Source organism: Phaeobacter sp. HS011 (assembly GCF_018101215.1).
GTDB lineage: Bacteria > Pseudomonadota > Alphaproteobacteria > Rhodobacterales > Rhodobacteraceae > Phaeobacter > Phaeobacter inhibens.
Window position 1 is genome coordinate 1 of the sequence record NZ_JAGEUF010000013.1, and the last position, 57,671, is coordinate 57,671.

Here is a 57,671-nt window from a genome sequence, read left to right on the forward strand (position 1 = left end):
TCTGGTGTTCGAGGATGCCGATCTGGATCAGGCCATGGAGAAAATCCTTGCCAAGACCTTTCCCAACTCCGGGCAGAACTGCAATGCACCAACCCGCATCCTGATTGAAGCCAGCGCCTACCCCGCCGCCAAAGAGGCCGCGCAGCGTGCCGCCGCACTCTGGACTCTGGGGGATCCCGCCCAGTCCGGCGATCACCTCGGGCCGGTGGCCAATGGCCGACAGTTCGACCACATCCAGACCCTGTTGCACGGGGCGATTGCTGCCGGGGCCACGGTGCTTTGCGGTGGCGCGGGGCGTCCCGACGGCATGGAAACCGGCTATTTCGTCAAGCCGACGATCCTGGCGGATGTGGCGCGCAAAGCCGAGGTTGTGCGGCAGGAGATCTTTGGCCCGGTGATCGTGCTGCAACCCTTCGAAGATCTCGACGACGCCATCGCGATGGCCAATGACAGTGAGTTCGGGCTGGCCGGCTACGTCTATTCCAACGACCCCGCCATCCAGTCCGCAGTGATCCGGCAGCTGGACTGCGGCATGGTCTTCGTCAACGGCGCCGACCTCGCCCCCGGCAGCCCCTTCGGCGGCACCAAGAAATCCGGCATCGGCCGCGAAGGCGGCAGATATGGGGTTGAGGAATTTCTGGAGCTCAAACTGGTCGCCCACCCCGCATGACGGGAGTGGGGCCACCGGCCTGCAACATTATACTGTAATGTGGATTATGTTAAGAATACAGCGACAGCACATCACACATGCTTTGACCGCCGACCAACCTCAACGAGGAATGACCGTCAGGTGGGGCGGCTTGCGCGGTTGAGCCACTCACGCACCAGCGCATATCTCCAACGGCTGGCGGGTACCGCGTCGCCGTTGCTCATCTCACAGACATAAGCACTGCCGCAGGACGAGATCCGACGGCAGTGTTTGAGACGCACCCAGTGGGAACGATTGCATTGGACCCCCTCCACCGGTTTGAGTTTTCAACGCAATCAGAAAATTTCAGCATCACCAGATTCCGCCCGGCGGTTGTCACGATTTCCACGTAGTGATCCTGCGCGTGAACGCGGATTACCTCTTCTCCCAGCGAGCCTGGCAGCCATCAATCAACTGGTTCAGCGTCGGAACAGGACGCGCGCTCGTCCGCTGCGCCAGACGGTCTCGCACCTAAGGAGCGTATCGGCTTACATCTTGGTCATGGTGCCTTGCTACCGTCGCGCCTTGTGGTGACACTTCTGCTTTGCAAACCCGGTGACATTTCCGAATGGTGTTAATACCACCCCTCCATCACGTTCTAAATTGAATAGGCCTTTGATATTGAACAACAAAAAATTTAAGCCGTTTCTTGGATTATACCTTATTTTTGTTATCGTAAAATACTGGATACCAGAGGAGGAGATGCTTGTAGGTCTAGAATTAGGTATACACAGCATGCTCCTCGGTGGACCTATCTACTTGTTATACCTCGTCATATCAGAACGTGAAAAGTAGCGATGCTGCAACCAGACCAAGGTCTGGAGCCACATCGCGACACACGACACGCGACAATAGGTGCCCTAGGTACTCCTATCAACACTCGTTCTCGCGGCATGAGCCATCTACCGGCTTTGAATCTCGACCCTAAGCCGACGCCCCGTGACAGCCCGGCAAGCAGGCGCTAGCATTGGATCAGCCACACAACCGGAGATACCGATGGCCGCCCCACTTCTGCTCAGAAATCGCAATTACCGCCTGTTGTTCACCGCCGGGGCGCTGACCAATCTGGGGGATGGTTTCATCCTGTTGGCGCTGCCCTGGCTGGCAACGCTGATGACCCGCGATCCGGTGGCCATTGCCGCCGTCGCCGCTGCCGGGCGGCTGCCGTGGTTGTTCTTTGCACTGCCGGCCGGGGTGATCGCGGATATGACAGACCGGCGCAAGCTGATCGCCCGCGCCGATCTGTTGCGCGCGGTGATCGTTCTGGCGATCCTGATGCTGGCGCTCAGCGAACCGGTGCCGGGGGCAATCTGGGCGCTGGCCGGGCTGGCCTTTGTGCTGGGGGCGGCGGAGGTGATCCGCGACAATGCCGCCCAGACCATCCTCCCCGATATCGTCGCCGCCACCGATCTTGAGGCGGCGAATGGCCAGATGTGGACGGCCGAGCAGCTGACCGGCCAGTTCATCGGCCCGCCTCTGGCAGGTCTGCTGATTGCGGCCGGCATTGCCATTCCCTTTGGGCTGGATGTGGTGGCTCTGGTGTTGGCGGCGGGCTTTGTCTGGCTGATCAGCCTGTCGCCCCGCGCCCCGGTACAGCAAGGGTTTCGCAAGGCGCTGATGCAGGGCATCCGCTTCATGCGCAGCGATACCCTGCTGTTGCGTCTGGCGATCGTGCTCGGCATCGCCAACTTCCTCGCCACTGCAACCATCACCGTTCAGGTGCTCTTCGCGCAGGAGGTCCTCGGCCTCAGCGCGACCGAATACGGGTTTGTCCTGTCGGTTGCCGCGCTGGGGGCCGTAACCGGCAGCCTGATTGCGCCGCGCCTCAGTCGTCTGATCGGGGTGCAGCCCTGTCTTTATCTGTCGATTGCAGGCTGGGCGGTCGGCTATGCGCTGATCGGGATCAGCAGCAGCGGTGTTGTCATGGCGCTGGCGATGTTTGGCGTGATGACGGCGGCCATGGTCTGGAATGTGATCACTGTGTCCTGGCGGCAGCGCCGCATCCCCTCCGAGCTCCTGGGCCGGGTCAACAGTATCTACCGCTGCTTTGGCTGGGGATCGATGCCTCTGGGCGCGTTGGCCGGCGGCACAGTGGTGGCCTTGATGGAAACCGATCTGGGCCGCGATCTTGCCCTGCGGATGCCATTCCTGATCGCCGCAGGCTGCTGCCTGCTGTTGCTGATCTACGCCACCCTCCGGCTGCGACTGGACTGACGCGGCCAACCAGCCGCCGCGCGGCTGTCTGTTCCTGTGCATAAGGTCTGCACGACAAGATGGCCGCAGCGGTTCCCCGCCACGGCCATCAGTGTCTCAGGCGACACCCAGATCCTCGGCCGGGCCGAAGAACTCGAAATGGATCCGATCCATATCGACATTCGCCGCCCGCAGACCTGCGATGGCCATCGCCATGAACCCTTTGGGACCGCAGATGTAGTAATCGGACAGCGCCGTATTGGTGTTCGCGGCAAGCCAGTCCGGGGTAATCCGCCCCTCGACATCATAGCGTGCCGCCGCACGGTCCGCGTCACTCGGGGTTTCCAGGAAGATCACACTCCGCTTGGCCAACGATTTGCTGAGACCCTCCATAGCCAGATTGTCACCATCAATCGCCGCATGAAGGTAGGTGGCGCTGCGATCATTGGCCGCCAGTGTTTCCAGCATGGCAACCATCGGCGTCAGCCCGACCCCGGCAGACAGCAGCACCACTTCGCCCTCTGGCCGGTCCTTCAGCACAAAATCCCCCGCCGGGGCGGCAACCCGTAGCACAGTGCCCTCGGTCGCCACCTCATGCAGCCAGCCACTGATCACACCGCCTGGCTCTCGCTTAACGGAGATCCGGTAGTATTCGCCATTGGGCGCACAGGAGATCGAGTAGTTGCGCCGCGCCTTGCCGGTGTCCGGGTGGTCAAAATCAAAGGCCAGATACTGTCCCGGCTGATGCCGCAGAACCGGCCCGCCATCCACGGGGCGCAACACGAAGGATTTGACCGAGGCGCTTTCGCCTATGATGCCATCGATGACAAAATCACGCCAGCCCTTCCAACCGCCTTCGGCATTGGCGATATCGTCATACATCTTGCGCTCTGCCTCGATCAGCAGGTTTGCCAGAAACCAATAGGCCTCGCCCCATGCATCCAGCACCTCGCGGCTTACGGCCTGCCCCAGCACCGCCTCGATTGCGCCCAGCAGTGCGGTGGCCACATGGGTGTAGTGTTCAGGCTTGATCTGCAGGCTGACATGTTTGTTGACGATCCGCTCCACCACGCTCCGCAGCGCGCCCAGATTATCGATATTGCGGGCATAGCCGAGGATCGCATTGGCCAGCGCCGCATGCTGGCTAGAGTCGCCCTGCTGGTGCGACTGGTTGAACAGCGCCTTGATATCCTCGTCCGCCAACAGGCGGGTATACATCTCCGCCACGATGGCGCCGCCGTGGGCCTCCAGCGCGGGAACGGTTGCGGTCACAATCGCCTTGCTCTGCTCCGACAGGGGCTGTGCCATAGGTCTAATCCTTCTCTGCATCTGCCAAACCCGGAACATCCGGGCGGCATTAAAACATTCATTTCAAGTGAATGTATATTTGCGCTATACAAACATTCAACCAGAATGAATATTAAACCTCTGCAGACCCCGCCATCCGGAGCCAGAAATGAAGCTAAATCTGAAGACAGACTATGCCCTCAGGCTCCTTATTTTATTGGCCACACGGCCCGATCAGCAGTTTGAAATTGAGACATTGAGCCGCATACACCAGCTGCCTGCCAGTTCGGTCATGAAGATCATCAGCGAGCTGGTTCGTCACGGCTATGTTCATAGCATTCGCGGCCGCTCCGGTGGGGTACAGATCGGTCGGGAACCGTCAGAGATTCGCGTCGGGGACATTGTCCATGCGATGAATGAACCGATGGAAATCGTCGACTGCAGCAGCTGCCTTCTGGTCGGAAACTGCCGTCTGAAAGGCGTCCTGTGCGAGGCAGCGCAGGCGTTTACAGAGGTACTGATGGCATATCGTCTCAGTGACCTGATTGAGGCCCCTGCCCCGGTACTGACACCGCTATTGGACCGCGATAACGGCGCCGATCCGACGTCTCAGACGTGACATGTGTACAGAGAGACGGCACGCGGATGCGCATCATCAGATCGCAACCCCCTGCGCCGCCGCCCTGGCGATGTCCGCCAGACCGGGCTGACCTTCGGGACCAATCAGAACAAACTTACCGCCCTCGCCGTTCCAGCTGATGAAATCAAACCCGCGCAGGGTCCGGGCGGCAAACCCATCCTCCTGAGGCATCGCACCATCCTGAAGGCACAGGGCAATCACCGTGCCATCAGCCCCCCGGTACATCAGCTGACCCACTGGCGCACCATTGGCCACCAGCAGGCGCCCGCCTTCAAATGTCAGCCCGAACGCCGACAGATCCGGTATGGCAAAGGTGACCTCAACCGTCTTGGTCAGCCAGCTCCGCAGATGATCCGCCTCAGTAGCAGGCACCTCCACCAGATGGCGCGTCTCTCTGGCGTAGATCGCATGGTAATCGGCAATATCCGACAGCCAACCCGCCGCAGCCTCCTGCGTGGTTGTCATCACAGCAGGTGCGGCGACGTCCTTCAACCAGTAGCCCCCGATCCCGCCAAGGACAAAAACGGCCAATCCAGCCGCAAGACCGGACCGCAGCGGCAAGGCGTATCGCCAGCCCGGCGCCAAGGGCCCCTCCGTGTCATCCGCTCCTGCACCCGGCACAGGCTCCTGAGGCATAGGCAAGGGCGCGGCGCGGATGGACTGCGCCAGTGACAAGGGCACCGGATCGCGCAAAACCGCGTCAAATCCGCTTTGCGCCAGCGCATCCGCCTCCAGCAACGCATCAAATTCAGCCTGCGCAGCCGCGTCCTGCGCCAACAGCGCCTCAATCTCTGCCGCGGCATCCGCCGACAGCTCCCCGTCCAGATAGGCGTTGAGTTTTTCCGATAGATCCATCATAGCTCGGCGACCTCTTGATGAGACAGGCTGGAAATCAACAGTTTGCGGGCGCGGTGGATCCGGCTCATCACCGTTCCGATGGGCACATCCAGCAGCTCCGACACCTCGCGGTAACTGTAGCCTTCGGCACAGACCAGCAGCAGAGGCTGCGCCAGCGCCGGGTCCAGATCGGCGATACGGCTCTGCACCTGTCGCGCTGTCAGGGTTGTCTCCGCAACATCTGCACCGGACACCCCCGAAGCCGCCAGTTCCGTGGCCTCTTCCACCGGAACCACACCCGCCCCCTGTCGCACCCGACGCTTGCGGATCTCACTGACCCAAAGATTGCGCAGCACCCGAAACATCCAGCGGTCCAACGGTTGCGCAGGATCGTACTGCTGCCATTTCTGCAAGGCCAGCGCACAGGCCTCCTGCAGCAGATCATCCGCATCCGCACCCGAGCGTGTCAGGCTCAGCGCAAAGCGCCGCAGCCGGGGCAGCAGGCCGATCATCTCGGATTTGAATTGGTCAGGGGACATCTGGGCCTGGCTATCGGACAAAGACGACGAGGTCATATGTCGGCGTGACCTCCCGTCGATCATAGAAGACTGCAGCGGGTACGGCGACAGTTTTCGCCGCACCCGTTGCCATCATGGCCTCAGTGCGCCAGATGCCAGACACCGCCAACACCATCGCCGCTGGTATCGCCCGGCGCCTTGTCCCCCTGCCAGAAATACAGCGGCGCACCATCCTTGGCCCATTGCATCGCACCATCTTTCCGTTTGATCTTTTTCAGACCATCCTTGGCGCCAGCGCCCTGATCCACCAGATAAGGCGGCCATTTCACCGCGCAGGCGTCATAACAGACGGATGTATTTTTCTTGTCCTTGTCAAAGGTATAGAGCGACATGCCGTTCTCCGCGAGCAGCGGCTCAGCGGAATGGCCCGCAGCATAGGCATCATCACAGGCCGTCAGGATAAGTCCGGCGGCAACAACAGCAAATAATTTCATCTCAAGCTACTCCTCAGGGTTGACCGGGCTGCCCATGCCGGGCCGCTCACCTAAGGGTTACGCATCAGGATCCCAGTTTATTCTCGGGAACCGTTATTTTTATCCCGGAGCCAAAAAAAAACCGCCCGGCATCAGCTGCCGGGCGGGACTGCATGGTATCTGCGCCGATCAGTGCAGGTCGAACCGGTCGGCGTTCATCACCTTGGTCCAGGCGGCGATGAAATCCTTGACGAATTTCTCACGGTTGTCGTCCTGGGCATAGACCTCGGCATAGGCGCGCAGGATGGAGTTGGAGCCGAACACCAGATCCACATTGGTGGCCGTCCATTTCACATCGCCGCTCTGACGGTCGGCAATCTCATAGACCTCATCACCCGCCGCACGCCAGACATTGCCCATGTCCAGCAGGTTGACGAAGAAATCGGTGCTCAGTGTGCCTTCGCGATCGGTAAAGACACCGTGCTTGCGGCCGCCATGGTTGACACCCAGCATCCGCAGGCCGCCGATCAGGACGGTCATCTCCTTCGCCGTCAGCCCCATCAGATGGGCCCGGTCCAGCATCATCTCCACCGCAGAGGCGGCAAAATCACCCTGCAACCAGTTGCGGAAGGCGTCATGCACCGGCTCCAGCACCGCAAAAGAGGCAACATCGGTCTGCTCGGCGCTGGCATCGCCGCGACCGGGGGCAAAGGGCACCTCGGCGGCGAAACCGGCAGCCTCGGCGGCGGCCTCAATTGCGACAGCCCCCCCCAGCACGATCACATCGGCCAGGCTTGCACCGGTCTGTTCGGCGATCACCTCATAGCTGCTCAACACCGTCGCCAGACGCTCCGGTTCATTGCCAACCCAATCCTTTTGCGGCGCCAGACGGATGCGGGCGCCATTGGCCCCGCCGCGCAGGTCAGATCCACGGAAAGTGCGCGCGCTGTCCCAGGCGGTGGCGATCATATCTGCCTGCGACAGCCCGCAATTGCGCAGCAGCTGCTTAGTCGCAGCGACATCATAGCTGGTGCTGCCTGCAGGGATATTGTCCTGCCAGATCAGATCCTCCTGCGGCGATTCCGGGCCGATGTAGCGATTGCGCGGCCCCATATCGCGGTGCAGCAGCTTGAACCAGGCGCGGGCGAAAACATCCGCAAAATAGGCCGGATCCTTGTAGAACCGTTCGGAGATCTTGCGATATTCCGGGTCCTTGATCATCGCCATATCTGCATCGGTCATGATCGGGTTGTGACGGATCGAGGGATCCTCCACATCCACCGGCTTGTCCTCTTCCTTGATATTGACCGGCTCCCACTGCCAGGCGCCTGCCGGGCTTTTCTTCAACTCCCAGTCATAGGTGAACAGCAGGTAGAAATAGCCGTTGTCCCATTTGGTCGGGTTGGTGGTCCAGGCGCCTTCAATGCCGCTGGACATGGTGTCACGCCCATGGCCGGTGCCGTTGCTGTTGCTCCAGCCCAGACCCTGTTCGGCCAGCCCGCCGCCTTCGGGATCAGCCCCGATCGCATCGGCGCGGCCATTGCCGTGGGCCTTGCCGATGGTGTGGCCCCCTGCGGTCAGCGCCACGGTTTCTTCGTCGTTCATCGCCATGCGCTCAAAGGTAATCCGCACATCCTGCGCCGTGCGCAGCGGATCCGGTTCCCCGCCGACACCTTCGGGATTCACATAGATCAGACCCATCTGTACGGCCGCCAGCGGGTTGGAGAGCGAGTCACGATCCGCGCCGTCCTCATAACGCCCAGCAGCCAGCCATTCCTTTTCCGCGCCCCAGTAGACGTCTTTCTCCGGCGACCAGATATCCTCGCGGCCAAAGGAGAAGCCATAGGTTGGCAGACCCACGGATTCATAGGCGATATTGCCCGCCAGTGCGATCAGATCGGCCCAGGACAGGCTGTTGCCGTATTTCTGTTTGATCGGCCACAGCAGGCGGCGCGCCTTGTCCAGATTGACGTTATCCGGCCAGGAATTCAGCGGTGCAAAACGCTGGTTGCCGGTGGTCGCCCCGCCCCGGCCATCCGCCGCGCGATAGGTGCCGGCCGAATGCCAGGCCATCCGCACCATCAGACCCGCATAGCTGCCCCAATCGGCGGGCCACCAGCTTTGGCTGTCGGTCATCAGCGCGGTCAGATCTGCCTTAAGCGCCTCAACATCCAGCGATTTTACTGCCTCGCGATAGTCAAACCCCTCCGCCATCGGATCGGTCATCCGGTCGTGCTGGTGCAGAATGTCAAGGTTCAGCGCATTGGGCCACCAATCCGCCACACCCGCGCTGGTGTTTGTGTTGCTTCCGTGCAGAACCGGGCATTTTCCGCCTGTGTGTCCGTCACCTTGCTGCATGTTGTCTCTCCTGGATCTTGGATCATGATGAGCCGGTTGTATCCCCCTGGCAGAACGCTGGGACCGGATCTCTCGGGCAAAGGCTAACAGGGGGGTGTGATTATCAGAAATGATAAATCAGGATTTCTTATATAGGAAATAGCTATTACCAAATCCCCGTTCCCTGCTGTCGTCCACCCTAGCACATGCCATCTGAGTCGGGGTGAGAACCTGATCGGCACCGCTTGCCTGCTCTCGCAAAACCGGATTAAAAACCACAACATGATAGACGCACCCTATAACACCAGCCTCACCCTCCGGCAGCTGCGCTTCCTCGTGGCCGTTGCGGATGAGCTGAATTTTTCCCGCGCGGCAGAGAGATGCTATGTCAGCCAGCCCACCCTCAGCGTCGGATTAAAAGAGCTGGAAGACCGGCTGGGCGTCACCCTGGCAGAGCGCACCAAACGCTCGGTCATCCTGACCCCGGTGGGGGCTGAAATCGCGGAACGCGCGCGCAAGCTGTTGCAGGACAGCCGAGAGATTGAGGAACTGGCCGCCGCACAGGCCAGCCCCGAGGGCGGCACTCTGCGGATGGGCGCAATCCCCACGATCGGCCCCTTTCTGATCCCGCGCGCCATGCCTGCGTTGAAATCCAGCTTCCCCGATCTGCAACTCTACCTGCGCGAGGAAATGACCGGCCAGCTGCTGGAGGGCGTCCACAGCGGGCGGTTGGATCTGGTGATCTATGCCGAACCCTATGCGCCTGCCGGGCTGGACACGCTACATCTGTTTGACGATGGCTATCATCTGGCCGCCCCGCCTGCGGTCAGCCCGCTCTCTCCGCGTCCCAGCCAGCCCGATGTGGGCCTGCGCGGCGCGGATCTGGACGGGCGGCAGCTGATGCTGCTGGAGCAGGGCCACTGCCTGCACCGCCACGCGCTCAGCGCCTTTCCCGAGCGGGATATCCAGCAGGACGAGAGCTTTGCCGCCACCTCGCTCTCCACCCTGATTTCCATGGTGAGCGAGGGGCTGGGAATCACGCTCTTGCCCGATCTGGCGATTGATGCCGGGGTGGCGGCGGGTCAGGATGTGGTGATGACGCCCTTGGCCGATGCCTGCCCCCGGCGCGTCACCCTGGCCTGGCGGCCCACCAGCGTGCGCGCCGATCTCTTCCGCAAAATCGGTGAGGTCCTGCGCACGGCGCGTGGCTCACTGGTGGCTCCTTAGAAACCGGGGTATTCCGCCGCAGTCTGCGCGCCGGATCTTACCCCCGCCGGGCAAAGCCGCTAGCCTGCTGCGCAACAGCCACGGCAGCCACTCCCCTGCCCCGCCAACAGCTGACCAGACACCGGTGATCTCATGACCTCACACACCCGCCCCATCCGCCTCAGCCGCCGCCGCGCGCTGCAACTCGGGGGCAGCGCCGGAGCACTGGCATCGTTCGGGCTGGCGGGCGCGCAGCTCACCACCCCGGCCAAGGCGAAGACCAGCGCCCAATCTTCTGCGACGCCCCTGCCACTCCACATCCAGCGTGCCCGCTACGCCATCGCCGATCAGCCCACTGATGATCTGATCTCGACCCGCCCCGACGGGCCGCCGCCGGTTATTCGCCTTAAGCAAGGCCAGCCCTTTGCCGCGCGGGTCACCAATACCCTGCCCGATTACACGGCGATGCACTGGCACGGCATCCGGCTCGACAATGCCATGGACGGGGTGCCCTATCTGACCCAGTTCCCCATCGGCGAGGGGGAGAGTTTCGACTACCACTTCACCCCGATGGACGCGGGCACCTATTGGTATCACCCGCACTGCATGACGATGAACCAGATGGCCATGGGGCTGACCGGCGTGCTGGTGGTGGAAGAGGCCGAGGACCCCGGATTTGACGCCGATATTGCCCTGAACCTGCGGGATTTCCGACTGCGCCCCAGTGGCGAATGGCTCAAGCTCTGGACCGCGCGCGGGGCGGCGCGCTCCGGCACCTTTGGCACCATCATAACCGCCAATTGGGACAGCGATCCGATCTATGAGGCGCCCACCGGCGGGTTGGTGCGACTACGACTGGCGGCCACCGATACCGCGCGGATCTACAAACCCTATGTTGCAGGCGTCCCCGGTCAGGTGATTGCCGCCGATGGTCACCCGCTGCGCGAGGCCATCGACTGGCCCACCGATAAGGCCCCTGCCCTGCTGTCACCCGGCCAACGTCTGGATATCGCGGTGCAGATGCCCCGTATCGAAGGCGCTTATGTTGACGTGATGACCGCCTTTCCCGGCGGCCCCCGCCGTCTGGCCCGGATCCGCGCCACCGGTCCCAGCCTTGGCCGCGATCTGGCCGAGCTGCCTCCCCTGCCCGCCAATGACGTGCCGGAACCCGATCTCGCCAATGCGCGGGTTGAGGATCTGGTGTTTGGCTGGACGCCCGAAGGCGGCGCGCCGCAAAACGGCTATTGCGGCTCGCTGGGCTATACGTTCTGGTCGATCAACCGCAAACCCTGGCCCGGCGATGCCGCAGACCCGGACACCCCCGGCGCCGGCCCGCTGGCAGTGCTGAACCGCGGCGAAAGCGTGATCCTGCGGCTGCGCAATGAAAGCCCCAACGCCCATCCGATCCACCTGCATGGTCTGGTGTTCCGCCCGCTGCGCTCCAACAAGCGCAGGCTGCCGTCGAACTGGACCGACACCGCGCTGCTGCTGCGGGACGAGATCATCGAGGTGGCACTGGTCGCCGATAATCCGGGGGACTGGGCGTTTCATTGCCATGTGATCGAACATCAGAAAACCGGGCTTGCAGGCTATATCCGGGTGCTGGCCTAACCGGCGCTGTCAGGTGTCCTCCAGATAGGGGGACAGCAGCGCCCGCACCGGCACCCGCGCGCCGAGTCGGCCAGCCGGCAGCACCATGCCCGCCAGCTTGCGCTGGATGAACAGCACATCCATCGGCACCGCAGGGGGCACCATGCCCTCTTCCGCCAGGGCCAGGCCTTCCGCCTGCATCTGTTGCAGCAGACTGGGATCGGCGAAATCGTAGCTCTCAGACGTGCGCAGCACGTCAAACACCTGCGTGATCATCACCAACACGCGCCGCTGGTGGTCGGCGCGCATCGTCCCCGCATCCGCCATCCCATCCGGCGCGACCAGCCCCAGATCTGCGGCGGCTGCGGTCAGCGCCGCCGCATCGCCGCTCATCCCCGCGCGCAACAGCGCGCGGTACTGCGCCACCACCTGCGGTGCGAGCTGGCGCGTTGCGCCGAAATCCAGAAGAACGATGGCCGCGCTCTCCCGATCAAACAGGTAGTTGGCAAAATTCGGATCACTCTGCATCAGGCCAAACTCAAACAGCTCCCGCAGCATCAGCGCCATCAGATCCCGCATCACCCGGTCGCGCACCTCCTGCGGGGCCGTCTGCGCATCTTCAACCGGGCGCCCCCTGGCATAGGACATGGCCAGAACCGCGCCCGTGGACCAGTCGGGATGGAACTCCGGCACCAGAAACTGCGGCTGATCCTCCAGCTGCGCGGCAAATTTTGCCAGACAGCGCCCCTCCCGCGCATAGTCGACTTCCTCATGCAGCTGCCGCCGCGCTTCCTCCAGATAGGGGGCGATGTCAAATCCCCTGGGCAACAGCCGCGAGGCCCGCAGCAGGCTGCCCAGATTGGCGACATCGCTGTCAATGCTGCGCGCAACACCGGGATATTGCACCTTGATCGCCAGATCACGCCCATCGCGCAGCTGCGCGCGGTGGACCTGCCCGATCGAGGCCGCCGCCATCGGGCGCACATCGAACCGTGAGAACTGGCGCCGCCAGCCCTCGCCCCAGGCCGCATCCAGCACCTGGCGCAGCTGTTTTGGCGGCATGAAATCCCCCTCCGCCCGCAGTCGGGACAGGATCTGCGACAGCTCCTGCGGCAGCAGCGCGCCGCTCTCCATCGACATCAGCTGACCCAGCTTCATCGCCGCGCCGCGCATCCGCGCCAGTTCCGCCGTCAGGCGGCGGGCGTTGGCGGGTGTCAGCAGCAGATCGCGCAGCTGTGGGCGGTGCCCCTGCGATAGCGCCTGCACCCCGCCAACCACGGCGCTGCCCGCAACCTGCGCGGCCAACCCGCCCATCCGCGCCAACCGCGAGACACGCCCGCTGGGCACGGCAACCGCGCGTGCGTCCGCCGCTATGGGTTGCCCGGACACTGGCCGTATTTCATCCGGCCCTATGTGATCCAGCTTGGTCTCATCTGGTGAAGAGGTCATCGTGCTGCGGCCCTTGTTCCCGGTTGCGGCAGCTGGTCGGGTCCCGCTGCTGCCCTGCTCGACCTAAGGCGTGGATCGCGCAGGTCAATGCGACCGGGACGACAGCCCTAGCTGTCAAAAGCCTCCGGCTCCAGCTCCTGCCAGAAGGCGATGATCGCCCCGGCATTCAGCGCCGAACGCCAGCCGTGCTGGCGGAAATGCTCGCGGTCCAGATCGCTGTCCAGCCCCGACAGGAACAGCCGTTTGTCGGCGTCGCGCTGGGTCGGGTTTCGCCGCGAAACCAGAGTTTCGACGATATCCAGATGCCGGGCACGGTCGCGGCGCGCGGCGGCGCGCGCGTCAAAGGCGGCGGCCTCGGCTGCGGCGTCGGCCTCGCGGCGCGCCTGCGCCTCACGAATGCGGGCCTCTTCCTCAGCTGAAATCGGCGGCGCGGCTGGTCCGTCCGGCGACAGGCTGTAATCGCCGTCAATCGCCGCGCGCAGATAGCCAAGCGGTGATTTCACCGCCCCCTGCCCCGCCACATAGTCCAGCTTCTGCTGCACATATTCGGCCCCATGTTCGGTGATCCATTGCCGCGCCAACCGGTCCGAGACCCCCTGCCCGCGCAGCGCTTTATAAACCGGTTGCTGGCGCAGACCGTCGCTGTCGTCGATCTGGAACATCGCCATCTGCGGATTTTCACGGATCAGAAAGCGGATTTCGCTGACCGCGCGACCCTTCTTGCGGGTCTGCGGTTCGATGATGATGTCGGAGGATTTATTGACCTCGGCCACCGCCGGTTTGATGATCTTGGCGTTGAGATGTTTGAAACTCTCGTAATAGGCGGAGCCATCCACGCCCATCAGCTTGCGAAAGATATCCAGCCCCCACCAGCCGGTCGATCCAGTGCGCACAAAACGATAGCAGTTCTCATAGAGCGCCAGCCCGTGGCCGGAGCTGAAGTTGCGCTGGATCTTGACGTTGATCAGGGCAAAAATCTTGGGGTCATGCAGTTTCTTGGCCAGCTCTGGCGAATAGGCATATTCGCAGACGCCGTTCTTCAGCTTGGCAAAACTGAGCAGCGAGGAAACGCCCCATTCCTGATGACCCTGCTCATCCAGCATATCCCATTCCGCGACGGTCTCCGCCAGCGCCCGGAGGCTGGCGCGCAGGCTGTCGATATCGTTGGAGTTATACCCGACCATCATCGCCAGAGTGCGCGCGTCAATCGTATGGCTGTGCGCCGAGGTCAGCGTGTCATAGGCATTGAGCAGCAGCACATTCGACAGCTTGCGCTGCAGCAGCGTCAGCTTGCCGCTGATATGGATCGCGGCGACATTCTTCTTCACCGTTTCGCGGGTCAACGCGCCGGTCAGCCGCTCTTCGTCAAAGCCGGGCTCTGCCATGGAATCACTGCCTGTCATCATCGCTCTCTTTTGCGCCATATCCTGCCACAAAAGGAACCCATGCGACAACCGCGCACGGGTTCCTTTTGCAAAGCCACCCCAGTCTGCATCGGAACTGGTACGCGCGGCGGGCGCCGGCTAAAAGGTACCCGTTCACGGGACGCCGGGTGGATCAGGCGTCCCGCTTGCGAATCGCAGCGCAGTCCCAAGCATCGCATAATCCCGCCGGGTGTTGCGCCGCAGAGCCGCTGAGCGCGCGCCCAGTGCGCACCACGTATTTTGCTCAATCAGTGTCAAAAATGGCGCTACAGGCTCTGTATTGCGGTCCTGTAGCGGTCTATCATGGGGTCAGATCTGAGTGGATTGCAGGCCTAGGCAGACCGGATGGTCAGGAATCGTCATCCTGAGAATCGGCGCCTTTTGCCCCGCTTTCAGGGCCCTGTTATCCCGTTGATGGGTCCCTATTATCCCGTATCCGGGTGCCAATGAACCCGGAATTGGGTCCCCAAACTGGTGTAAGTGATTGTATTCAGGAAGCTAATTCACAGCAAAGACTCTAAAGATTCTAAAAAATATAAACGTTTAGCTGTGATCTATTTTCAAGTTTTGGAGGGGAAACAGGAACGTTTCGCGACGAAACCTCCCTTTGTGCTGATAAGGCACCCGGAAAAATTCGCACTTTGGGTCCATCCCACCTATGCAGCGCAGAAGATGTTCCCTATTCTCTGGCATATAAGCGAAAATATAAAACACGCGCCCAGACCCAGCATAAATTATGCACAGAGATCGAGCACCTTCATGACCTCTCCCACCTTGCCCCCGTATTTCAATCTGGACCCGGAGCAGGCCGCGGCCAAGCTGCCGGATCCGATCCAGACTACCCGCTTTGCCAAGGCGGCTGCCATGTGCAGCAAGGGCCGCGAAGATCTGGCCCGGCGCGGCTATGCGCCAGACGGCGAAAAGCGGCTGCGCAAGTTCTCGACCTGGGAGATCACCCGGTACCTGATCCCTGTGGCACCGCAGCACCTGCGCCGCGTGTTGAAGAACCATCCCGACCTGCCCCAAGGCGAGGGCGAAGGCGGCTCCAAATGGTTCACGCTGGAGGAAGTGTTGGCGCTGCGACAGCATTTCGCCTCCGAAGGGATCTCAACCAAGGAATACCTGCCCTACCGTCCCAAGGGCGTGCCGGCGAAGGTGACGGCGGTTGCCAATTTCAAAGGCGGCGTTGGCAAGACCTCGACGGCGGCGCATCTGGCGATGTCGGCCGCGCTGGATGGTTACAAAGTGCTGGTCATTGATCTGGACAGCCAGGGGTCGATGACCTCCATCCTTGGCGGCACGGTAGAGGACGAATGGTCCACCGTCTTTCCCCTGATCGCCAAGGATTATGCCAAATCCGTGGTCGCGGAGAACGCCGTGCGCGCCGCCGCCGGAGAGCCGGAACTGCCGCTGGATGAGACATTGAACGAGGCGCTGCGGGTTTCGTCGCGAAACGTCATCCAGAAAACCCATTGGTCGAACATTGATCTGATCGGCGCGCAGCTGAACCTGTATTGGGCAGAGTTCCAGATCCCGGTCTGGCGCATGGGGCTGCGCAGCTGGCCGCTGTGGGATGCGCTGAGCAATTTCCTTGAGCAGGAGGGCATTCTGGACGACTACGATATCGTCTTCCTCGACACGCCCCCGGCGCTTGGCTATCTGACCATCAACGCGCTGGCGGCGGCGGATATCCTGCTGGTGCCGCTGGGGGCGTCGTTTCTGGAATTTGACTCGACGGGGCGGTTTTTCGACATGCTTTATTCCACCTTCGCCTCCATCGAGGAGGGCGAGAATATGGCACAGCGCGCGGCGGGTTTGCCGGAAATTAAATTTGAATGGGATGTAGTAAGGGCGCTGATCACGCGCTTTGACGCCAGTCAGCAGACGGACATGGCGAATGTGATCCAGGCCTATTTCGGAGATTTCATGAACGCCTACCGTCAGGATGTCACCGCCCTTGTTGGGCAGGCGGGAGAACAGGTGAATGGGATCTACGAAGCAGACTATCGCGACTTCAACCGCGATACCTATGTACGCGGTCGCGAAACCTTTGATCGGACCTATGCGGAGTTCAAAGAGCTGCTCATCGGCAGCTGGTGGCGTGACACCCAGATGGAAGAGGCGGAGTAACATGGCAAAACGCAGACGGCTGAGCGCCCCCGACGCATCCGAGATCGAAGCCATCGAGGAGGGTTTCGCGACGAAACCCGGCATCAACCCCTTTGACCCGGCGCCCGGTGGCGTCCCTGCCAGCGCGCCGCCCATCGCCAAAGTCTCAGCCGAGGCGGCACAGCTGCATGGTATGGCGGCGGTGGCGGACCGGGTCGAGATGGCGCGTGACAAGGCAGACGCCGAACGCTGGCGCGCGGCAGAGGATGCCGGTGAAACCGTGTTGCGTATCCCGCTGGCAGAGATTGACCGCGACTATCTGCGCCGCGACCGGATGCAGATCGATGAGGAGGAGCTGGACGAGCTGATCAGCTCCATCCGCGCCCATGGTCTGCGCAGCCCGGTTGAGGTGATTGCGCTGGAGGATGGCTACGGTCTGGTGTCGGGCTTTCGCCGCCTGGAAGCCTATGCGCGGCTGAACCGGAGCGAAGACGGCTTTGCCGAGATCCCAGCGTTTCTGCGGCGGGGCGCGGACAGCGCGGGCGCCTATGTGGCGATGATCGAGGAAAACGAACTGCGCGCCAATCTGACGCCTTATGAACGCGGGCGCATTGCGGTGCTGGTGGCGGGGCAGGGGGTGTTTGCCTCGGTCGAGGCGGCGGTGGATGCGCTGTTCGGCGCGGCTTCCAAGGCGAAACGCTCCAAAGTGCGCAGCTTTGCCGCCGTGCATGAGGGGCTGGGCGATCTGCTGCGCTATCCCAATGCGCTGTCGGAGAAGGCCGGGCTGAAACTGGCGGCGGCACTGCGCTCGGGCGGGCAGGGGGCCTTGCGCACGGCGCTGGCCGGGGCGGATCCGGTGGATGAGCGGGCCGAGTGGCGGTTGCTGGAGACCGTGCTGGCAGATACGGGTCCAGCGGCTGAAATCAAACCGCGTGGCGGTCGCCCGCGTCAGGTCACCCGACTGGCGGCGCGGCGGCTGGCCTCCGGTGGCGATCTGTCGGCAGAAGTCGCCCCAACAGCAGTGCGGATTGATCTGAAGGGCCGCAGCCTAGACCCCGATCAGGTGGAGGCGCTGCTGGCGCTGATCGAGGCGCGGCTGAGCTAACAGCGGCGGATGGCTTACGTCGCGGTTCGCAGACGCAGATACACACGTATAAGCATATCAGGCCCGCCCCTCACGCTCACTACGCCCCCTGTGTCGATCAGAGCCGCACGGGGGGCGGAAACCGCCCGCATATCCATCGCCAAGCAAGCAGCGCAACCCGGCAGAGTGGCGGTGTACTGATCATTGATTGATCCGCAGCAGGCGCAACAGCTGTCCCGCCACTGGTCGAAAAAATCAGTGTCACTGGGAACTAATATTACGCTGGTCGAGTTATCCCACCAGTAACAGCAACGATATCGCTGACAGCACAAGAGGATGAAAACAATGAAAAATCTGCTTCTCTCCACCGCTATCGCCCTGACTCCTGCAACGGCCGTTCTGGCTGACGGTCATGGCGATATGTTCCGCGCCGAGGCGGACCCGATGGCGATCCATGCCTCCGAATTCATTGGTATGCGCGTCTACCGTGCCGAAGGCGGCCAAGATGCAACTGAATATGCTGGCGTGCAGAAGGAATGGGACGATATCGGCGAGATCAACGATGTGGTGCTGAACCGTGACGGCACCGTGGACTCCGTTCTGGTTGATATCGGCGGCTTCCTCGGCATGGGCGAAAATCAGGTTGCCGTGGATATGAAGTCGGTGAAATTTGTCGCCGACAGCTCCACCGCCGAAGATCTGAGCGACTTCTTCCTGGTCATGGAAGCTTCGGCTGATGTGCTGAAAGAGGCGCCGACCTATGACTGGACGCGCCAGGCGGATGCTGCCACCGACGACATGAAACAGGACGCAACTGCGGCCGCTGGCGAAATCAAGGATGACGCCGACGCATTGGCTGAGAACACCGAAGAGACCGTCAAAGACGTCTTTGCCCGGGACGGGTTTGCCAATGTCGTGGCCACTGATCTGACCAGCGAAGAGCTGACCGGCGCGCCGCTCTATGACAGCAAGGATGAATGGATCGGCGAAGTGTCGCAGATCAACCTGACTGACGATGGCAAGGTGAAGTCGATTGTGGCCGATATCGGCGGCTTCCTGGGGCTGGGTGAAAAACCGGTCGAGCTGGAGCTGAGCAAGATGGACATTCTGCGCGCCGATGAGGGCGACGACCTGCGCGCCTATGTGTCGATGAGCAAGGAAGAACTGGAACAGCTGCCCGACTATGAGCAGTAATCCGATTGCGAGAGATAATCAGCGGCACCCTGCGGCCCGCTGATCACCTTCAGGGGCGCGGAGCATCAGCTTCGCGCCCCAAGTCTTGCAATGGTTCCCTGCTTGGATCACTTTTTGTGCTGATTAATGTTTAAAGTTATATCTACCGCCGAACTTTAACGATCGGTTTAGCATTTCTTGGCCAGATGGGGGTCACTCGCGGCACGGATGACTGGACGACACTTGCAGGCTCTTTACTCTCTCATGATCAGGCAAATTTTGCTCGTGATCCTATTTGTGACAGGTCCGGCGGCTGCGACCGTGGCGATGGCGGAGCCCATCCGGATGACCTATGAGGAATTTCACCCCTATTCCTTCACTGACAGCGCGGGAGAGCCACAGGGGGTGTCCATTGATATCATGCGCCGGATTGCCGATGCGGCGGGGTATGAGGTGCTGTTTCAGCCCACCCAGAACCCGGCCGGTATGCTGGAGGAGCTGCGCAGCGGTGCAGCGGATGTGACCTCGCTGCTGGCGTTGACCCCGGAACGGCTGGCGGCGGGGCTGGCGACGGAGAAGCTCGGCGCTTTTGAGTTGCGCGCCTTCGTGCGGGGCCATGGCTCGGTTGCAAATCTCGGCGATCTCACCGGCACCACGGTTGGCGTGGTGCGCGGCAGTTTCGCGGTCTCCGGTGCGCGGCTGATCCCCTTTGCAAGACTGGTGGAATTTGACACCACCGATGATCTGATCCTGCCTCTGCTGACCGGTGAGATTGACGCCGTGGTGTCGGCGCATAACGGTTTTCTGCGGCGCCTGCGGACGGCCGAAGTTGAAGACCAGATTGTGGCGCTGGAGCCGCCCCTGGTGACCAGCCCTTACGGGTTTGTGGTGGCAGCCGAAAATGAGCCGCTGCGCACCGTGCTGAATGCGGCGATCTACAGCAGCATTTCGTCGGAATATCTGGCCGAAGTGGAACAGACCTGGTTTGGTCGCTCGCGTACGCTTTGGGACAATGTGCTGGTGCGGTGGGGGCTGCTGATTTCGGCGGTGATGCTGGCGGCGATCCTGGTGCTGGGCTACTGGTTCTTTCATTATCGAAAACGCTCGGCCGAGCTGTCGCGGGACCGGGCCAGTGACCAGCTGCTGATCGGCGCACTGGATGAGGTGGCCGCTGCAATCGTGATTTATGACGACAACCTCAAAGCGATACACTGGAACCACGGGTTTGAGCTGATCTTTCCCAGCATGGTGCCCGCCCTGAAAAAGGGCGCGACCATGCGGCAGATGATCGTGCAATCCTATGTTGATGGCATCATACAAAATGACCTCAGCGATGTGGAAATCTTAGAAAAGGTCGATCTGTTTATCGACGATATGCGGCGTGGCCGGGCAGAGGTGCGGACCGTGCGGACGCAGGATGGCCGGGTATTTCAGGCCCGTGATGTCAAACTGGGCGCGCGGCATTTCGCATCACTGCGGGTGGATGTGAGCCAGTTGCAGAAACAGCAGGACACCATCGCGCATCAGGCGGTCTCACTTGAGGCGGCGAATGAGGATCTGCGCACCTTCTCCTCCATTACGGCCCATGATCTGAAGGCGCCGCTGTTCAGCCTGCTCAATCTGATTGAATTCATGGCTGAAGACATGGAGGCGGCGGGGATTTCGCTGCCGCCGGAAATTGAGGACAACTGGTCACAGATGGAACGGCTGTCCCATCGCATGATGCAGCTGGTGCAGGATTTGCTGGTCTATTCCACGACCCAGAGCGAAAGCCACCGGTCCGAGATGATCGAGCCGTCACCGCGCCTGCAGGAGGTGCTGGATCTGGCCGGCCCGCGCGAAGGCTTTGAGGTGATTATCGAGCCTGACATGCCACGGCTGCGGGTCAATCCCATCGCCTTTGACATGGTCATGCGCAATCTGATCGTGAATGCGCTGCAGCACCACGACCGGGATCACGGCACCATTATTCTCAGCGCGCAGAGCACGGACGACGCGGTGATGCTTTCGGTGTGTGATGACGGGCCGGGCATTCCCGAAGAGCACTACGAGCAGATTTTTGCCCCGTTCCACCGGCTGTCTGCCTCGACCGAGGGCAGCGGGCTGGGGTTGGCCTTCATCAAGAAAACGGTGGAGAGCTGGGGCGGGACGGTGCAGGTTTCGGCCGCACAGCCACGTGGCACGGTGTTCACTGTCAGCTTTCCGCAGTCCGTCGCGCAGGATGGGGACGCAGAGCAGCAGCAGTTGGCAGGCTAGGCTGCGGACGGCGGTGCTGTCTGATGCGGCGCACCGCACCCCAGAGGTCGGAAATAGGCTCTAACACACGCCAAATCACGGGCAGCAGCCGGGGTATCTGCCCGGCTTTCCTGTTGTTGCGGTGGCGGCGATAGGCCGGGGATCGCCGATCCTGCTGCGCTGAACACGTGGGTTGCGCCCCGGTGCATTGACTCTCCTTTCGGGCGCTCGCTACAGAAAGGACAAAATTGGGACAAAACTAAGACAAACACCGCGGCAATTCTGCGGGGTGGGGCTTCCGGTTCAGCGGTCGCAGTTTCGGCTGTGGCGACGGCGCCGGTGCCACCTATCACGCAACAGCCCTGGGGCGGAGTTGGATTATGACAGAACAGCAGAGCCTCTCCACCGCGCCCGCCCAAGGGTCGGAAGGGCTGACCGTTGCGCTGCATATCGGCGCGCCGTTCACCGATGAGGATCAGCTGGTCTGGTCGCTGCGCAAGGATGCGGGGCGGCTGCTGAAGGATGGCGTGCTGGTGCGGCGTCCGGGCACCTATATGAAGGAGCTGACCGATCTGAAAGGGCGCGCTGCCAAAGCGGATGTCAGCGAGGAAGACTGCGGTGCGTTTCTCGACGGGGTGCTGCGCGAGGCGGATGCGTCGCGGGTGGTGCTGTCGATGTCGAGCATTCTGGGCATGCCGGCCTGGATGCTGAACGGGGGGCGCCTGTACAAAAATGCCGGGGCCAATACCGCTGCACTGCGATCGGTGTTTCCGCAGACGCACTGCGAGTTTTTCCTCGGCTTGTGCAACCCGGCGACATTGGTGCCCACCGCCTTTGGCGCGCAGACGCAGAAGGACTGGTACGATTTTGCAGGGGATACGGACCTGATGGCCTTGCGCTGGTCCGAGGTGGTCGGCGATATTCTGAGTGCCAATCCGGAGTGTGGCATCACCGTCTGGTGCAATGAAGAAACCCCGGTGGTGTGGCCGCAGGTGCTGGGGCAGGTCACCGGGCAGGGAGCGGGCTACCGCTTTGCCGGTGAGACAGATATCCTGCGGCAGGCGATGACGGAGGAGGGGACCCGGCGGCTGGAGGCGTATCTTACTGCGCGCCCGAAGCTGAGCGAGGCGCAGCGCGATCAGGTGCGGGAGCTGTTCCTGTCCTATTTCCATTCCGAAGATGCGGTAGAGGAAGAAATCGATCTGCCCGGCTGGTCGCAGGGCTTTGTCGATACGATGACGGATCGCTATTTCGAGGATGTCGAGCTGATCCGCAACATTCCCGGTGTCACGGTGATCGGCTGATCCACCCACGGCGGCGCCGAGCCGCGCGCCGGGAGCAGATCGCCATATGTCTCCCCGCTGGTCAGCCCTCGTGGGCGGAGGTCCGCATGCGGGCCAGATGTTCGTCCCATCCCTTGTCCAATGCCAACAACAGATCGAAGGCTTCTACCCCCTGCGGCAGGCCAGTGTGGGTCAGCGACAGGTTGGTGCCGCCGGGCACCTCCGTCAGGGTCCAGGAGACGGTGCTGGTCTGATCGCCCATCGGGGCGATGGTGAAACTGTACTCAAGCCGGGTGTAAGGCTCGGCCAGATGCACCTCACCCCACATCAGCCTATTGCCGCTCTCGGTGCCGAACATTTCATAAGGGCCTTCGACAAGGGGGGTCTTGGGCTTGTGAAACCAGATCTCCAGTTTCTCCGGTTCGGTCAGATAGGCCCAGACCTGGGCCGGGGCAGCCCGAAGGTAGATGGATTTGCGCAGGATCGTATCGGTCATTGGATGTCCTTTTCGATTTCGGATTTGAGCGTCGCAAGGCGGTCGTCCCAGAAGGCATCGAAGAAGCCGAACCAGTCGAACACCTGTCGCAGCCCATCGGGATTGAGGCGATTGAGGCGGGCGCGCCCCTCGGTGCGGACCGAGATCAGATTCCCCTCGTCCAGAATGGTGAGATGTTTTTTCACCGCCGCACGGGTCATCTGAAAATTCTCGGCCACCTCGGCGATGGTCAGGCTGTCCTGTGCCAGAAGCCGCAGAATCTGGCGGCGGGTTGGATCGGCGAGGGCGCGAAAGGCCATCTGTTCTGGCGGATGAACGGGCGGTTGTGTCGGCGACGGGTGCGCGTGGGCCATGGCGGTCTGTGCTCCCTTTCATGATACCTTATGGTATCTCTTTATATGAAACCTTTTGGTATTATGTCAAGCGAGTCGATGGCTGATCTGCGCTGAGATCGTCGATCTGCAGGCCGAAATGCGTTGTTGGTGCCCGGTCCGGCGTCCTGTCCTGCCGGGACGGGCAGGGTTCGCGTCCTGTCCGGCCCGGTTGGACGACAGGGGCGCGGGGGTCTGTCACAGCTGTGATCAAGGTGGCCGATGTGCGGCCCCGAAACCCGCTGTTGTCGCCCACCCCGATATCTGGCCAGAGAGAGACCGCGCCATGCTCAGAGCTTCTTTTCATCCCCGTCACCTGACCTCAGCCCTGCGGCAGTACCGACGCAATGTGCCATTGCTGCCGGTGGTGGTCTGCATCGCGCTGGGGCTTGCCATTGGGGTGTCGCCCGCGAGCCGTGCCGGCGCCGGTGTCGATGACATCCAGCCGCGTGATGGTCATTGGCTGGCGCTGATGCAGTTCCGCTCGGTCAGTGGCTGTTCGGCCACCCTGCGGCGCGAGATTGAAGCGGATGCCGAGGATGAGGTGCTGTATTCCAAGCCGCTGACCTTCTCCACCCCGTTGGACCTAAACCATCTGAACGCCGCCTGGGAGGTCGATATCGACTGGACCCGCACCAGCCCCAACCGCTGGGAAGGGGTGATGACCGAGGTCGAGCGCACCCTGTTTGGCAAAGTCACAACCGTGACCGCGCTGAAAACACGGGTGATCTCTGAGGGGCTGATTGATCAGAAGGCGGTGGCCACGATCACCTTCCCGCCGCGCATCGCCCGACAGATCGGCACTGCGGAGCCCTGTGTGGTGCATGCCGATATCACCCATCGGCGGCGCTGATCGGTGTTTGCTGTGTCCGGATGTGTCCGCACGGACAGGGATCTGCGCCCGCGCCTGACGGCTGAGACGCCCCTGGTCTGGCGCCTGACCTGAAAGACGCCGAATACATTGCTTTCATTCGCCCCGGATCTGGCTGCGTCACACGCGCGCTGCGGGGCAAATCACAGATACCCAACCAAGACCTGAAAAAGGATACGACAATGAATTTTCAACGCAGCGCCGCTCTCGTGACCGCGTGTTTTCTGGCGGGCGCATCAGGTGCCGCCGCTGATGGGCTGTTTGCCAACGGGCAGTTCACCCTCGGGCTGGGGGCGTTTGCGGCCTCCGATCTTTACAAAGGCGAAGGCACAGAGGCCGCCGCGCTGCCGTTTGTGTCCTATGACAGTGATCGGTTGCATGTCGGATGGGACGGGGTCGCCTATCATTTCCTGAACGGTGAAGATCTGGAGGTTTCGGTGCGTGTTGGCGCAGGCGAGAAGCCGGATTTCCCGGAGAACAAGCCGCTGTTTGCCGGGTTGAAGCGCAGCACCCCGATCGAGGCCGGGTTTGATTTTACCTATCGGTTTGACGGGTTCTATATGGCCGGTAGCGCGATGGCGGATGTCTCCAACGAGCATGACGGCTATCACGTCGAAGCCAAGTTCGGGACCGAATTCCAGATGGGTCAGCTGGGGGTCGACATCGGCGCCGGGGCGCGGATGCGGGACGGGAAGCTGAACAACTTCCTTTACGGGGTGTCCGCCAGCGAGGTAAACGCACAGCGTGCCGCCTATGATGTCGGCTCCACCACCGAGCCCTTTGTCGATATGACCGTGATCTATCCGATCAGCGACAAAGTGTCGGTGCTGGGTACGGTGGATTATCAGCTGGTCGACAAGAAGGTTCACGACAGCCCGCTGACCAACAACAAGGATCGCTATTCGGTTGGGCTTGGCCTGATCTACAGTTTCTGATCCATGGCCACCCCGCTTCATGCGAACCAGCAGGGTAGGGCAGAGGGGGCGCGGGGTGACACCGCGTCTCCGGCAGGCTCTGCTGCCGCTGTGCCACCGGTTTCTGCCGTGAACGAGACGTCCCCAACGTCGCAGGTCGCTGAGACACCCGCCCCGACTGTACCCCCAGCGGCGTCGGATCCTCAGGTGAACAGGTCTGCAACGGCAGCTGTGGCACAGCCCGCCTCAGCCCCGCAGCCCCCCGGCTGCGCGGGCGGGGCGGATCCTGCGGGGTTGGAGTTTGTGAGCGATCCGGAGGCCAGATGGCCGCCGCGTCTGGCGGCGATGATTTGCGCCGTACTGGTGATCTGGATGGCGGTGGGACTGGTCTGGCCCGCCGCCCCAGTGACAGCTGATGATGAGGCTGAAACCCCCAGTATAGAGCCTGTTTCCGTCGCAGTGCGCCTGTCGCAGGCCGCCCCGGTGACGCGGATGCTGCGCGCCGAAGGGGTCAGCAAACCCGACCGGGACGCGACCCTGAGGGCGGAGATGTCCGGCCATGTGGCAAGCGTTGCGGTGGCCAAGGGCGCGCGGGTGGAGGCGGGGCAGCTGCTGGCCAGCTTGCAGCCTGCGCAGCGCACGGCGTCGCTGGCGCGGGCGGAGGCGTCTTTGCTGCGGGCGGAGCGTGACCATACCCGCGCCGCAGCGCTGCATCAGCGCGGGTCCACCACGGAGCAGCGGCTGAGCGAGGCGCGCGAGGCGCTGGCCGTGGCCAAGGCGGATCTGGCCGCCGCCCATCAGAGCCTAGCAGAGACGCGCATCACCGCGCCTTTTGCCGGTCATCTGGAGGAATTCGACCTGACCCCCGGTGCCTATGTGCAGGAAGGGGCTGCGGTGGCGCGGGTGGTGGCGCTGGATCCCCTGCGGGTGAGTTTTCAGGTGCCGCAGCACCAGCGGGGGGCCTTGCGCGCGGGGGCGGTGGCGCAGGTGCGGTTTCTGAACGGTGACAGCGCCGAAGGGCGTTTGAGTTTTCTGGGGCAAAGCGCGCAGGCCGATACCCGCAGCTTTGCCGCTGAGGTGATGCTGGACAATCCGTCCCCATCCAATGCGCCCCCGATCCCGGCCGGGATCAGCGCCCGGATTGCGGTGCCGCTGGACATTGTCCAGGCGCATTTCCTGTCCCCGGCGCTTCTTTCGCTGGATATGGTCGGGGTGCTGGGCATCAAGAGCGTCGATGACGCTGACCGTGTGGTCTTTACCCCGGTGGAAATTGTCCAGTCCGAGCGCGATGGCGTCTGGGTCAGTGGGCTGGCGGATCAGTTGCGGCTGATCACTGTGGGGCAGGGATTTGTCACCGCAGGAGAGGTGGTGCAGCCCCGAGATGCGGCAGCCACCACGGGACGGGCGGCAGGCGCGGAAGAGCGGCGATGAACGGGTTTCTTGCGGTGATCTTTGCCCGCAGCCGGGCGGTGATGCTGATCTTTTCGGCGCTGCTGTGCGGTGGCGCCTATGCCTATGTAAATATTCCGAAGGAAAGCAATCCGGATATTCCGATCCCCTTTGTCTATGTCAGCACCAGCCTGTCGGGCATCTCGCCGGATGACAGCGAGCGACTGCTGGTCAAGCCGCTGGAAACCGGGCTGAGCGGGCTGGCTGATCTGAAGGAGATGAAGGGCCACGCCTATGAGGGCTATGCCAGCGTGACGCTGGAATTTGAGGCGGGTGCCGATGTGGCAGAGGCGCTGGACCGGGTGCGGGTGGCGGTGGATCAGGCCCGCCCCGACCTGCCGGAGGCCGCCACCGAGCCCGTGGTGGTGGAGATCAACACGGCGCTGTTTCCGGTGCTGACCACGGTGCTTTCTGGACCGGTGCCGGAGCGCAGCCTGAACCGCATGGCGCGGGAGCTTGAAACCCGGCTGGAGGCGCTGACCGGTGTGCTTGAGGTCGATATCGGCGGCGGGCGGTCGGATCTGCTGGAGGTGCTGATCGACCCTGTTGCCTTTGCCACCTATGGGCTGTCGTTCGAGGCGCTGGTGGGTCAGATCAACCGCAACAATGCGATGATTGCTGCCGGGACCATCGACGGTGCCGCCGGGCGGTTTGTGCTGAAGGTGCCGGGATTGGTCGATGGGGCCGCTGACCTGATGCAGATGCCGGTGAAGGTTGAAGGCGGTGCGGTGGTGACCCTTGGCGATATCGCGGTGGTGCGACGACGGTTTGAGGATCCGCGCAGCTTTGCCCGGATCAACGGTCAACCGGCGCTGACGCTGGATATCACCAAACGCAGCGGCGCCAATATCATCGAGACCGTGGCCGCCGCCAAGGCGGTGATCGCCACCGCGCAGCAGGACTGGCCGCAGAGCGTCCGGGTCGACTATCTGCTGGATGAGAGCCGCGAGGTGGAGACCATGCTGGGCGATCTGGAGGCCAATGTGGTGGCGGCCATCGTGTTGGTGATGCTGGTGGTGATCTATGCGCTGGGGCTGCGGCCGGCGCTGCTGGTCGGGCTGTCGATCCCCGGCGCGTTTCTGGCCGGTGTGGCGCTGTTGTGGGCGATGGGGATCACGATGAATATCGTGGTGCTGTTTTCGCTAATCCTGGTGGTCGGAATGCTGGTGGACGGCGCCATTGTCACCACGGAGCTGGCCGACCGCTACCTGCAGGAGGGCCGGACAGCGGCAGAGGCCTATCGCGCGGCGGCGGGGCGTATGGCGGGGCCGCTGGTGTCCTCCACCGCGACCACGCTCAGCGTGTTTGTGCCGCTGCTGTTCTGGACCGGCACCACCGGTGAGTTCATGAAATTCCTGCCGATCACCGTGATTGTGACGTTGGCGGCGTCGCTGTTGATGGCGTTGGTGTTCATTCCGGTGCTGGGCGGGATGATCGCGCGTCGCTCCCCGCAGAGTGCGGCGGCAAAACAGGCGCTCCATGCGGCGGAACATGGTGATCCGCGCCTTGGCCGTGGGATGGCCGGGATCTATGCGCGGATGTTGCAGCGGGCGCTGCTGTTTCCCGGAACCACCGTTCTGTTGAGCGTTGCGCTGTTGCTGGGGACGTTTGGTCTTTATGGAAAATACGGGGTGGGGCTGACGTTCTTCCCTGAAGTAGAGCCTGAATTCATGCAGGTGCAGCTGCGTGCACGGGACAATTTCTCGATCCATGAGCGCGACGCGCTGGTGCGGGTGGTGGAGGATCAGCTGTTGCAGACTGCGGGCATCACCAGCGTTTATGCGGTGACCTCGCTCGGCGGGGGCGATGATCTGGACCTGATCGGCACCATTCAGCTGGAGCTGGACCCCTGGGACCAGCGTCCGCCCGCAGCCGAGATCGGCGCGGGGATCCGTGCCGAGGTGGCGGATCTGCCGGGGGTCGAGGTGCGGGTGGAGACCGAGGACGACGGGCCAAGCAGTGACAAGCCGCTGGATCTGCATATCACCGCCCGTGACCCATCCGTGGCGGAGGCGGCGGTGGGGCAGATCCGCGAGATCATGACCGGGATCGGCGGCTTTACCGATGTGGCCGACAGCCGGGCCCTGCCGGGGGTGGAATGGCGGATCGAGATCGACCGTGCCGAGGCTGCGCGCTACGGCGCTGACCTCAATCTTCTGGGCCAGACGGTGCAATTGCTGACCCATGGCGTGATGGTGACCAGTTTTCGCCCTGATGATGTGGCGGAGTCGGTGGATGTGCGGGTGCGGTTCCCGGCGGTGGAGCGCAGTTTCGACGGGCTGCGGGCCCTGCGGGTGCCGACCGCGTCCGGGCTGGTGCCAATTGCCAATTTCACCCGCTTTGCACCGGTGCCGCGATCGGGCTCAATCGAGCGGCGCGACCAGTCGCGGGTGCTGACGCTGTCGGCCAATGTGGCGCCGGGGCTGTTGGCGGATGCGCAGATTGAACGGCTGCGACAGGCGATGGTGGTGGCGGATCTGCCCGATGGTGTCAGTTGGCGGTTCAAGGGCGAGGCGGAGGAGCAGGATGCGGCGATGCGGTTTCTCCTCCTCGCGTTTGTGACCGCGGTGGTGCTGATGGCGGTGATCCTGATCGCACAGTTCAACAGCTTCTATCAGGCGGCGGTGGTGATGTCGGCGATCATCTTCTCCATTGCGGGGGTGCTGCTGGGGCTGCTGGTGGCGGGGCGGCCGTTTGGCGTGGTTATGGGAGGCATCGGGGTGATTGCGCTGGCTGGCATCGTGGTGAACACCAATATCGTGCTGATCGACACCTATAACGCGCAGCGCAGCGCCGGGCAGTCTCCGTGTGAGGCGGCGCTGCGCGCAGGGGCGCTGCGGCTGCGGCCGGTGGTGCTGACCTCGCTGACAACGGTGCTGGGGCTGATGCCGATGGTGCTGGGCATGAAGCTGGATCTGCTGACCGGCAGCATGGTGTTCGGCGCGCCGTCCAGCCAGTGGTGGACCGAACTGTCGACGACGATTGCGGGCGGGCTGGTGGCGGCGACGCTGCTGACGCTGCTGGTCACCCCGGCGATGCTGGTGCTGGGCGCACGCGGCCAGCAGCGGCGCGCGCGTCGCCGGGCGGCACGGCGTGGTCTCGGCGTTGAGGCCATGGGGTGAGCAACCCTGTCCGCACCACATCACCGACGGGGCGGGGCGGTCATGGTGCCGCCCCGGCGCGCGCCCTCAGCTCGTAGGATCGGCGGCGGTGCGGCTGGCCCGGAGGGCAGAGGGGGTGGTGTTCATCTCGCGTTTGAAGGCGTTGTAGAAGGACGAGCGGGAGTTGAAGCCGACATCATGGGCAATCACCAGAATGGTTTCATCGGTGTCATGCAGCTGCTTCACGGCGTCCTGAATGCGCCATTTGTTGACGTAGTCGAAGAAATTCGATTGCAGCGTCATATTCAGCGTCTGCGACACGTAGTTCGAGGTGACGCTGATATGTTTGGCCAGATCCCATAGTGACAGGTTGGGATCGCGGTAGAGCATATCCTTGGTCATGGCGCGTTCGATCTTGGCGGCGATGCGGGCCGCGTGATCATCGGTGAGGGCGGAGCGCTCGTATTTTGCGGCGGCCAGCTCCCGCTCCGTGGCGGGGGGCGTGTTGCCGACGGGTTTGGGCATCAGTCCGGGCTGCTGCCGCACCCCCCAGATGCCGATCACCCAGGTGATGGCAAGGCTGGACAGGCCGTTGGTCAGGTCGGAGGCTTCGCTGAATAGCTGGAACATCTCAATGCCGAAGAGGTCGGCGAGGATCTCGGCGATGCTGATCAGGAGATAAGCGCCGATAGTGGTGGTGATCCACCAGACCCAGGTCAGCTCGCGGTCCTCGGTGGTGGCAAACAGATCCTTCAGCCGCGCGCGATATCGCGACAGCATCCGCATGATCAGCACCAGATAGAGTGTCACCTGAACGTAGAACAGGACCTCGACCAGCTGGAAGTAGATCAGGATCGCCTGGATGTATTGGCTGAGGTCGGCGAACTCCAGATCGTTCTGGGCGAACAGGGATTTCGGGATGGTCCAGAACAACACCACCATGCTGATCGCCAGCAGGATGGGCACCGCATGCCAGAGCCTTTGGCGGATCGGCGGGCCGTCATCCTCGGACGTGAGGGCGCGCACATAGAGCCACAGCAGCAGCGGTTGGGCAAAGACGGCGGGCACGTGCAGGCTGTTGAAGCGTGAGACGACATAGTCGTAGGACTCATCCACGACCACCAGATCCAGAATGCTGAGCATTTCGGTAACGGACTGGGTCACGAAGAACAGCGCCAGCGGCACGTAGACGCGCTGGTGGCGTTGGTGCAGCAGCAGTTGATTGGTGCAGAACAGCGCCATGCCGAGGTGAAAGGCCGACAAAGCCAGCAGATATTTATCGTCGACCATCGCGTGCCCGATCCTCAAAGTCCTTCTCAGGGCTTTAGCAGCGGGCGGCGGCAAGGGACAGATCTGCGGGCGGTTTCCTTGTCCTTGCCAGCAGGGAAGAACGCCGGACAGGGGTGAATGCGGATGTTGCCTGCGGGTTAGAGCTGGGTGTTGCGGTCCGGGGTGCGCTCTGCTGCGGCGAGCACGCCGATTGCTTCGACCCGGTTGCGGACGTTCAGTTTGCGGTAGATGGAATTGGCGTATTCCGACACCGTATGCGGTGAGATCTTGCAGACCGCAGCGCATTCCTTGGAGGTGAGGCCCTGACTGAACAGGTAGAGCACTTCGCGTTCACGCGGGCTGAGCCGGGTCAGTGCGGCCGGGGGCGGTGCGATCAAGGGGCGGTCGAACCCGGCCCCCTCCGCATCCGGTTCGGAGGGATTGGCGGCGGGGCTGCTGGCGGTCTGGCGCAGCTCCTCCATGCGGCGGTGGATGATCAGGCAGAGAAAGCGCAGGCTGTCGGTCTTGCCGGTCACATGCGTGATGAAGCTGTCGCGGCTCCGCGCGGTGCCGAGGTTGAAACCGCCAAACCGATCTGATCCCTGCAATCGCACCGGGATGGCGATGCCGGCGCGAAATCCGGTTTTGGCCGAGGCCCCGCGGATGAAGGCCATCTCCTCGGCCTCCAGATAGGGATGATCGGAGAGAAATTTCGCGCCGGTGAACTGCGGCTCATAGCTGTTGCAGCAGTGATCCAGAAACGGATCTCGATGGCTGGGCAGCTGCTCATAGATTTGCGGCAGGTTGGTGTGGATATGGGGATGGCTGCGATCGCCCTCCACGGTTAGGTAGATGGCATAGTCAAAGCCCATGGTCGCAAAGATTTGCAGGGCCTGCGCCCATAGCGCATCGGTGCTGTTGCAGCGTTCCAGACTGTCGATGTCGGTCCAATCCACTGAGATACCCCCTAATGTTAAGGGATAACACCTGCCCTGCGCCATTGCTAGCTTGGCCGAGGTGTTGCGTGCATCTCCTGTCGGTCCTCGGATCTGTTTTGGCAGGCGGTGAATGCGGCGCTGGTGGCCTGCTGTGAGTGGCGGGGCATCCTTTTGTTTTTGCAAGGCTGTGCATCTGGTGTGAGGCCAGCGCGCGGCGGGGTGAAGACAGCAAAGCCTGATGGGCCTGACCGGACGTCGCATTACCGCATGGCGTATGGTCGGGGAGGCGCAGGGAAGGGTCGAATTCTGCGACCCGCACCACTGCCAGGGCCGTGGCAGCGCTTGCCGGGGGGCAAGGCCACGGCCAATTGGCGTCATTCTTCCATTGTTGGCAGTATCCAGGAGGGGGCAGCGGTCCTCTCTTCGCTGTGTGACTTGATTAGAGAGCATATTCAGATCATATTGGCATCACTTTTGATTTGAATAAGAGGGCCAATCTCCTCATGTCACAGATCTGGCAAACGCCTGCCTGGCCGCGATTTGGCTATGATCACGCAGGTATCGAACCGGACCTGGCCCGCGCCGCTGAGGCGGTGGGCGAGGTGACGGGCCTTGTCCACGGGCTGACCCCGCAGGAACAAGAGGATCTGTTGCTGCGCCAGATCGTGCAGGAGGCGATGGCCTCCTTCGGAATCGAAGGCGTGGCACTGGATGCGAGCGAAATCGAAGCCTCGGTTGTGGCCTCGCTGCGCCATCGCGACCGGGCGGCGATCTCGCGGCGCTCGGATGCGGTGGCGGAGCTGATGTTGACGGCGCGCCGGGCGGATCAGCCGTTGGACAGTGCCCGGATCCTGACCTGGCACCGGCTGCTGTTCACCGGCATGGAGGTCGAGGATCTGGGCCGCTGGCGGCGGTTCGAGATGGAGATTGTGCGCTCCGCGACGGCAGGTCCGGGGGATGTGCTCTATAAGGCGCCGCCGCCGGATCGGCTGGAGGCGGAGATGGCGCAGTTCCTTGACTGGGTGAACGCCGATCAGGGGTTGCCGGTGGCGGTGAAGGCGGCGCTGGCGCATCTGTGGTTTGAGTCCATTCACCCGCTGTCAGATGGCAATGGCCGCATTGGCCGCGCCCTGATCGAACATGTGTTTGCCCGCAACCGCGCGTTGCCGTTCTCGCTGTCGCGGCAGGTGGAGCGGGACAAGAAAGCCTATTATGCCGCCCTACAGGCCGGGCGCAAAGAGGGCGCGACTGGCATGATTGACGCCACCGAATTTGTGCTCTGGTTTCTGCGCACGCTGAGGCGGGCGGCGGCCTCGGCCCGCGATGAGGCGGGGTTCATCCTGCGCCGCAATCAGTTCTTTCTGCGCTACGGACCGATGTTGAATGACCGTCAGGCCCATGCGCTGCGTCTGCTGTTTGAGCAGGGACCAGAGCGGCTGGCGGTTGGGTTGAGCGCCAAATCCTATCGCAAGATCACCAAGACCTCTCCGGCCACCGCCACCCGCGATCTGCGCGCACTGGAAGCTGCTGGCGTGGTCACGCGGATGGAGGCCGGCGGGCGCTCCACCGCTTATGCGATCCAGTTCTGACCTCTGGTCAGGTTTATATGTCTGACCTCAGGTCAGGCAGGAGCCGTTGCGGAGGCCCAGGTCATCGCCTCAAATTCTTCGCGAAAGGCGAAGCGCTTCAGGTGGTTGTCGATGATCTGGCGGGCGTGATCCAGCTCTTCGGCAGTGGGGGCGGTGACCTCGGCGCGGAGGTGTTGGTCCTCGGCGGTCAGGGTCGCAGGCCCCATGCCCAGTGCCACGGTGCCTTTGGTATCTTCATGGGTGACGGCAACCTTATGGGCGAAATGTTTGCAGAGCTGTTGCAGGTATTTGGAGGCATTCGGCGTGTCGAAATGGCCTGTATCCGTGAGCATCCGGCTTAATCCTTAGTTTTTCTATCAGATTTGAAGGATAAGGATTCCCCCGCGCGGTGCAAGTCGATTTCCCGGTTGCAGGACATTGCCCATGGTGGATTATCCGGCTGACAAGGCAGCGCTGTGGGATTAGAACGGCGGCGCTATGGTGCAGGCAGATGTCGTGTCAGACATCGGGAAATACGGCGGCGCAGGGCGCGCGTCGGTCCCGGATGATGCGAAGGACAGGCGACCCACATCTCAGGCGAATTTCACTTCATCCTTGAGAGGGACCTTATGTTCCGGGCTTTTGAAAACCTTGTCGACCCTTTTGCGGCGTCACAGATGGCGCCGCCGCACGCGGGTCTTTGGCGGTATCTGATGCAGCAGCTGGTGCCTTATCGCAAATGGCTGCCGCTGATGCTGGTCACCGGCGTGCTGACGGCGCTGATGGAAAGCGGGCTGATCTTCTATGCCGGGCGGCTGGTGGATCTGATGAGCGCGAGCGGCGCCGCTGCATTCTGGGATGACCATGGCACGGAGATGATCCTGGCGCTGGTCTGCGTGCTGCTGCTGCGTCCGACGTTGGTCGGGCTGAACCACCTGCTGCTGGAGCAGACGCTGTCCTCCAACCTGCAGGAACAGGTCCGCTGGCAGGCGCATCGGCATCTTTTGGGGCAGTCGGTTGGCTTCTTTCAGCATGATTTTGCCGGGCGGCTCAGCAATCGGGTGATGCAGATGGGGCCTGCGGTGCAGGACAGCGTCCATATGATGTTTGAGGCGGTGCTCTTTGCGGGGACCTATATGCTGGGCGCGGTGGTGGTGCTGTCGCAGATCGACTGGCGGCTGGCGGTACCGCTGCTGATCTGGGTGGTGATCTACGCAATTTATGTGCGCCATGTTGCCCGCAGTGTTGCGGCAACGGCGGAGAAATGGTCCGACGCGCGCTCCGGGGCGACCGGGCGGATTGTCGATGCCTATGGCAATATCGAAACCGTGAAGCTGTTTGCGCAGGGCGGGCAGGAGCTGGGTTATGCGCTGTCGGCGCTGCGACGGCTGCGGACGCGCTATCAGCGGTTCATGCGGATGATGACCACGCTAGCCTTTGGCAGCATTGCCATCAACGGCGTGTTGATCCTGATCGTGGTGGCTCCGGCGATCTGGCTGTGGACGGTGGGTCAGGTCAGCATTGGAGAGGTGGCCGCCGTTGCGGCGCTGACCATCCGGCTGAACGGCATGAGCGGCTGGATCCTCTGGGTGACGATCCGCCTGTTTGAGAATATGGGCGTCATCCGCGAGGGGCTGCGGTCGCTGGCCACGCCACATGCGATTACCGATGCGGAAGACGCGGCTGCCTTGCATGTGAGCCAGGCAGAGATCCGGGTGGAGGGGCTGCATCACAGCTATGGCAAAGCATCGGAGGATGGCAGCGGAGGTGTGGCGGGGCTTGATCTGACGATCGCGGCCGGACAGCGCATTGGCATTGCCGGGCCGTCCGGTGCGGGCAAGTCGACGCTGGTGTCGCTGTTGTTGCGGTTTGACGATCCCGAACGGGGGCGCATTCTGATCGACGGGCAGCCGATCACTGGCGTGACACAGGACAGCTTGCGGGGGCAGATTGGCGTGGTGACGCAGAACACCGCGCTGGTGCACCGCTCGGTGCGGGCCAATATCCTCTATGGCAATCCCGGCGCCAGCGAGGCGGAGATGGTGATGGCTGCCAAACGCGCCCGCGCCCATGATTTCATTTTGGGGCTGCGTGATCAGGCGGGGCGGACCGGCTATGACGCCCATGTGGGCGAGCGCGGTGTGGCGCTCTCCGGCGGGCAGCGGCAGCGGATTGCGATTGCGCGGGTGGTGCTGAAGAACGCGCCGATCCTGATCCTGGATGAGGCGACCTCGGCGCTGGATAGCGCGGTGGAGGCGGAGATTCAGGACACGCTGATGGATGTCATGCAGGGCAAGACCGTAATCGCCATTGCGCATCGCCTGTCCACGATTGCGCAGATGGACCGGATTATCGTCATGGATCAGGGCCGCATCACCGAAGATGGCAGCCATGCCGCGTTGCTGGCGCTGGGGGGCACCTATGCGATGCTGTGGTCGCGGCAGGCCGGGCGGGGTGACGTCAGTCGGGATGCCTCTGATCTGGACCAGGGATCGAACAGGCCCGGCGCTCTTGTGACCGGTTGAGGGGCACAGACACCGGCGCGGTTTCAGATCCGCGCCGGTGGCGGCAGCGGACGCTAACCCGCCGAGGCGGTTTGGTGTGTAGTGCCGGTTTGACCTGCCGTGGTTGGTTCCGCAGCGGTCAGGGCGCGGATCTCCGCGATGTCATTTTTCAGTGTCTGAAACACCTCATCGCCGAACCATTCCAGTGAGGCCTCGCAGGGGCCGTCTTGCCACATCTCCCGCAGCAGGCTGCGGTAGTCATAGGCCCCTTCCATCAGCGGCACCATCCCGGTCCGACAGCCCGCCGCGCTGTAGACATTCGCGGGGGCAAAGACGGGCAGTCGGGTACGGTCCGAGACGTTTTTCAGGTGGTAATGCGCAATTTTGGGCAACAGGGTCCGGCGTGCCGTCACCGGATCATCACCGCCTTCCCAGACGTGGAGCGCGTCGAAGTTGATGGCCAGCGCATCGTGGTCGGCGGCGTCAATCAGCGCCGTGGTGGCAGCCAGCGTGTCGGCGAGGGTGCCGGGGTGGGTCTCCACCAGCAGGCGCAGGCCGTGATCGGCGGCGATATCGCAGGCGTGGCGCAGGGCGCGGGTGGTCTGGTCGCGGTCCGCCGCCGGGACCGTGGCGCTGGCCTGCATCCCGGCAAAGGTGCGGATCTTGCCCGCGCCCCAGGTTTGCGCCAACGCACATAAGGCGCGGGTTCTGCGGGTCAGCTCCTGCCGGTCCTGCAGGGGCAGGTAGTCGCTGATCATCGGGATCGACAGCCCCTGTGCGGCCATCCACTGCGCGTTATGGATCGCCAGCGGTGACTGATTGCGGGCATGAACGCCCCAAAGCTCAATCCCCTGAAACCCGGTATCCCGCGCCCAGAAGGCAATGTCCTTCAGGTCGATCAGCTGGTGGCGAAAAGAAATGGTGCAGAGCGAAATCTTCATGCCGGCTCCCCTTTGAGCATGGCCCCTGTTTCAGGGCTTCGATTGGGTGAGATGGACGCGGCGACCTGAGTGGTGCGGCACCAGGTCTGAAACTGCGCATGAAGCGCTGTCTTGATTGTAAACTCCAGCCGGTCCAATGCGTCCAGTGCCGCGATCAGATCCGGCAGCTGGGCGCGGTCGCGGGTATGCGCCAGTTTGGCAGCCTGAAAATGCAGCCGACGGAACCCCTCACAAAGGGCTTCGACCTGATCGCAATGGGCGTCGAACACGGCAAAGCTGGTGTCCAACGCGCGCCAGAAGAAGGCAAAGGCGTGTTCATAGGCGTATTTGCGCAGCGACAGCACCGGCAATTCGCGCAGGGCGATCTCCAGCTCCGGCAGTGCCAGCGGCCGCTCGGGGTGGCCATGATAGGTGATGATCCGGCGCAGAGCGTCCGTCAGCGGGTTGGCGTCCGGGCGGAAGGTCGCGTTGAAATAGGCCACGAGGTCCTGAGGTTCGGGCGCGCGGGCGCGTGTGCTGTCGAGGATATAGCCGCCCGCCACGCTGGGTTGCGCCATGGCATTGAGGATGGCGGCACGCGGCAGGTCGCCCCGCCAGCGATAATCCGGATCGTTCATATGCCAGACCTCGGGGCCGGCGGTCGGCTCGATAATGACGAAATGCGGAAACGGGTCCTGATTGTATTTGGTGTCCCGCTCCGGCAGGTGGAACATATCGAGCATCACCACCAGCTGGCGGTCGGTGGCCGGGGTGTGGAGCAGTTTTTCAAAGCGGGTCAGGTTGTCGGATTTCGACAGGGCGGGATCGTGCCACTGGCTGACGCGGATGCCATACAGTTGTTCGACCCAGCGGATATAGTGATCCTGGGTCATCTCGGCGCTGTGATAGGCCAGATGCTGCTGGGCGGTGACAGCAAAATCGCTGTCCCATGTGCCGAAGTAGAAGGGCCGGAAATCCAGTCCCTCATGCCGCCGGATCGCCGCACAGAGACAGCTGACAAAGCAATGTACGGTGATCTCGCTCGGGTCCTGATTGGCGGGGGTTGCCTCTGGTTCGGTGGCAACCGCTGCGGATGGGCTGGCCAGAAGCACATGGATCAGATCGGCGACGGTGACGAAATCCTCCTTGCGGAAATCACGCTCGGGGATCGCCACGCCGTGGTCGGTTTCCAGATGCACCAGCAGGTTGATCAGCACCACGGAGTCGATATGCAGATCATCGTTCAGCACCGCCTCGGGTCCGAATTGTGCCATATGCGGATTGGCCAGCGGCCCGGCAAGGGTCTGCTGCATTGCGTGCAGCACGCTGTCGAAGGTCATGCGGGCACCTGCTGATCGGCTGTGTGATCCGTGCCGGATGCGTATCTTTCGGCGATGTCGCGGCGGCTGATCTTGCCATTGGCCTGACGCGGCAGGGCGGGAAGGCGACGCAGCTGGGCAGGTTTCTGATGATCGGCCAGCAGATCGGCGCATTGGGCGCGCAGCTGCGTCTCGCTGAGGGTGGTGCTGACAAACAGCAGCCCCACCCGCGCGCCGGCCTGCGGGTCGGGCAGGCGAAAGGCGACGGCATCCTCAACCCCCGGCAGGCACATGACCGCGCGTTCGACATCCTGCGGATAGACGTTCAGTCCGGCAACGTTGATCATATCATCCGCACGGGCGGTGAAGACCAGCCCGCCATCGGCGGCGAGATAGCCCAGATCGCCGGTCTCGACCCAGTTGCCCCCGGCGGCATCCGTGGTGGCCGGACCCCCAGTCGTCAGCTGTACGCGGACCGGGCCGGGGGTGTCGAGCGCGCCTGCCTGCAGATCGAGATGTGGCAGCGGGTGGCCGACATCGCAGGGCGCCTGCAGATCCTGATTGATCGCAATACAGCCCACTTCGGAGCAGCCATATTGCTGGAACAGATGCCGGGTGCGGGCGCGGATCAGCTGGAACCATGGATCGGGCAGCACCGTGCCCGAGGTGACGGCGGCGTTCAGTTCCTCGTCACGGGGCAGCAGCTTGGCAAGGGTATGCAGCATCGCAGGCGAGGTATAGAGCACCGGGTTTGACACCTCGCGCAGGCGGCGCAGGACGTACTTCGGGTTCACCGCATCAATGATGACCGGCACATGGCCACGATGTAGCGCCACCAGAACCCCCGGAATCAGCCCGTAGGAATGGGTCACCGGGCAGGCGATCACCGGCGTCATCTTAGCGGCGCTGGCAAAGAAGTCGGCGTAATGGCGGACCTCTGTTGAGATGTTGTCCCAGCTGCGGGTGATCACCTTGGCCGCGCCGGTGGTGCCGGAGCTCATCTGCACCAGAACGCCTGCGCCGGGGCGCGCGCTGGCGGTCTGACCGGGCTGCCGGGGCAGCGGTTGCGGGACAAGATCATCCTCCAGAAACCAGTCGCATCCGGCTTTGGTCGCCATCTGTTTTGCGGCCTCCGCCGGGATATCGGCGTGGATTGGGAAAACGCCGGCCTTGTGGTCCTTCAGGTATAGCAGGGTTGCGAGGCCGAGGCCGGTGTCGCGCATCCGCAGGGCGTAGCGGTGGTGCAGATCATCGCCAAGCGCTTGTTGCAGTCTTGGGTGCAGCGCGGTGGGATCAAGGGGGGTGTCATTCAATACAAACATGGTCAGCTGTCCTTTGCAGTGGCCAGAGGGTTGTCGATCAGATGGCGATAGGCGCCGGTCCGGTCGGGGTCGATTTTGCGGGTGATCAGGCTTTCGGCGTGGATCTGCGGCGCAAAGGGCGCGAGGGCGGCCATGCGCTGTGCCTGCCCGTGATCGGCGGCGTAGCGGTCCAGCCGCGCGCGCAGGCGCTGCCAGAAACGGGATTCAGGCAGGTCGAACTGGCGCTGCATGAGGTCCGACAGATCCGCGAGATTGAAGACAAACAGCGTGTCCATCACCAGCTCGCGCAGCCCATCACCACAGGCCAGCGCGTGGAACCGGTCCAGCGGTGCGGTTGCAAAAACCGGGTCAATCGCGGCCAGATCCGGGCAGAGTTCCGGTCGCGACAGCAACGGCGCCACATATTCCACACCATCGTGAAAATCGCGGGCGATGATGCCGGTGGGCCAGCCATTGTCATGCTGCAGGATGAGGTTTTGGCCATGGGCCTCCAGCCCGATGCCATGGGCCACCATCAGATGCCAGACCGGCAGCACCGCCGTTTCAATCAGCTGCGCCAGCCAGCGGTCGCGGCCATGGGTCGCGATCCAGGGCGCGATCAGGGGCTGGCCGTCTCCCTCGGTCAGGGAGAGCGCATTGAAGGGCATCATCTGATTGTCCGCCAGACCGAGCGAGGCCGGGCTTTGCCGCCAGATCGCCGCCAGATGCCCCTCTAGCGCGGTGCCGCGCCCGGCGATGATCCCGGCGTATTCCGGCAGCAGGGTCAGCGGGTAGTCGTGCTGCAGCAGCGGGTCGGCGGCAATCACCTTGACCAGCCAGTCGGATATGACCGGCGCAACGGCCACGGTTTCGGGGATCAATGTGCGCAGGGACGAGGTGTTGCGCATGGTCATTGCGGTTTTGACATGGGCGCGCTGCGGCTGGTCGGCATTCATCAGGGTGCGGACCGATTGGGTGGCGCTGTAGTGATCGCCGATCTCACCAATCATCACGAGCTGACCGCCGGATTGCCACGCCGGAATCAGCGGATCCTGCGCCAGCTGGTCCCATTGCCAGGGATGGATTGGCAGCAAGGCAAAGCCCCCGGTTCCCAGATCAATGCTCTGATCTGCGGCGATCCCTTGGATGCGGTTCCACTCTTGCTGGCCCAATTCGCGGGACCAGAAATCATCGTCGGGCAGGTTTTGCTGGATCAGATCATGGTGAAACAGCAGCCCGATCAGGCGAAAGCGCTGGCCCGCTTCCGGCCCAAAGCGCAGATGATCGGTATCGCTGAAGCCACTTCGGGCCTTGTAACACGGGTGGTAGGGGTGGCCTTCGTGAAGGGCGCGCTCCATCTGTGCAACGCCCAGCTGGTGCCGCCGGGGCGGGCGGAGGATCTGCTGGTGGTTGAGGTCATCCAGTTCTGCGGTGCGCCGCAGATCGGTGCGCAGGGCGGCCAAGGCAGCCTCCGGGGCGTCAATCGATGAGAGCACATCCTCCAGATCGGCAGGTTGCCAGCCGTGATCGCGCGCGATTTCGATGCTGCCCTGCGTCAGCCGGTAGCGGCTGAAGGCGCCGCAGCGCCCCTGCGCGCGAAACATCGCAGGGCCGAGATGCCAGCACAGCCTGCCGTCCTGCGTGGTGACCCCCTGCGCGCAGCCCTCGCTCAGCAATGCTTCGCAGAGTTGGCGCAACACGCGCTGCATGGCATCGGTCGGGCTGCAGAGCGGCAGGGCGGGTGTCGGGATGGCACAGTCAGGCAAAGGCATCGGCAACCGCCTCCGTGGTTTGGGTTCGCAGAGCAGCAAGCGGGTTGGGCATTTCGAGAAACAGCCCCTCCTGCGTGTCGGTCTGCAATTCATCGAGATCATGCAGGCGGGTCAGCAGATTGGCTTTCGTCGCCAGTCTGGGCGCCTGCAACAGGTCGCTGACCAATGCGCGTGCGGCGCCGGTCAGCTGGGGCATCATCTGCTGCAGGTGGTCGCGCAGCTGGTGCAGAAGGGCCTGTTCCGGCACCAGCCCGTCACAGCCCATACGCCAGATCACCGCAAAGATCTGATTGACCACAAGGTAATAGGTCAGCCGCGCATCGATATGGCTGCGGCTGAACACCAGAGCAGGCACATCGGCGAGGCTCGGCTCCATCCCGCGCAGCTGGGCAAAGGCGTCTTCGGTGATGAAATAGCCCTGATTGTCGCGGTAGAAGCCCTGCCGAGGCAGCCCCTCGGACAGATCCAGCAAGGCGTTCTGCTGATGCGCCTCAAGGGCGATGCCGTGCCGGTCATAGAGCGTCAGAACCGGGGTGAGCATACAGTCGAGATAGGCCGTGAACCAGCGCGCTGCGGTCTGCCTGCGCGGGGTTCGGCTGCGGGTGGCCAGATCGCTGATCTGCGTGGCTAGCAGCGAGGTCCCCCCCGGACGCGGATCCGCAGTGAGGGCCGCCAGCGTAAAGATTCCGTCACCGGCCGCGCCCTGAAACGGGTTGCGGCGAAAAATCACCTCAAACCCACTTTCGCCGCCCTTCGGGTCGGTCACGGTCAGATAGGCGGGGTCGTCGATGATCTGAAACTGCGGCAGGCCGTCCGTGATGTTCAACCGGCGCAGCAGCCGCGCCATCGCGACGCCCTGCTGCAACTCACTGGTGAGGGTGACGCGCAGCGAATTGGTCAGCCGCACAGGAACCGAGAATTTGAGCATCCATGGACAATCGGCGGCAAAGACCGTCCGCAGCGAGGAGCTGGCTGTGAAACGGGGGCCAGCAGGGCCAAGGTTGCGCAGCTGACCGCTGGCGAGCAGCGCTTGCACCGCAGGGGTCAGCAACAGCGCCTGCGCCTGCAGCGGATGCGCCGGAATCAGCTGCTCACCGGGCCGCAGGGAACGGCCATCCAGCAGGTCGTCTATCAGGCCGGGGATTTCGGTCAGGATCTCGCAAACCGGCGCGACCGCGCTGTCTTGGCGGGTGATATCGGCCCGTGCGGCAAAGAGGTGCAGCTGGAATTCACCGGCATACTCAGGGGCATAGGCCACCTGTTGCCAGTCTGTCATGCCATCCCGGCTCTTGGGTGTGGGATGCAGCCAGTGGCCATAGACCAGCGATTGCTCGGCCTGGTGGAACCCGGTGGGATGGGCGGCGGCGGTGTGGTGGAGGGCGGCTTCGATCTCGGCGTTGCTGTTGAAAATGGCGCGCAGAAATGCGGGGAGTTTGGCGGGATCCGTCGCCCCGGCGCGATGGAAACACTCCTGAGCGATCAGGCTGATCACTTGCGTCGGCGGGGCAGGCTGCCAGTAGCGCTCACCGCTGAAGCGCAGCTGAGCGGCGCCGAATTTCAGCGGTCCGGTCATTGAGACATAACGCAGCTGAAGGCGCAGCATTGCAGGGGTATGTGCCATTGCGATGTCGATCTGAGGGCGTGGATCCGTGGAGGATGGCCTGCGGTCTCCGGGCAATGCGGGGCATTCGCGCAGGAAACCGTTGACCAGCGCCTGAAGACTGGCGGCCAGCGCAGTCTGCGCGGCGATGGCGCAGCCGGAGGTATCGGCCTGTGCAGGTGTCGGCGCGGGAATCAGCGCGGTTTGACAGGCGATCATGGGTGTGGCCCCACAGGCCGGGCGGCCCCCGAAAACCGGGTTATCCGGGTGGGTCGGTGTTGAATTTGGTGCATCTCTCACAGCGGTTCCGCAGCCATGCCGGACAGGACCACAGGTTCACCGGCATGGTGATCCCGGCGGGTGACTCCGTCTGGCGATTTGAAATGGGAACTGGCGGAATGCTGGCGGCTAAGCGGCGGGAAGGATCCGACCGCATTGGCATCATGTCATGCGCGTTAATTAGGAAATACCAGCATGATCCAAAAGGCGTTTTATCGCGATAGGTGTATTCTTGCCGAAGCAGGCGCGCCCACAAAAGAGGCACGCCCGCAGGTCAGGGGTCGAAGGCGATCAGGCCGGTGCCTCAGAAGGAGACATTGGCCACGAGCGAGACCGAACGGCCCGGCTCTTTCAGGGTGGGAAAGCCGGGGTAGTCGCCGCCATAGGTGGCGCGGTCGGCGTATTGACGATCAAAGACGTTGTTGATCTCGGCGCGGATCGTCACGTTGTCATAGGCCGCCGGGCGGTATTCGGCAAAGAGGTTCAGAACCTCGTAGCCTTCCAGCTTGGTTGTGGCGTCGGCCTCATTCAGCTGCTGATCGTAGTCGAAGGCCGCATCAATATGGCCACCAACAACCAGGTCCCATTGTGGCAGTTCCTGCTGGACCTCAAGTGCCAGAACCTGACCAATCGGGGCACCGGAATCCAGCACGTAGTAGCTGGAGGTGGCGGCACCGTTGACGCGGGTTTCACTGTCGGTGAAGGTCAGACGGGCAAAGCCGCTGTCCCAGCCATAAGTGGCGCCCAGATTGTAGCCCCGGCTTTCGAAATCATAGCTGGTGACCGTCGGGCCTGCGACATCGCGGGTGTCGTCGATCTTGGTCTGGAAGGCCTCGGCACCGAGGGTCCAGTTGCCGCTTTGCCAGTCGGCACCGACCACCACGTTGCTTGCGCGGCGCGGTTTCAGGGCGGAGTAATCCCAATCGCGGAAGAACAGGAAGTTATCCTCAATCCCGATGCCGCCAAAGACGTTGGAATAGCCGGCCCGCAGCGACAGCGCATCGTTGACGTCATAGACGATGGAGAGATTGCCGCTCAGCCCGGAGCTGTCCTGCTCATAGGGGCGACCGCTTTGGCCAAAATCCTGCCCGGTAAAGGCATTCCAGTCATAGCGCAGACCGGCGGAGACCTTGAGCCGGTCACTGGGTTGCAGGCGGGCCTGCGCAAAGACGCCGATGGTCTGGCTGGTCTCGGAAGGGCGGTTGGTACCCCAGTAGTCGCCGCTGGCGGAGCTTTTCTGGTCCTGAAAATCAATCCCGGCCGTGATGGTGTCGCTTTCCGACAGGTGGAAGCGGTTCTGGAAGGTCGCGGAATAGGTCCGGGTCACACCCACGCTGGTTTCGGTAGTGCCGATGCTGCCGATCTCATTCTCGGAAAACCCGATGGTGGCCGAGGGATCCCAGTTGCCGCCGCCGTTCACATCCTCGTAGCGCAGCGAATAGACGGTGCGCTTGGTGTCGTAGACCGTGTCCAGTGGGTTGAAGGAGGCGGTGCCGAAATTGGCGCGGCGGTTGCGCAGGGCGGTGTCCTGCATCTGCTGGCCGGAGAATTCAAACCGGTGTCCGGCGTCGGTCTCATAGGCCAGTTTCAGCAGGCCGGCTGTCAGATCGCTGCGGGTGCCGCCCACGGTGTTGCCGGCACCATCGGTGTAGTCGTCACCGGTCATGCGCTTGCCGTAGAGCAGGATCTCGAAACCGTTGGATTGCCCTGCCAGCGTCAGCGAGGTGCCGAAGGTATCGCCATTTTCACCGTAGCTGAGGCGTGTTTTGCCGCCAATGGCCTGGCCTTCGGTCAGGATATCCTCGGCATCGATGGTTTCCATCACGACCCGGCCAGCCAGCGCACCGGGGCCTGCATCGGCGGGGGCCACACCGGGGTCAACCCGCACGGATTTCATCAGACCAGGATCAAAGGCATTGGCGCTGGCGTGGTGGAACACGCGGTTGTTCTGGGACACGCCATCCACCTGCACCGCCAGTTTCAGCATGTCGATCCCGTTGACATAGATTTTCTGCGCGACGGGAATGGCGCCGCCAACTGAAACGGAGGCGATGCCTGCAAACAGATCCTTGAGATCGCCCATCGCGGCGCGTTCGATTTCGGCATCTGCGACATAGACGGCGGTTGCGCGGTCTGCGGCGTCGCCGTCGGCATCGCGCTGCTTCACGATGATCGGGTCCAGCGACAGGACGCCGTCGTCCTCTGCGTGGCCTTTGGTTGCGGAAAACACCGTCAGGGCCGTGCTGCACAGCAGACCGGTCAGGAGGATGGATGATTTATGTGCTGTGGTATGTGCCATGGTAACCCGCGTGATAAACTGGAGTTAGCTGGGGTAACCTGGCTGCGCCCGCTTTGGGGCTGTCGGTCTCATAGTGAGCAATGGTCCCCCGTGCAAGCAGGGCGTTAAAATTATTTCCCGCTGTCGCCCCGGACGCAGCGTCACAGGTCACCCGCGATAGGGCGCGGGCGGGAATGGTCTCTGGACTTTTGCCGCCACCCGGCCTAACAAGCGGGCGATTTTGAGCCAGCCTGATTGCCAGCCGTTATCCATCTGACGGGATTGAACACATGGCAAAATGGACGCGATTGCAGCTGGCGGCTGCGCTGATGCTTGGGCTGGCCGGCCCGGCTGCAGCAGATCAGACCACAACAGACACAGACCGCGCCAGGGTGCCTGTCATGACGGCTTTGGGCATGCGGGAGCTGCCTGCGCTGCCGCAGAAAATTGTGGTGCTGGACATCGCCGCCGCCGACACGCTGGCAGCGCTGGAGGTGCCTATCGCGGGGCTGCCGTCACGGCTTTATGTGGATTATCTGAACAAACAGCAGGCCGAGGCGGCCCCAATGGGGACGCTGTTTGAGCCGGATTTCGAGGCGATTGCGGGACTGGCGCCGGACCTGATCGTAGCGGGTGGACGCTCCTCCCGTCAGGTTGAGGCGCTGTCGGAGATCGCGCCCACCATTGATATGACCATCTGGGGCGCGAGCCACGTTGATCTGGCGCTGTCGCGGCTGCGCAGCTATGGCGCGCTGATGGGGCGCCCTGCGGCGGCAGCCGCACTTGAAACCGCGTTTCTGGCAAAGCTTGAGGCGGCGCGGGCTGCTGTTGACGGGCGTGGACGGGCGCTGATCGTGATGACCAACGGGCCGAAGGTGACCACCTATGGCGCTCAGTCCCGCTTTGGCTGGTTGCATGGCGCGCTCAACCTGCCGGAGGCGGTGATCGAGCAGCCCGAGGCCACCTCTGGCGATGAGGCCCAGACCGCAAAGGCGGCAGAGGCCGCAACCCATGGTGAGGCGATTTCATTTGAATATATCGCGCAGGCCAACCCTGACTGGCTGATTGTCATCGATCGGGCCAGCGCCATCGGGCAGGACAATCAGGCCGCCGCCGCCACGCTGGACAATGCGTTGGTGACCGGAACCGAAGCCTGGAAAAAAGGTCAGATCATCTATCTCGACTCCGCTGCGATCTACATTGCAGGCGGTGGCATCCAGTCGATGACAGCCACGCTGGAGCAGATCCGTGCGGGCTTTGCCGTCGGTGGCTGACGCTACGGGATCCGCAATCGGGCCGGGCAGATCCGCACGCGGCGCGATCTGCCTGTGCCTGTTGCTTTTGGTGCTGCTGGCGGGACTGAGCTGCGCAATCGGGGTCAATCAGACCTCACCGCTTGCGCTGTTGCAGGACCCAAAGGCGGCGCAGCTGCTGCTGATCAGCCGCATTCCGCGCACGCTGGCGGTGATCCTGACCGGGGCCACGATGGCGGTTGCCGGGGTGATCATGCAGCTCCTGGTGCGCAACCGCTTTGTCGAACCGGGCACCACCGGCACCAATGAAGCGGCAATGCTGGGGCTGCTGGGCGCAACCTTACTGGCGCCAGCGCTGCCGATCTTTGCCAAGATGTTATGTGCGGCGGTGGCGGCCTTGTTGGGCACACTGGTGTTTCTGGCGCTGGCCCGGCGCATCCCCCCGCAGCAGCCGCTGTTGGTGCCATTGGTGGGTCTGGTCTATGGCGGCATTCTGGCCGCCGCCGCCGGTTTCATCGCGTTTCAGGCCGATCTGCTGCAATATCTCGCGATCTGGATGAGCGGCGAGTTCTCTGGCGTGCTCTCCGGACGGTATGAGCTGTTGTGGCTGGCGGGGGTGCTGGCGGGGCTGGCCTATCTGGTGGCGGGTCAGTTTACCATTGCCGGGCTGGGCGAGATGGCCAGCCGGGGGCTTGGCCTGCGCTACGGGCAGGTGCTCGGCTTTGGCGTGGTGGTGGTGTCGCTGGTGTCGGCGCTGGTGATTGTCACGGTTGGGGTGTTGCCCTTTGTCGGGCTGGTGGTGCCCAATCTGGTGTCGCGGATCATGGGCGACAACCTGCGTGACAGCCTGCCCGTGGTGGCGGCGACAGGGGCGGGGCTGCTGCTGGTCTGTGATATGCTGGGTCGGCTGCTGCGCGCGCCCTACGAGATCCCGGCCGGCACGGTTTTCGGGCTGTTTGGGGCGGCGCTGTTTCTGGTGATGCTGCTGCGACGGCCCGCCCATGGCTGAGGTAACCCTGTTGCGCAGGAGCGGGCGGCGGCTGGTGCCGCTGGACCGCCGGTTGCTGGTACTGGCGGGACTGCTGATTGGTGCGGCTGCCGGTTTCATCAGCTGGGGGTTGCCGTGGTCCGACGGGGTGCCGTCGGCCTATATCCTTCAGCTGCGCGCGACGAAGCTGGCGGGGCTGATCTGCGTCGGCACGGCCATTGGCCTTGCGACGGTGCTGTTTCAAACGCTGAGCAACAACCGGATTCTGACGCCTTCGATCATGGGATTTGATGCGCTGTTTCTGCTGATGCAGTCGGTCATGGTGATGATGTTCGGGCTGGCGACCATGGCCCAGCTGTCGGGGTTTGCGGGGTTTCTGCTGAATGCGGGTGTGATGATGGTGGCCGCGCTGCTGCTGTTCACCGGCCTGCTGCGACGCACCCGCGGTGATATCCAGTTGATGATCCTCGTCGGTGTGGTGATTGCGGTCCTGCTGCGGACCCTGGCGGTGTTTCTGCAACGGCTGATGGATCCTTCGGCCTTTGCTGTGGTGCAGACGCGGATGTTTGCGCAGTTCGGCAGCATCGACCGTGGCGCGCTGCTGGCGGCTGTCGGGGTGACCCTGCTGGCAACGCTCTGGCTGCTGCGGCGCGCGGCGCTGCTGGATGTGGCGGCGCTGGGGCGCGATCAGGCCCGCAGTCTGGGGGTTCGATACGACCGGCTGCACATGCAGCTGCTGTGCATTATTGCCGCGCTGGTCTCGGTCTCGACGGCGCTGGTGGGGCCGATTGCCTTTCTTGGGTTGCTGGTTACCAGCCTCGCGCACAGCCTGATGCAAAGCCATCGGCACGCCCTGCTGCTGCCCGCCTCGGCGCTGATTGCCGCCATTGTTCTGGTCGCCGGACAAACCCTGTTTGAGCGGCTTTTACAGCTCCAGTCCAGCCTTGCGATCGTGATTGAATTCTGCGGTGGCCTGCTGTTCATCCTGCTGCTGCTGAAAGGAAAACTGAGATGATCGATGTGACGGGCCTGTCGTTCACACTGGGTGACAAACCGATCCTGGACACGGTGGATGCCTGCCTTCCCGCAGGTCAGATCACGGCGCTGATCGGACCGAACGGAGCCGGGAAATCGACGCTGCTGAAGCTGATTGCGCAGCAGCTGACGGCCAGCTGGGGGCGGATCTGTCTGTCGGGATGTGATCTGCGCAGCATCACTCCGGAGCAGCTGGCGCGCCGAATGGCGGTGGTCGGGCAGCAGTTGGACGTCGCGAGCCGGGTGCGGGTGCGCGATCTCGTTGGTTTCGGACGCTGGCCGCACAGCCGAGGTCGGCTGCGGGCAGAGGATCAGGCCGCAATTGCCGATGCGCTGGCGCTGTTTGAGCTGGACGATCTGCGCGACCGGTTTCTGGATGAGCTGTCTGGCGGTCAGCGGCAACGGGCCTTTATCGCGATGGCCTATGCGCAGGATACCGACTGGTTGCTGTTGGATGAACCGCTCAACAATCTCGATCTCAACCACGCGCGCAATTTGATGGCGCAGCTGCGGCATCTCGCCGATACACGCGGCAAGAGCATCGTGATCGTGCTGCATGATCTCAACTATGCGATCAGCTGGGCCGATCATGTCGTGGCCCTCGCTGCTGGGCGGGTTGCCTTTGCCGGACCGGTGGCGGAGGTGGCGACAAGCGAAAGCCTCAGCGCGCTCTATCAGACGCCGGTTGCCCTGCGCGAGGTCGAAGGCCGCCCGATCGCCTGCTATCACGGCTGACGTGGCCCGTCTGTCGAAGGTTTTTGCGCGGGATTGACTGCACCGGGGTCGGTGCGGATAGATCCGGGGTAGCAACTGACATGGGATGACGCGCCCGGATGAGACGTATTTACGAACCCCTTGCCTATACCGACCGGCCTATCAGGGCCCGGTATTGGGATCGCTTCCTGCCGGATCCTGCGCCGTGTTATGAACCCCTGCAGGATGAGGTCACGGCAGAATTTGCCGTAATCGGTGGCGGTTATACCGGGCTGTCGGCGGCGCTGACACTGGCGGAGGCGGGGGCCGATGTGGTGCTTCTGGATGCGCAGCGCCCAGGCTGGGGGGCTTCGGGGCGCAATGGCGGGCTGGTGTCGGTTGGCAGTGCGAAGCTGGCAGATGATGCCATCCTGCGCCGCTACGGACAGGCGGATGCGGAACAGTTTTTCGCAGCAGAGCGCGCCGCTGTCGATCTGGTGGAGACTTATGTGGAGCGGTTGGCGCTGGAGGTGGATCGCCACTCGCGCGGGTATACATTTGTGGCGCATCGTCCGGACCGTCTGACGGAGCTGCATGACTATGGGCAGGAGTACACCCGCCGCTACGGGCTGCCTTATGAGTTTATTCCGAAGGAAGAGATGGCCGCGCATGGGCTGAACAGCCCGGAGTTTCATGGCGCCGTCAACTTGCCGGTTGGCTTTGCCCTGAATCCGATGAAATTCGTGCTGGGCTTGACCCGCGCGGTGGAGGCAGCCGGAGTGCGGATGTTCTCCGACACGCCGGTGCAGGCGATCACCCCGGCGGCGGGCGGGTATCTGTTGCAGGGGCCGGCGGGGCAGGTGCGCGCCCGACACCTGCTGATTGCGACCAATGGCTATTCCTCGGATGATCTGCCACAGGCGCTGGCCGGGCGTTATCTGCCGGTGCAGTCCAATATCATGGTAACCCGTCCGCTGAGCGAGGCGGAGATCGCTGATCAGGGCTGGTGGAGTGAGCAGATGGTCTGTGACAGCCGCACACTGCTGCATTATCTGCGCCTGCTGCCGGATCGTCGGCTGTTGCTGGGGCTGCGCGGCTCGGTTCGGATGAGCGAAGAGAATATCGCCGTCACGAAGGCCAGGGCCCGGGCAGATTTTGACCGTATGTTCCCAGCCTGGCGCGCGGTGGAGACGGCGCATTTCTGGTCCGGCCTCATCTGCATGACCCGCAATCTGGTGCCCTTTGCCGGGGCGATACCGGGGATGAAGAACGCCTGGGCCGCGCTTGGCTATCATGGCAGCGGCGTCTGTATGGCGCCTTATGCCGGGGCGTTGATCGCTGATCAGGCGCTGGGGCGCCATCAGCGGCCCCACCCGGGTCTGATGCAGCGCCCCCTGCGCCGGTTTGAGCTGGGCCGGTGGCGACGGCTGTCGCTGCCGCTGGCCTTTGGCTGGTATCATCTGAAGGACCGGATCTGATCCGACGAAGGGCCGCGCGCGGTGATGTCCAGACGCGGCCCCTGTGCTGGCTGGCTTATTCGCCTGCGTCCATCACCTGTTTGATGCCGACCTCACCGCAGCCTTCCTCAATATTCGGGTCGGGCGCGCCGGACAGGCCGATGGCACCAATCAGCGCGCCGTCGTGAAAGATCGGCAGCCCACCGGTGAGCAACAGAATATCGTCTTCCATCTTGCCAAGCTGGCTATACCCCTCGGCCTCCGGCGCCTGGTTCAGGACCGAGGTCGGGATCTTCAGGCTGGCAGAGGTGTAGGCTTTGCGGAAACTGGTGTGGATCGTATTGGCACCGGTGCCGTCGCCGCGCTGGAAATAGACCAGACGGCCCTGATCATTTACAACAGAGACGGAGACCACGGTTTCGGATTTGTCGCATTCGGCGATGGCGGCTTTCGTAATGGCCTCAGCCACGGCCGCGGTCAGAACCGGGCGTTGGGGCAGCTCAACAGCGCTGCTGGCAAGCGGTGACAGTGCAATCGCAATAGAAAGCGAGAGGGCGGTTATTTTCATCGTACTCTATCCTGTGTAGCTGATCGTCAGCAGGCTAATCGGCCCGGCCCTGTTGAGACGACAATCTGGATTGGTATTGCGATGAAAAACCTGACCTCGGACCGATGGCTCGACCAATGTCTGCCACAGACGCAGGCGGCGCTGCTGGCGCAGGGACGGTCCCGGCGGTACGGCAAGGGGGAGGGTATCCATCAGATCGGCGATCCTGCGACGGAGCTGTTTTTCATCCGGTCAGGCGCGGTGCGGTTTGGCGCGGTGAACAAAGAGGGCAAGGCGTTGATCGTGCGGGATCTGACAGCGGGCCACTGGTTTGGCTTTATTGGCTGCTATGGTTCCGGCATACGACCCAATGATGCCTCTGCGCTGACAGATACGGTGCTGGTGCATGTGCCACTCAGTGCGGTGGAGATCGCAGGCAAGGCTGATCCGCTGCTATGGCGTGCGGTCAGCGGTGTTCTGGCAGGCTATGTCGGTCATTTCTACAAGACCTATGAAAACGCGGTCTTTCTGCCGTTGGAACAACGGTTGCGCGTGGCCTTGGCGCAGCTGTGCAAATGGCAGGCCACCACCACGCTGTCGATCAGTCAGAGCGAACTGGCCGCTCTTCTGGGGGTCACCAAAGAGGCCGTAGGTGTCAATCTCAACCTGCTGAAAGCTGACGGTCAGGTGGACCTTGGCTATCGGTCGGTGCGCTGCCTGTGGCTGGAGACCTGAGGCCTGAATCGGAACGCTCCGGTTCAGGCCTGCCCGTTTACATCACCCGGCTGTCCGCCTGCGCGGTTTCGGCGTGACGAAACCGGCGCGGGCGCATGGTTTCGGGGGCCACGCCGCGAAACGCACTGCGGCGGATCACGTCGGGAGAATGGCCATAGGTTTCGCGGATGTGCTGGCTGAGGCTCTGATAGCTGCCAAACCCGGTGGCCACAGCAACCTGGCGCACCGGAATATCGGTCTGGGTCAGCAGCTGATGGGCGCGCTCCACCCGCAGCGCGCGATAGACGCTGAGCGGCGAGCGGTCGAAATGGCGGGTAAACCGGCGCTGCAGGCAGCGGGTGGAGACATTGAGGGTCTCGGCCAAGGCTGCGACAGAGAGGGGTGCCTCAATGTTCTCCTGCATCACCGCAAGGCATTGGGTGATCAGCGTATCGCCTGCGGATTTCTGTTCGAGGTTCAGGGCAACGCGGCTCTTGGTTGGGCGTTTGCCGGTATCAAGGCCAAGGTAATGCGCCATGCCATCGGCGGCCAGCCGTCCGCAATCGGCGGCAACGATATCCAGCAGCATCCGGGGGGTGGCAAAGTTGCAGATCGCCGAATGCACCGTGCCGGAGACAGCGGTTGCGGCGCCTTCCTGATCCTGACGCAGGCTGCACTCCCCGGCTGAGGCAAGGAAATTCGGGTGGATTGCCAGATCGTGATCCTGGCCCCGGGCCAGCGCATCCAGCAGGAACACCGCACCACCAACAAAGGCGCTGCGTTCGGCCAGTCGCATCACCTGATTGACGCGGGCGCGCTCCTTGGCGGACAGCTGCCAGCGGCTGTGAATATCGCCGAGAAAGACCACGAGAGAGCGGGGTCGGGCACCGGCTGGACCACTGGAGAGCATATCCAGACCACAGACACGCACCCGGTATTGCACCCCGTCCAGCAGCTCATTTGCTGCCTCGAACAGATCCAGGATGATCTGGGCGGAGGAACGCGGCGCGCCCTCGGGAAGGACGACATCGATATGGCGCAGGGCGCGGCCTTGGGCAAAGGCAAAATCGGTGTCGCGGTGGTGCGGGGAGTGGATGGTCATCTGTCTGCCTCTCGTACTGTGACGCGGATTGGTCCGGACAGGGGTGCCGCCGATCGAGACCGGCGACACCTCGGGTTTTGGGAGGGAGGCTTATTCAGCCGCCTCTGCGTAGTCCTCCATCGGAGGGCAGGTGCAGATCAGGTTGCGGTCGCCATAGGCGTTGTCGACGCGGTTCACCGCCGGCCAGTATTTATCAACGCCGAGGTTACCCGGAGGGAAGCAGGCCTGCTCGCGCGAGTAGGGGCGATCCCACTCACCGACCAGATCGCGCACGGTGTGTGGTGCGTGCTTCAGCGGGTTGTTTTCGGCATCGATCTTACCGTCGATGATATCCTGCGCTTCCGACCGGATGGACAGCATGGCTTCGCAGAAGCGGTCCAGCTCGTCCTTGGGTTCGGATTCCGTCGGCTCCACCATCAGCGTGCCAGCCACCGGCCAGGACATGGTCGGTGCGTGAAAACCGCTGTCGATCAGGCGCTTGGCCACATCGTCCACGGTCACGCCGCCGTCGTCATTCAGCGGACGGGTGTCCAGAATGCACTCATGCGCCACACGACCGGATTCGGAGGTGTAGAGGATCGGATAGGCATCCTGCAGACGCGCAGCGATATAGTTGGCGTTGAGGATCGCCACCTTGGTCGCCTGAGTCAGACCAGAACCACCCATCAGCAGGATATAAGCCCAGCTGACCGGCAGGATCGAGGGCGAGCCGAACGGCGCTGCCGAGACAGGACCCACGGCGGTGCCGTATTCCGGGTGACCCGGCAGGTGTTCGGTCAGATGCGCCTTGACGCCGATCGGACCCATGCCGGGGCCACCACCACCATGCGGAATGCAGAAGGTCTTGTGCAGGTTCAGGTGGCTGACGTCACCGCCAATATCACCCGGACGGGACACACCCACCATCGCGTTCATGTTGGCGCCATCGATATAGACCTGACCGCCGTGATCATGGGTGATCTGGCAGACCTCCTGAACGGTGGTCTCGAACACGCCATGGGTGGACGGGTAGGTGATCATGCAGCCCGCGAGGTGGTCAGAGTGTTTCTCTGCCTTCTCCCGGAAGTCCGCGACGTCGATGTTGCCGTTGTCGTCCGCTTTGATCGGAACCACTTTCCAGCCCACCATCTGTGCGGAGGCCGGGTTGGTGCCATGGGCAGAGGTCGGGATCAGGCAGACGTTGCGATGCGCCTGGCCACGCGATGCGTGGTAGTTGCGGATCGTCAACAGGCCCGCGTATTCGCCCTGCGCACCGGAGTTCGGCTGCTGGGAAATCGCGTCATAGCCGGTGATCTGGCACAGCTTGTCGTTCAGATCGTCGATCATCTGGTGGTAACCCTGCGCCTGATCTTCAGGAACGAAGGGGTGCAGGTTGCTGAATTCCGGCCAGGTGACCGGGATCATTTCGATGGTCGCGTTCAGCTTCATGGTGCAGGAGCCAAGCGGGATCATCGCACGGTCCAGCGCCAGATCGCGGTCGGCCAGACGGCGCATGTAGCGGGTGATCTCTGCCTCGGCCCGGTTCTTGTGGAAGATCGGGTGGGTGAGATATTCGCTGTCGCGCAGCATGGCTTCGGGCAGACGATACTGCTTGTTGGAGCTGTCGTCCTTGCGCTCGATGCCGAAGGCACCCCAGACGGCCTCGATGGTTTCAGGGCGGGTCTGTTCGTCCAGCGAGATACCGACCTTGGTTTCGCCGACGCGGCGCAGGTTGATGCCCCGCTGAACGGCGGCTTCCATGACGGTTTTCTGCAGGTGGCCAACTTCGACGGTGATGGTGTCGAAGAAGACTTCCGGCTCAACCTTGAACCCGGCCTCTTCCAGACCAGCCGCCAGACGCGCAGTCTTGCGGTGTACAGACTGGGCAATCGCCTTGATGCCATCGGGACCGTGGTAGACAGCATACATCGATGCGATCACCGCCAGCAGCGCCTGTGCGGTACAAACGTTGGAGTTGGCTTTTTCGCGGCGGATGTGCTGTTCGCGGGTCTGCAGCGACAGGCGATAGGCCTTGTTGCCGCGCGCGTCGATGGACACACCAATGATCCGGCCCGGCATGGAGCGTTTCAGCTTGTCCGAGGTCGCCATATAGGCGGCGTGCGGGCCGCCGTAGCCCATGGGAACGCCAAAGCGCTGGGTGGAGCCGATGGCGATATCCGCGCCCATTTCACCGGGGGATTTCAGCAGCGCCAGCGACAGGATGTCCGCAGCCACAACCGCGATGCCCTTGTGTTCGTGCAGGGCAGCGATCTGGTCGCTGAAATCGGTGACGTGGCCATGGGTGCCCGGATACTGGAAGATTGCGCCAAAGACGGCGCCTGCATCCAGCTCGGTCGGTTCGGCAACCACAACGTCGATGCCCAGAGGTTCGGCGCGGGTCTTGATCACAGCAACGGTCTGCGGGTGGCAATTCTTGTCCACGAAGAAGGCTGCGTTATTCGCCTTGGAGCGCGACCCACGATGGGCCATCGCCATGGCTTCGGCAGCGGCGGTGGCTTCGTCGAGCAGCGACGCATTGGCCACCGGCAGGCCGGTCAGATCGCTGACCATGGTCTGGAAGTTCAACAGCGCTTCAAGGCGGCCCTGCGAAATCTCGGGCTGGTAAGGCGTGTAAGCCGTGTACCAGGCGGGGTTTTCCAGAATGTTGCGCAGGATCGGCGCGGGTGTGGTGGTGCCGTGGTAGCCCTGACCGATCAGGGAGGTCAGCACCTTGTTCTTGCCCGCGATCTCTTTCATGTGGAAGAGCGCATCGCGTTCGGTCATCGCCGGACCCCAGTCCAGCGCCTCTTTCTGGCGGATGGCGGGCGGCACGGTGGCGTCGATCAGCTCATCGAGCGTGTTGAAGCCGATCACCTTCAGCATATCGGCCATCTCACGCGGGCTGGGCCCGATGTGGCGGCGATTGGCAAAGTCGTAGGCTTCGTAATCAGTCAGTTTGAAGGCCATGGGAATGTCCTAATTCGTGGTGGTCCCGCCGGACCATACCGGCGGGTAATCAAGGGAGGGGTCGGGCCAGCACAACAGCCAGCCCGGCCCATCAGCAGGATCAGCCGATCAGGGCCTTGTAGCCGTCCAGATCCATCAGATCTTCCAGCTGTGCGCTGTCGGAGAGCTTGATCTTGTAGATCCAGGCGGCCCCTTCGGGGTCTTCGTTCAAGGCGCTGGGGTTGTCGGCCAGATCTTCGTTGACGGCAGTGATCTCGCCATCAAGGGGGGCATAGATTTCCGACGCGGCTTTCACCGATTCAATGACGCCGATCTCGCCGCCTTTTTCGAACTCTTCACCGGTGTCCTGCTGCTCGACAAAGACAACTTCGCCCAGCTGGTCAGCCGCGTGTTTGGTGATGCCGAGCGTGGCGGTGTCGCCCTCGACGGTGATCCATTCGTGATCTTCGGAATAATAGGTGGTCATCTCGGGTACTCCTGGAGCTTAGCGTTTGTAATTCTGGGTGACGAAGGGCAGGGCGACGATTTCTGCGTCATGGGCCTTGCCCCGAATGATCAGTTTGACCTGTTCGCCGGCTTTGCCGTGGGGAGCTGCGACATAGCCCATGGCGACCGGGCCGCCGACGGTGGGGCCAAAGCAGCCGGAGGTGATTTCACCGATGGTGTTGCCTTCGGCGCATTGGATCTCAACGTGCTGACGGGCTGGCGCGCGACCGGAGGGTTTGATCCCGACCAGTTTCTTGGCAGCACCGTCGGCCAGCTCTTTCTGGATGCGGTCGGCACCGGGGAAACCGCCCTCTTCCTTGCGACGTTTCTGGATCGCCCAGGCCAGCGACGCCTCAATCGGGGAGGTCGACTGGTCGATGTCGTTGCCATAGAGGCACAAACCGGCTTCCAGACGCAGGCTGTCACGCGCGCCCAGACCGGCCGGCTCACAATCATCATGGGCCAGGAACAGTTTGGTGATGCGTTCGGCGTCTGCATCGGGGATGGAAATCTCATAGCCGTCTTCGCCGGTGTAACCGAGACGCGACAGGCGGCATTCCACACCGTCGATATCAGCGACGATGGTTTCCATGAATTTCATCTCACGCGCAGCGGGGCAAAGATCGCCCACCACATTTTCGGCTGCGGGGCCCTGAACGGCCACCAGCGCGCGGTCGAAGATCTCGGTCACTTCGACACCGTCGAGGTGTGCCTTCATGTGGGGGATGTCCTGATGGCGCAGAGCCGCGTTCACCACCACGAAATAATGGTCGCCAGCATTGGAGACGATGAGGTCATCCATGATGCCGCCGTCTTCATTGGTGAAGAAACCATAGCGCGCCTTGCCTTCCTTGAGAGTGGCATAGGCCTGCGGGCAGATCGCTTCCAGTTTTTCGCCGACGTTGTCGCCGCGCAGGATCACCTGACCCATGTGGCTGACATCGAACAGCGCAGCTTTCTCGCGGCACTGCTTG

Annotated in this window: 46 protein-coding genes (1 of these 46 running past the window's edge); 22 read left to right on the forward strand and 24 right to left on the reverse strand. The window is 62.8% G+C overall.

From position 1 onward, the window contains the following. On the forward strand, positions 1 to 670 hold a 670-nt coding region (locus tag J4721_RS18815; RefSeq protein WP_211003480.1), incomplete at its 5' end, for an aldehyde dehydrogenase family protein. 116 nt (positions 671 to 786) lie between these two features. On the opposite strand, the gene J4721_RS19950 is transcribed toward J4721_RS18815, so the two are convergent. Next, a complete protein-coding gene (locus tag J4721_RS19950) occupies positions 787 to 963 on the reverse strand; it encodes a LytTR family DNA-binding domain-containing protein (protein WP_102860017.1) in 177 nt (58 codons plus the stop codon). 721 nt (positions 964 to 1,684) lie between these two features. Between J4721_RS19950 and J4721_RS18825 the strand changes: the two genes are divergently transcribed. Continuing rightward, complete coding sequence (locus tag J4721_RS18825; RefSeq protein ID WP_102856184.1) at positions 1,685 to 2,902, forward strand: MFS transporter; 1,218 nt, start codon at positions 1,685 to 1,687, stop codon at positions 2,900 to 2,902. A gap of 96 nt (positions 2,903 to 2,998) precedes the next feature. Here J4721_RS18825 and hmpA read toward each other — a convergent pair whose 3' ends face one another. Continuing rightward, positions 2,999 to 4,189 (reverse strand): NO-inducible flavohemoprotein, encoded by a 1,191-nt coding sequence (gene hmpA / locus J4721_RS18830; RefSeq protein ID WP_211003351.1) that lies wholly within the window; start codon positions 4,187 to 4,189, stop codon positions 2,999 to 3,001. 148 nt (positions 4,190 to 4,337) lie between these two features. On the opposite strand from hmpA, the gene J4721_RS18835 reads away from it, so the two are divergent. Beyond that, entirely contained in the window at positions 4,338 to 4,787 is a 450-nt protein-coding gene (locus J4721_RS18835; protein WP_102856186.1) for an Rrf2 family transcriptional regulator, read from the forward strand. Between the two features lie 36 nt (positions 4,788 to 4,823). Here the strand turns inward: J4721_RS18835 and J4721_RS18840 are convergent, their stop codons facing one another. From J4721_RS18840 to katG, 4 genes are all read right to left on the reverse strand, one after another. Further along, positions 4,824 to 5,666, reverse strand: a complete 843-nt coding sequence (locus J4721_RS18840) for an anti-sigma factor (protein WP_211003350.1) — start codon at positions 5,664 to 5,666, stop codon at positions 4,824 to 4,826. After that, positions 5,663 to 6,184 carry an RNA polymerase sigma factor gene (locus J4721_RS18845; RefSeq protein ID WP_247656209.1) on the reverse strand — a complete coding sequence of 174 codons (522 nt, stop codon included), beginning with the start codon at positions 6,182 to 6,184 and terminating at the stop codon, positions 5,663 to 5,665. The genes J4721_RS18840 and J4721_RS18845 overlap by 4 nt, the downstream gene beginning before the upstream one ends. A 119-nt stretch (positions 6,185 to 6,303) precedes the next feature. Next, positions 6,304 to 6,657, reverse strand: a complete 354-nt coding sequence (locus tag J4721_RS18850) for a hypothetical protein (RefSeq protein ID WP_076621101.1) — start codon at positions 6,655 to 6,657, stop codon at positions 6,304 to 6,306. Between the two features lie 168 nt (positions 6,658 to 6,825). Next, positions 6,826 to 8,994: a catalase/peroxidase HPI gene (katG, locus tag J4721_RS18855; protein ID WP_102916141.1), complete on the reverse strand. Its 2,169-nt coding sequence runs from the start codon at positions 8,992 to 8,994 to the stop codon at positions 6,826 to 6,828. Between the two features lie 261 nt (positions 8,995 to 9,255). On the opposite strand from katG, the gene J4721_RS18860 reads away from it, so the two are divergent. Both J4721_RS18860 and J4721_RS18865 read left to right on the forward strand, forming a co-directional pair. After that, entirely contained in the window at positions 9,256 to 10,200 is a 945-nt protein-coding gene (locus J4721_RS18860; RefSeq protein WP_014876534.1) for a hydrogen peroxide-inducible genes activator, read from the forward strand. Positions 10,201 to 10,332: 132 nt separating this feature from the next. Next, positions 10,333 to 11,790, forward strand: coding sequence for a multicopper oxidase family protein (locus tag J4721_RS18865; RefSeq protein ID WP_211003349.1), 1,458 nt, complete (start codon positions 10,333 to 10,335; stop codon positions 11,788 to 11,790). Between the two features lie 9 nt (positions 11,791 to 11,799). Here J4721_RS18865 and J4721_RS18870 read toward each other — a convergent pair whose 3' ends face one another. Both J4721_RS18870 and J4721_RS18875 read right to left on the reverse strand, forming a co-directional pair. Continuing rightward, positions 11,800 to 13,218 (reverse strand): AarF/ABC1/UbiB kinase family protein, encoded by a 1,419-nt coding sequence (locus J4721_RS18870; RefSeq protein ID WP_211003348.1) that lies wholly within the window; start codon positions 13,216 to 13,218, stop codon positions 11,800 to 11,802. A 107-nt stretch (positions 13,219 to 13,325) separates the two neighbouring features. After that, positions 13,326 to 14,603 (reverse strand): replication initiation protein, encoded by a 1,278-nt coding sequence (locus J4721_RS18875; RefSeq protein WP_211003378.1) that lies wholly within the window; start codon positions 14,601 to 14,603, stop codon positions 13,326 to 13,328. A 798-nt stretch (positions 14,604 to 15,401) separates the two neighbouring features. Between J4721_RS18875 and J4721_RS18880 the strand changes: the two genes are divergently transcribed. The 5 genes from J4721_RS18880 to J4721_RS18900 all read left to right on the forward strand — a co-directional run bounded on the left by J4721_RS18880 (position 15,402) and on the right by J4721_RS18900 (position 22,547). Further along, complete coding sequence (locus tag J4721_RS18880) at positions 15,402 to 16,772, forward strand: AAA family ATPase (protein WP_014876591.1); 1,371 nt, start codon at positions 15,402 to 15,404, stop codon at positions 16,770 to 16,772. Position 16,773: 1 nt separating this feature from the next. Then, positions 16,774 to 17,856, forward strand: a complete 1,083-nt coding sequence (locus J4721_RS18885; protein WP_211003347.1) for a ParB N-terminal domain-containing protein — start codon at positions 16,774 to 16,776, stop codon at positions 17,854 to 17,856. A gap of 324 nt (positions 17,857 to 18,180) precedes the next feature. Then, on the forward strand, positions 18,181 to 19,029 hold the full coding sequence (locus tag J4721_RS18890; RefSeq protein WP_076621124.1) for a PRC-barrel domain-containing protein: 849 nt from the start codon (positions 18,181 to 18,183) through the stop codon (positions 19,027 to 19,029). A 264-nt stretch (positions 19,030 to 19,293) separates the two neighbouring features. Continuing rightward, on the forward strand, positions 19,294 to 21,264 hold the full coding sequence (locus J4721_RS18895; protein ID WP_371816093.1) for an ATP-binding protein: 1,971 nt from the start codon (positions 19,294 to 19,296) through the stop codon (positions 21,262 to 21,264). A gap of 359 nt (positions 21,265 to 21,623) precedes the next feature. Further along, positions 21,624 to 22,547, forward strand: a complete 924-nt coding sequence (locus J4721_RS18900) for a hypothetical protein (RefSeq protein WP_211003376.1) — start codon at positions 21,624 to 21,626, stop codon at positions 22,545 to 22,547. Positions 22,548 to 22,608: 61 nt separating this feature from the next. Here J4721_RS18900 and J4721_RS18905 read toward each other — a convergent pair whose 3' ends face one another. Both J4721_RS18905 and J4721_RS18910 read right to left on the reverse strand, forming a co-directional pair. Continuing rightward, on the reverse strand, positions 22,609 to 23,022 hold the full coding sequence (locus J4721_RS18905) for an SRPBCC domain-containing protein (protein WP_076621086.1): 414 nt from the start codon (positions 23,020 to 23,022) through the stop codon (positions 22,609 to 22,611). Next, positions 23,019 to 23,375, reverse strand: a complete 357-nt coding sequence (locus tag J4721_RS18910) for a helix-turn-helix transcriptional regulator (RefSeq protein WP_211003375.1) — start codon at positions 23,373 to 23,375, stop codon at positions 23,019 to 23,021. The genes J4721_RS18905 and J4721_RS18910 overlap by 4 nt, the downstream gene beginning before the upstream one ends. Before the next feature lie 304 nt (positions 23,376 to 23,679). Here J4721_RS18910 and J4721_RS18915 point away from each other — a divergent pair, with 304 nt between their 5' ends. The 4 genes from J4721_RS18915 (at position 23,680) to J4721_RS18930 (ending at position 29,749) form a co-directional block, all read left to right on the forward strand. Beyond that, entirely contained in the window at positions 23,680 to 24,246 is a 567-nt protein-coding gene (locus J4721_RS18915) for a hypothetical protein (RefSeq protein ID WP_247656210.1), read from the forward strand. Between the two features lie 200 nt (positions 24,247 to 24,446). Further along, the gene (locus J4721_RS18920) at positions 24,447 to 25,199 is read left to right on the forward strand and encodes a MipA/OmpV family protein (RefSeq protein WP_211003374.1); all 753 of its coding nucleotides are present in this window, start codon (positions 24,447 to 24,449) and stop codon (positions 25,197 to 25,199) included. A gap of 186 nt (positions 25,200 to 25,385) precedes the next feature. Continuing rightward, the gene (locus tag J4721_RS18925) at positions 25,386 to 26,609 is read left to right on the forward strand and encodes an efflux RND transporter periplasmic adaptor subunit (RefSeq protein ID WP_371816094.1); all 1,224 of its coding nucleotides are present in this window, start codon (positions 25,386 to 25,388) and stop codon (positions 26,607 to 26,609) included. After that, entirely contained in the window at positions 26,606 to 29,749 is a 3,144-nt protein-coding gene (locus J4721_RS18930) for an efflux RND transporter permease subunit (RefSeq protein ID WP_211003372.1), read from the forward strand. The genes J4721_RS18925 and J4721_RS18930 overlap by 4 nt, the downstream gene beginning before the upstream one ends. 66 nt (positions 29,750 to 29,815) lie before the next feature. Here the strand turns inward: J4721_RS18930 and J4721_RS18935 are convergent, their stop codons facing one another. Then, complete coding sequence (locus J4721_RS18935; protein ID WP_102870983.1) at positions 29,816 to 31,018, reverse strand: AraC family transcriptional regulator; 1,203 nt, start codon at positions 31,016 to 31,018, stop codon at positions 29,816 to 29,818. A 137-nt stretch (positions 31,019 to 31,155) separates the two neighbouring features. Further along, complete coding sequence (locus J4721_RS18940; RefSeq protein WP_371816095.1) at positions 31,156 to 31,953, reverse strand: LuxR C-terminal-related transcriptional regulator; 798 nt, start codon at positions 31,951 to 31,953, stop codon at positions 31,156 to 31,158. A 485-nt stretch (positions 31,954 to 32,438) separates the two neighbouring features. Here J4721_RS18940 and J4721_RS18945 point away from each other — a divergent pair, with 485 nt between their 5' ends. Then, positions 32,439 to 33,524: a Fic family protein gene (locus J4721_RS18945; RefSeq protein ID WP_211003371.1), complete on the forward strand. Its 1,086-nt coding sequence runs from the start codon at positions 32,439 to 32,441 to the stop codon at positions 33,522 to 33,524. 32 nt (positions 33,525 to 33,556) lie between these two features. Here the strand turns inward: J4721_RS18945 and J4721_RS18950 are convergent, their stop codons facing one another. Continuing rightward, positions 33,557 to 33,856 (reverse strand): DUF2218 domain-containing protein, encoded by a 300-nt coding sequence (locus J4721_RS18950; protein ID WP_211003370.1) that lies wholly within the window; start codon positions 33,854 to 33,856, stop codon positions 33,557 to 33,559. A gap of 276 nt (positions 33,857 to 34,132) precedes the next feature. On the opposite strand from J4721_RS18950, the gene J4721_RS18955 reads away from it, so the two are divergent. After that, positions 34,133 to 36,028: an ABC transporter ATP-binding protein gene (locus J4721_RS18955; protein WP_211003369.1), complete on the forward strand. Its 1,896-nt coding sequence runs from the start codon at positions 34,133 to 34,135 to the stop codon at positions 36,026 to 36,028. A gap of 53 nt (positions 36,029 to 36,081) precedes the next feature. Here J4721_RS18955 and J4721_RS18960 read toward each other — a convergent pair whose 3' ends face one another. The 6 genes from J4721_RS18960 to J4721_RS18985 all read right to left on the reverse strand — a co-directional run bounded on the left by J4721_RS18960 (position 36,082) and on the right by J4721_RS18985 (position 45,497). Continuing rightward, entirely contained in the window at positions 36,082 to 36,948 is an 867-nt protein-coding gene (locus J4721_RS18960; protein ID WP_211003368.1) for a sugar phosphate isomerase/epimerase, read from the reverse strand. Then, positions 36,945 to 38,267 carry a DUF6005 family protein gene (locus J4721_RS18965; protein ID WP_211003367.1) on the reverse strand — a complete coding sequence of 441 codons (1,323 nt, stop codon included), beginning with the start codon at positions 38,265 to 38,267 and terminating at the stop codon, positions 36,945 to 36,947. The genes J4721_RS18960 and J4721_RS18965 overlap by 4 nt, the downstream gene beginning before the upstream one ends. Beyond that, a complete protein-coding gene (locus J4721_RS18970) occupies positions 38,264 to 39,568 on the reverse strand; it encodes an AMP-binding protein (protein ID WP_211003366.1) in 1,305 nt (434 codons plus the stop codon). Before J4721_RS18970 ends, J4721_RS18965 begins: the two co-directional genes overlap by 4 nt. A gap of 2 nt (positions 39,569 to 39,570) precedes the next feature. Further along, positions 39,571 to 41,319: an IucA/IucC family siderophore biosynthesis protein gene (locus tag J4721_RS18975; protein WP_211003365.1), complete on the reverse strand. Its 1,749-nt coding sequence runs from the start codon at positions 41,317 to 41,319 to the stop codon at positions 39,571 to 39,573. Beyond that, positions 41,306 to 43,138: an IucA/IucC family siderophore biosynthesis protein gene (locus tag J4721_RS18980; RefSeq protein WP_211003364.1), complete on the reverse strand. Its 1,833-nt coding sequence runs from the start codon at positions 43,136 to 43,138 to the stop codon at positions 41,306 to 41,308. The genes J4721_RS18975 and J4721_RS18980 overlap by 14 nt, the downstream gene beginning before the upstream one ends. 364 nt (positions 43,139 to 43,502) lie before the next feature. Next, positions 43,503 to 45,497 carry a TonB-dependent siderophore receptor gene (locus tag J4721_RS18985; protein WP_211003363.1) on the reverse strand — a complete coding sequence of 665 codons (1,995 nt, stop codon included), beginning with the start codon at positions 45,495 to 45,497 and terminating at the stop codon, positions 43,503 to 43,505. Positions 45,498 to 45,766: 269 nt separating this feature from the next. On the opposite strand from J4721_RS18985, the gene J4721_RS18990 reads away from it, so the two are divergent. The 5 genes from J4721_RS18990 (at position 45,767) to J4721_RS19010 (ending at position 50,923) form a co-directional block, all read left to right on the forward strand. Beyond that, on the forward strand, positions 45,767 to 46,750 hold the full coding sequence (locus J4721_RS18990; protein ID WP_211003362.1) for a siderophore ABC transporter substrate-binding protein: 984 nt from the start codon (positions 45,767 to 45,769) through the stop codon (positions 46,748 to 46,750). Then, positions 46,743 to 47,738, forward strand: coding sequence for an iron chelate uptake ABC transporter family permease subunit (locus J4721_RS18995; RefSeq protein ID WP_211003379.1), 996 nt, complete (start codon positions 46,743 to 46,745; stop codon positions 47,736 to 47,738). Before J4721_RS18990 ends, J4721_RS18995 begins: the two co-directional genes overlap by 8 nt. After that, positions 47,731 to 48,732, forward strand: a complete 1,002-nt coding sequence (locus J4721_RS19000) for an iron chelate uptake ABC transporter family permease subunit (protein WP_247656211.1) — start codon at positions 47,731 to 47,733, stop codon at positions 48,730 to 48,732. Before J4721_RS18995 ends, J4721_RS19000 begins: the two co-directional genes overlap by 8 nt. Next, a complete protein-coding gene (locus J4721_RS19005) occupies positions 48,729 to 49,487 on the forward strand; it encodes an ABC transporter ATP-binding protein (RefSeq protein WP_014876566.1) in 759 nt (252 codons plus the stop codon). Before J4721_RS19000 ends, J4721_RS19005 begins: the two co-directional genes overlap by 4 nt. Positions 49,488 to 49,585: 98 nt before the next feature. Then, positions 49,586 to 50,923 (forward strand): FAD-binding oxidoreductase, encoded by a 1,338-nt coding sequence (locus J4721_RS19010; RefSeq protein WP_211003361.1) that lies wholly within the window; start codon positions 49,586 to 49,588, stop codon positions 50,921 to 50,923. 55 nt (positions 50,924 to 50,978) lie between these two features. On the opposite strand, the gene J4721_RS19015 is transcribed toward J4721_RS19010, so the two are convergent. Continuing rightward, entirely contained in the window at positions 50,979 to 51,470 is a 492-nt protein-coding gene (locus J4721_RS19015) for a heme-binding protein (protein WP_076621056.1), read from the reverse strand. Positions 51,471 to 51,551: 81 nt separating this feature from the next. Here J4721_RS19015 and J4721_RS19020 point away from each other — a divergent pair, with 81 nt between their 5' ends. Continuing rightward, a complete protein-coding gene (locus J4721_RS19020; RefSeq protein ID WP_211003360.1) occupies positions 51,552 to 52,184 on the forward strand; it encodes a Crp/Fnr family transcriptional regulator in 633 nt (210 codons plus the stop codon). Positions 52,185 to 52,221: 37 nt separating this feature from the next. Here J4721_RS19020 and J4721_RS19025 read toward each other — a convergent pair whose 3' ends face one another. From J4721_RS19025 to gcvT, 4 genes are all read right to left on the reverse strand, one after another. After that, positions 52,222 to 53,265: a helix-turn-helix domain-containing protein gene (locus J4721_RS19025; RefSeq protein WP_102870997.1), complete on the reverse strand. Its 1,044-nt coding sequence runs from the start codon at positions 53,263 to 53,265 to the stop codon at positions 52,222 to 52,224. 90 nt (positions 53,266 to 53,355) lie between these two features. Continuing rightward, positions 53,356 to 56,211: an aminomethyl-transferring glycine dehydrogenase gene (gene gcvP, locus J4721_RS19030; RefSeq protein ID WP_211003359.1), complete on the reverse strand. Its 2,856-nt coding sequence runs from the start codon at positions 56,209 to 56,211 to the stop codon at positions 53,356 to 53,358. Positions 56,212 to 56,311: 100 nt separating this feature from the next. Then, complete coding sequence (gene gcvH / locus J4721_RS19035; protein ID WP_014889455.1) at positions 56,312 to 56,677, reverse strand: glycine cleavage system protein GcvH; 366 nt, start codon at positions 56,675 to 56,677, stop codon at positions 56,312 to 56,314. An 18-nt stretch (positions 56,678 to 56,695) separates the two neighbouring features. Further along, positions 56,696 to 57,671: the 3' portion of a glycine cleavage system aminomethyltransferase GcvT gene (gcvT, locus tag J4721_RS19040; protein WP_014889454.1), read on the reverse strand. It continues 122 nt past the right edge of the window; only the last 976 of its 1,098 coding nucleotides appear in the window; its start codon lies off the right edge, out of view; its stop codon occupies positions 56,696 to 56,698.

Excerpts from the sequence above, each read along its gene's own strand:
- J4721_RS18955 (WP_211003369.1), top strand. The coding sequence starts at position 34,133 with ATGTTCCGGGCTTTTGAAAACCTTGTCGACCCTTTTGCGGCGTCACAG.
- J4721_RS18965 (WP_211003367.1), bottom strand. The coding sequence starts at position 38,267 with ATGACCTTCGACAGCGTGCTGCACGCAATGCAGCAGACCCTTGCCGGG.
- J4721_RS18910 (WP_211003375.1), bottom strand. The coding sequence starts at position 23,375 with ATGGCCCACGCGCACCCGTCGCCGACACAACCGCCCGTTCATCCGCCA.
- J4721_RS18970 (WP_211003366.1), bottom strand. The coding sequence starts at position 39,568 with ATGTTTGTATTGAATGACACCCCCCTTGATCCCACCGCGCTGCACCCA.
- J4721_RS18865 (WP_211003349.1), top strand. The coding sequence starts at position 10,333 with ATGACCTCACACACCCGCCCCATCCGCCTCAGCCGCCGCCGCGCGCTG.
- J4721_RS19025 (WP_102870997.1), bottom strand. The coding sequence starts at position 53,265 with ATGACCATCCACTCCCCGCACCACCGCGACACCGATTTTGCCTTTGCC.
- J4721_RS18885 (WP_211003347.1), top strand. The coding sequence starts at position 16,774 with ATGGCAAAACGCAGACGGCTGAGCGCCCCCGACGCATCCGAGATCGAA.
- J4721_RS19015 (WP_076621056.1), bottom strand. The coding sequence starts at position 51,470 with ATGAAAATAACCGCCCTCTCGCTTTCTATTGCGATTGCACTGTCACCG.
- J4721_RS18930 (WP_211003372.1), top strand. The coding sequence starts at position 26,606 with ATGAACGGGTTTCTTGCGGTGATCTTTGCCCGCAGCCGGGCGGTGATG.
- J4721_RS18915 (WP_247656210.1), top strand. The coding sequence starts at position 23,680 with ATGCTCAGAGCTTCTTTTCATCCCCGTCACCTGACCTCAGCCCTGCGG.
- J4721_RS18835 (WP_102856186.1), top strand. The coding sequence starts at position 4,338 with ATGAAGCTAAATCTGAAGACAGACTATGCCCTCAGGCTCCTTATTTTA.
- J4721_RS18960 (WP_211003368.1), bottom strand. The coding sequence starts at position 36,948 with ATGAAGATTTCGCTCTGCACCATTTCTTTTCGCCACCAGCTGATCGAC.
- J4721_RS18880 (WP_014876591.1), top strand. The coding sequence starts at position 15,402 with ATGACCTCTCCCACCTTGCCCCCGTATTTCAATCTGGACCCGGAGCAG.
- J4721_RS18890 (WP_076621124.1), top strand. The coding sequence starts at position 18,181 with ATGAAAAATCTGCTTCTCTCCACCGCTATCGCCCTGACTCCTGCAACG.
- J4721_RS18985 (WP_211003363.1), bottom strand. The coding sequence starts at position 45,497 with ATGGCACATACCACAGCACATAAATCATCCATCCTCCTGACCGGTCTG.
- J4721_RS18870 (WP_211003348.1), bottom strand. The coding sequence starts at position 13,218 with ATGACCTCTTCACCAGATGAGACCAAGCTGGATCACATAGGGCCGGAT.
- J4721_RS18860 (WP_014876534.1), top strand. The coding sequence starts at position 9,256 with ATGATAGACGCACCCTATAACACCAGCCTCACCCTCCGGCAGCTGCGC.
- J4721_RS18945 (WP_211003371.1), top strand. The coding sequence starts at position 32,439 with ATGTCACAGATCTGGCAAACGCCTGCCTGGCCGCGATTTGGCTATGAT.
- gcvP (WP_211003359.1), bottom strand. The coding sequence starts at position 56,211 with ATGGCCTTCAAACTGACTGATTACGAAGCCTACGACTTTGCCAATCGC.
- J4721_RS18935 (WP_102870983.1), bottom strand. The coding sequence starts at position 31,018 with ATGGTCGACGATAAATATCTGCTGGCTTTGTCGGCCTTTCACCTCGGC.
- J4721_RS18900 (WP_211003376.1), top strand. The coding sequence starts at position 21,624 with ATGACAGAACAGCAGAGCCTCTCCACCGCGCCCGCCCAAGGGTCGGAA.
- J4721_RS19005 (WP_014876566.1), top strand. The coding sequence starts at position 48,729 with ATGATCGATGTGACGGGCCTGTCGTTCACACTGGGTGACAAACCGATC.
- J4721_RS19000 (WP_247656211.1), top strand. The coding sequence starts at position 47,731 with ATGGCTGAGGTAACCCTGTTGCGCAGGAGCGGGCGGCGGCTGGTGCCG.
- J4721_RS18975 (WP_211003365.1), bottom strand. The coding sequence starts at position 41,319 with ATGCCTTTGCCTGACTGTGCCATCCCGACACCCGCCCTGCCGCTCTGC.
- J4721_RS18980 (WP_211003364.1), bottom strand. The coding sequence starts at position 43,138 with ATGATCGCCTGTCAAACCGCGCTGATTCCCGCGCCGACACCTGCACAG.
- J4721_RS18825 (WP_102856184.1), top strand. The coding sequence starts at position 1,685 with ATGGCCGCCCCACTTCTGCTCAGAAATCGCAATTACCGCCTGTTGTTC.
- J4721_RS18875 (WP_211003378.1), bottom strand. The coding sequence starts at position 14,603 with ATGGCAGAGCCCGGCTTTGACGAAGAGCGGCTGACCGGCGCGTTGACC.
- J4721_RS19020 (WP_211003360.1), top strand. The coding sequence starts at position 51,552 with ATGAAAAACCTGACCTCGGACCGATGGCTCGACCAATGTCTGCCACAG.
- J4721_RS18840 (WP_211003350.1), bottom strand. The coding sequence starts at position 5,666 with ATGATGGATCTATCGGAAAAACTCAACGCCTATCTGGACGGGGAGCTG.
- J4721_RS18950 (WP_211003370.1), bottom strand. The coding sequence starts at position 33,856 with ATGCTCACGGATACAGGCCATTTCGACACGCCGAATGCCTCCAAATAC.
- gcvH (WP_014889455.1), bottom strand. The coding sequence starts at position 56,677 with ATGACCACCTATTATTCCGAAGATCACGAATGGATCACCGTCGAGGGC.
- J4721_RS18920 (WP_211003374.1), top strand. The coding sequence starts at position 24,447 with ATGAATTTTCAACGCAGCGCCGCTCTCGTGACCGCGTGTTTTCTGGCG.
- hmpA (WP_211003351.1), bottom strand. The coding sequence starts at position 4,189 with ATGGCACAGCCCCTGTCGGAGCAGAGCAAGGCGATTGTGACCGCAACC.
- J4721_RS18905 (WP_076621086.1), bottom strand. The coding sequence starts at position 23,022 with ATGACCGATACGATCCTGCGCAAATCCATCTACCTTCGGGCTGCCCCG.
- katG (WP_102916141.1), bottom strand. The coding sequence starts at position 8,994 with ATGCAGCAAGGTGACGGACACACAGGCGGAAAATGCCCGGTTCTGCAC.
- J4721_RS18990 (WP_211003362.1), top strand. The coding sequence starts at position 45,767 with ATGGCAAAATGGACGCGATTGCAGCTGGCGGCTGCGCTGATGCTTGGG.
- J4721_RS18845 (WP_247656209.1), bottom strand. The coding sequence starts at position 6,184 with ATGTCCCCTGACCAATTCAAATCCGAGATGATCGGCCTGCTGCCCCGG.
- J4721_RS18850 (WP_076621101.1), bottom strand. The coding sequence starts at position 6,657 with ATGAAATTATTTGCTGTTGTTGCCGCCGGACTTATCCTGACGGCCTGT.
- J4721_RS19010 (WP_211003361.1), top strand. The coding sequence starts at position 49,586 with ATGAGACGTATTTACGAACCCCTTGCCTATACCGACCGGCCTATCAGG.